The 55894-nt window shown below is 67.0% G+C and carries 52 protein-coding genes and 1 other RNA gene (2 of these 53 only partly in view); 18 read left to right on the top strand and 35 right to left on the bottom strand.

Annotation, left to right across the window (positions count from 1 at the left end; all coding sequences use genetic code 11):
* Positions 1–391 carry the 5' portion of a TetR/AcrR family transcriptional regulator gene (locus IED13_RS08850; RefSeq protein ID WP_051987493.1) on the bottom strand. 233 nt of this gene lie to the left of the window's left edge, so 391 of the gene's 624 nt are visible here — the first part of the coding sequence; the start codon lies at positions 389–391; its stop codon lies beyond the left edge, outside the window.
* A gap of 201 nt (positions 392–592) precedes the next feature.
* On the opposite strand from IED13_RS08850, the gene IED13_RS08845 reads away from it, so the two are divergent.
* Genes IED13_RS08845 through IED13_RS08835 form a run of 3 tightly spaced genes read left to right on the top strand, consistent with a single transcriptional unit; the run spans position 593 to position 3858 of the window.
* A complete protein-coding gene (locus IED13_RS08845; RefSeq protein ID WP_112764050.1) occupies positions 593–1051 on the top strand; it encodes a (2Fe-2S)-binding protein in 459 nt (152 codons plus the stop codon).
* Positions 1052–1054: 3 nt separating this feature from the next.
* A complete protein-coding gene (locus IED13_RS08840; protein WP_191123949.1) occupies positions 1055–3235 on the top strand; it encodes a xanthine dehydrogenase family protein molybdopterin-binding subunit in 2181 nt (726 codons plus the stop codon).
* Positions 3235–3858, top strand: coding sequence for an Isoquinoline 1-oxidoreductase subunit (locus IED13_RS08835; RefSeq protein WP_191123948.1), 624 nt, complete (start codon positions 3235–3237; stop codon positions 3856–3858). Before IED13_RS08840 ends, IED13_RS08835 begins: the two co-directional genes overlap by 1 nt.
* 148 nt (positions 3859–4006) lie before the next feature.
* Here IED13_RS08835 and murD read toward each other — a convergent pair whose 3' ends face one another.
* The 9 genes from murD to IED13_RS08790 all read right to left on the bottom strand — a co-directional run bounded on the left by murD (position 4007) and on the right by IED13_RS08790 (position 13984).
* Positions 4007–5455, bottom strand: a complete 1449-nt coding sequence (gene murD / locus IED13_RS08830; protein WP_191123947.1) for a UDP-N-acetylmuramoyl-L-alanine--D-glutamate ligase — start codon at positions 5453–5455, stop codon at positions 4007–4009.
* Between the two features lie 10 nt (positions 5456–5465).
* On the bottom strand, positions 5466–6548 hold the full coding sequence (gene mraY, locus IED13_RS08825) for a phospho-N-acetylmuramoyl-pentapeptide-transferase (protein ID WP_113252483.1): 1083 nt from the start codon (positions 6546–6548) through the stop codon (positions 5466–5468).
* A 37-nt stretch (positions 6549–6585) separates the two neighbouring features.
* Complete coding sequence (locus IED13_RS08820) at positions 6586–8010, bottom strand: UDP-N-acetylmuramoylalanyl-D-glutamyl-2,6-diaminopimelate--D-alanyl-D-alanine ligase (RefSeq protein WP_191123946.1); 1425 nt, start codon at positions 8008–8010, stop codon at positions 6586–6588.
* On the bottom strand, positions 8010–9461 hold the full coding sequence (locus IED13_RS08815; RefSeq protein WP_191123945.1) for a UDP-N-acetylmuramoyl-L-alanyl-D-glutamate--2,6-diaminopimelate ligase: 1452 nt from the start codon (positions 9459–9461) through the stop codon (positions 8010–8012). The genes IED13_RS08820 and IED13_RS08815 overlap by 1 nt, the downstream gene beginning before the upstream one ends.
* A 27-nt stretch (positions 9462–9488) precedes the next feature.
* Entirely contained in the window at positions 9489–11267 is a 1779-nt protein-coding gene (locus IED13_RS08810) for a peptidoglycan D,D-transpeptidase FtsI family protein (RefSeq protein ID WP_191123944.1), read from the bottom strand.
* Positions 11264–11650, bottom strand: coding sequence for a cell division protein FtsL (gene ftsL, locus IED13_RS08805; protein WP_112763959.1), 387 nt, complete (start codon positions 11648–11650; stop codon positions 11264–11266). Before ftsL ends, IED13_RS08810 begins: the two co-directional genes overlap by 4 nt.
* 2 nt (positions 11651–11652) lie before the next feature.
* Entirely contained in the window at positions 11653–12693 is a 1041-nt protein-coding gene (gene rsmH / locus IED13_RS08800) for a 16S rRNA (cytosine(1402)-N(4))-methyltransferase RsmH (RefSeq protein WP_191123943.1), read from the bottom strand.
* Positions 12690–13163, bottom strand: a complete 474-nt coding sequence (locus IED13_RS08795) for a division/cell wall cluster transcriptional repressor MraZ (RefSeq protein ID WP_051987495.1) — start codon at positions 13161–13163, stop codon at positions 12690–12692. Before IED13_RS08795 ends, rsmH begins: the two co-directional genes overlap by 4 nt.
* A 338-nt stretch (positions 13164–13501) precedes the next feature.
* The gene (locus IED13_RS08790) at positions 13502–13984 is read right to left on the bottom strand and encodes a MarR family winged helix-turn-helix transcriptional regulator (RefSeq protein WP_112763957.1); all 483 of its coding nucleotides are present in this window, start codon (positions 13982–13984) and stop codon (positions 13502–13504) included.
* Positions 13985–14131: 147 nt separating this feature from the next.
* Here IED13_RS08790 and IED13_RS08785 point away from each other — a divergent pair, with 147 nt between their 5' ends.
* Positions 14132–14554 carry an organic hydroperoxide resistance protein gene (locus IED13_RS08785; RefSeq protein WP_038358895.1) on the top strand — a complete coding sequence of 141 codons (423 nt, stop codon included), beginning with the start codon at positions 14132–14134 and terminating at the stop codon, positions 14552–14554.
* 64 nt (positions 14555–14618) lie between these two features.
* Here the strand turns inward: IED13_RS08785 and rnpB are convergent.
* Positions 14619–15010: RNase P RNA component class A (gene rnpB / locus IED13_RS08780), an RNA gene on the bottom strand.
* A gap of 56 nt (positions 15011–15066) precedes the next feature.
* On the bottom strand, positions 15067–15654 hold the full coding sequence (locus tag IED13_RS08775) for a lytic transglycosylase domain-containing protein (RefSeq protein ID WP_166652987.1): 588 nt from the start codon (positions 15652–15654) through the stop codon (positions 15067–15069).
* A gap of 456 nt (positions 15655–16110) precedes the next feature.
* Here IED13_RS08775 and IED13_RS08770 point away from each other — a divergent pair, with 456 nt between their 5' ends.
* The 3 genes from IED13_RS08770 to IED13_RS08760 all read left to right on the top strand — a co-directional run bounded on the left by IED13_RS08770 (position 16111) and on the right by IED13_RS08760 (position 18731).
* Positions 16111–16860, top strand: a complete 750-nt coding sequence (locus tag IED13_RS08770; RefSeq protein WP_038358897.1) for a molecular chaperone DjiA — start codon at positions 16111–16113, stop codon at positions 16858–16860.
* 11 nt (positions 16861–16871) lie between these two features.
* The gene (locus tag IED13_RS08765) at positions 16872–17690 is read left to right on the top strand and encodes an N-acetylmuramoyl-L-alanine amidase (protein WP_081925125.1); all 819 of its coding nucleotides are present in this window, start codon (positions 16872–16874) and stop codon (positions 17688–17690) included.
* A 99-nt stretch (positions 17691–17789) separates the two neighbouring features.
* Positions 17790–18731 (top strand): diguanylate cyclase domain-containing protein, encoded by a 942-nt coding sequence (locus IED13_RS08760; protein WP_210323550.1) that lies wholly within the window; start codon positions 17790–17792, stop codon positions 18729–18731.
* A 42-nt stretch (positions 18732–18773) separates the two neighbouring features.
* On the opposite strand, the gene IED13_RS08755 is transcribed toward IED13_RS08760, so the two are convergent.
* The 5 genes from IED13_RS08755 to IED13_RS08735 form a co-directional block, all read right to left on the bottom strand.
* A complete protein-coding gene (locus tag IED13_RS08755) occupies positions 18774–19082 on the bottom strand; it encodes an alkylphosphonate utilization protein (protein WP_113252492.1) in 309 nt (102 codons plus the stop codon).
* Positions 19083–19302: 220 nt separating this feature from the next.
* Positions 19303–23055: a methionine synthase gene (gene metH / locus IED13_RS08750; RefSeq protein ID WP_191123941.1), complete on the bottom strand. Its 3753-nt coding sequence runs from the start codon at positions 23053–23055 to the stop codon at positions 19303–19305.
* Positions 23056–23059: 4 nt separating this feature from the next.
* On the bottom strand, positions 23060–23971 hold the full coding sequence (gene metF / locus IED13_RS08745; RefSeq protein WP_113252494.1) for a methylenetetrahydrofolate reductase [NAD(P)H]: 912 nt from the start codon (positions 23969–23971) through the stop codon (positions 23060–23062).
* A complete protein-coding gene (locus IED13_RS08740; protein WP_038358909.1) occupies positions 23971–24984 on the bottom strand; it encodes an ArsR/SmtB family transcription factor in 1014 nt (337 codons plus the stop codon). Before IED13_RS08740 ends, metF begins: the two co-directional genes overlap by 1 nt.
* 328 nt (positions 24985–25312) lie before the next feature.
* A complete protein-coding gene (locus tag IED13_RS08735) occupies positions 25313–25516 on the bottom strand; it encodes a cold-shock protein (protein ID WP_038358911.1) in 204 nt (67 codons plus the stop codon).
* Between the two features lie 491 nt (positions 25517–26007).
* Between IED13_RS08735 and IED13_RS08730 the strand changes: the two genes are divergently transcribed.
* Together IED13_RS08730 and IED13_RS08725 are read left to right on the top strand one after the other, a co-directional pair.
* Positions 26008–27159 carry an alpha-hydroxy acid oxidase gene (locus IED13_RS08730; protein ID WP_038358912.1) on the top strand — a complete coding sequence of 384 codons (1152 nt, stop codon included), beginning with the start codon at positions 26008–26010 and terminating at the stop codon, positions 27157–27159.
* A gap of 23 nt (positions 27160–27182) precedes the next feature.
* Positions 27183–29060 (top strand): SGNH/GDSL hydrolase family protein, encoded by a 1878-nt coding sequence (locus IED13_RS08725; RefSeq protein ID WP_191123940.1) that lies wholly within the window; start codon positions 27183–27185, stop codon positions 29058–29060.
* Positions 29061–29257: 197 nt separating this feature from the next.
* On the opposite strand, the gene IED13_RS08720 is transcribed toward IED13_RS08725, so the two are convergent.
* From IED13_RS08720 to IED13_RS28755, 3 genes are all read right to left on the bottom strand, one after another.
* On the bottom strand, positions 29258–31045 hold the full coding sequence (locus IED13_RS08720) for a peptide ABC transporter substrate-binding protein (RefSeq protein WP_112763949.1): 1788 nt from the start codon (positions 31043–31045) through the stop codon (positions 29258–29260).
* A 286-nt stretch (positions 31046–31331) separates the two neighbouring features.
* On the bottom strand, positions 31332–32984 hold the full coding sequence (gene ettA, locus IED13_RS08715; RefSeq protein ID WP_191123939.1) for an energy-dependent translational throttle protein EttA: 1653 nt from the start codon (positions 32982–32984) through the stop codon (positions 31332–31334).
* A gap of 123 nt (positions 32985–33107) precedes the next feature.
* Positions 33108–33653, bottom strand: coding sequence for a hypothetical protein (locus IED13_RS28755; protein WP_248311086.1), 546 nt, complete (start codon positions 33651–33653; stop codon positions 33108–33110).
* A gap of 167 nt (positions 33654–33820) precedes the next feature.
* On the opposite strand from IED13_RS28755, the gene IED13_RS08705 reads away from it, so the two are divergent.
* Complete coding sequence (locus IED13_RS08705; RefSeq protein ID WP_260368405.1) at positions 33821–34627, top strand: MBL fold metallo-hydrolase; 807 nt, start codon at positions 33821–33823, stop codon at positions 34625–34627.
* Between the two features lie 8 nt (positions 34628–34635).
* On the opposite strand, the gene IED13_RS08700 is transcribed toward IED13_RS08705, so the two are convergent.
* Positions 34636–35376, bottom strand: a complete 741-nt coding sequence (locus tag IED13_RS08700) for a 3-oxoacyl-ACP reductase family protein (protein ID WP_191123938.1) — start codon at positions 35374–35376, stop codon at positions 34636–34638.
* Between the two features lie 112 nt (positions 35377–35488).
* Between IED13_RS08700 and IED13_RS08695 the strand changes: the two genes are divergently transcribed.
* Both IED13_RS08695 and IED13_RS08690 read left to right on the top strand, forming a co-directional pair.
* Positions 35489–36106 carry a TetR/AcrR family transcriptional regulator gene (locus IED13_RS08695; protein WP_191123937.1) on the top strand — a complete coding sequence of 206 codons (618 nt, stop codon included), beginning with the start codon at positions 35489–35491 and terminating at the stop codon, positions 36104–36106.
* Between the two features lie 92 nt (positions 36107–36198).
* Positions 36199–36522 carry a hypothetical protein gene (locus IED13_RS08690; protein ID WP_191123936.1) on the top strand — a complete coding sequence of 108 codons (324 nt, stop codon included), beginning with the start codon at positions 36199–36201 and terminating at the stop codon, positions 36520–36522.
* Positions 36523–36656: 134 nt separating this feature from the next.
* Here IED13_RS08690 and IED13_RS08685 read toward each other — a convergent pair whose 3' ends face one another.
* Entirely contained in the window at positions 36657–37664 is a 1008-nt protein-coding gene (locus tag IED13_RS08685; protein WP_038358921.1) for an aldo/keto reductase, read from the bottom strand.
* Positions 37665–37829: 165 nt separating this feature from the next.
* On the opposite strand from IED13_RS08685, the gene fliK reads away from it, so the two are divergent.
* The 4 genes from fliK to mog all read left to right on the top strand — a co-directional run bounded on the left by fliK (position 37830) and on the right by mog (position 41566).
* On the top strand, positions 37830–39494 hold the full coding sequence (gene fliK / locus IED13_RS29080) for a flagellar hook-length control protein FliK (protein WP_191123935.1): 1665 nt from the start codon (positions 37830–37832) through the stop codon (positions 39492–39494).
* Positions 39491–39784 carry an EscU/YscU/HrcU family type III secretion system export apparatus switch protein gene (locus tag IED13_RS08675; RefSeq protein ID WP_112765307.1) on the top strand — a complete coding sequence of 98 codons (294 nt, stop codon included), beginning with the start codon at positions 39491–39493 and terminating at the stop codon, positions 39782–39784. Before fliK ends, IED13_RS08675 begins: the two co-directional genes overlap by 4 nt.
* On the top strand, positions 39781–40941 hold the full coding sequence (locus IED13_RS29195; RefSeq protein WP_191123934.1) for a GNAT family N-acetyltransferase: 1161 nt from the start codon (positions 39781–39783) through the stop codon (positions 40939–40941). The genes IED13_RS08675 and IED13_RS29195 overlap by 4 nt, the downstream gene beginning before the upstream one ends.
* 91 nt (positions 40942–41032) lie before the next feature.
* Positions 41033–41566 carry a molybdopterin adenylyltransferase gene (mog, locus tag IED13_RS08665; RefSeq protein WP_038358930.1) on the top strand — a complete coding sequence of 178 codons (534 nt, stop codon included), beginning with the start codon at positions 41033–41035 and terminating at the stop codon, positions 41564–41566.
* A gap of 140 nt (positions 41567–41706) precedes the next feature.
* On the opposite strand, the gene IED13_RS08660 is transcribed toward mog, so the two are convergent.
* The 12 genes from IED13_RS08660 to IED13_RS08605 all read right to left on the bottom strand — a co-directional run bounded on the left by IED13_RS08660 (position 41707) and on the right by IED13_RS08605 (position 52878).
* Complete coding sequence (locus IED13_RS08660; protein WP_112765310.1) at positions 41707–42258, bottom strand: glutathione peroxidase; 552 nt, start codon at positions 42256–42258, stop codon at positions 41707–41709.
* A gap of 111 nt (positions 42259–42369) precedes the next feature.
* Positions 42370–42756, bottom strand: a complete 387-nt coding sequence (locus IED13_RS08655) for a response regulator (protein WP_038358933.1) — start codon at positions 42754–42756, stop codon at positions 42370–42372.
* Between the two features lie 10 nt (positions 42757–42766).
* A complete protein-coding gene (gene cheB / locus IED13_RS08650) occupies positions 42767–43867 on the bottom strand; it encodes a chemotaxis-specific protein-glutamate methyltransferase CheB (protein ID WP_191123933.1) in 1101 nt (366 codons plus the stop codon).
* On the bottom strand, positions 43867–44460 hold the full coding sequence (locus IED13_RS08645) for a hypothetical protein (protein WP_038358937.1): 594 nt from the start codon (positions 44458–44460) through the stop codon (positions 43867–43869). Before IED13_RS08645 ends, cheB begins: the two co-directional genes overlap by 1 nt.
* Positions 44457–45335 (bottom strand): CheR family methyltransferase, encoded by an 879-nt coding sequence (locus IED13_RS08640; protein ID WP_191123932.1) that lies wholly within the window; start codon positions 45333–45335, stop codon positions 44457–44459. The genes IED13_RS08645 and IED13_RS08640 overlap by 4 nt, the downstream gene beginning before the upstream one ends.
* Before the next feature lie 3 nt (positions 45336–45338).
* Positions 45339–47165, bottom strand: coding sequence for a methyl-accepting chemotaxis protein (locus tag IED13_RS08635; protein ID WP_191123931.1), 1827 nt, complete (start codon positions 47163–47165; stop codon positions 45339–45341).
* Positions 47166–47229: 64 nt separating this feature from the next.
* On the bottom strand, positions 47230–47742 hold the full coding sequence (locus tag IED13_RS08630) for a chemotaxis protein CheW (RefSeq protein WP_081925128.1): 513 nt from the start codon (positions 47740–47742) through the stop codon (positions 47230–47232).
* Positions 47739–50081, bottom strand: a complete 2343-nt coding sequence (locus IED13_RS08625) for a chemotaxis protein CheA (protein ID WP_191123930.1) — start codon at positions 50079–50081, stop codon at positions 47739–47741. The genes IED13_RS08630 and IED13_RS08625 overlap by 4 nt, the downstream gene beginning before the upstream one ends.
* A 10-nt stretch (positions 50082–50091) precedes the next feature.
* Positions 50092–50451 (bottom strand): response regulator, encoded by a 360-nt coding sequence (locus IED13_RS08620; RefSeq protein WP_038358941.1) that lies wholly within the window; start codon positions 50449–50451, stop codon positions 50092–50094.
* Positions 50452–50456: 5 nt separating this feature from the next.
* Positions 50457–50771 (bottom strand): STAS domain-containing protein, encoded by a 315-nt coding sequence (locus tag IED13_RS08615; protein ID WP_038358944.1) that lies wholly within the window; start codon positions 50769–50771, stop codon positions 50457–50459.
* A gap of 82 nt (positions 50772–50853) precedes the next feature.
* A complete protein-coding gene (locus IED13_RS08610) occupies positions 50854–51321 on the bottom strand; it encodes a response regulator (protein WP_038358947.1) in 468 nt (155 codons plus the stop codon).
* A gap of 54 nt (positions 51322–51375) precedes the next feature.
* A complete protein-coding gene (locus IED13_RS08605; RefSeq protein WP_191123929.1) occupies positions 51376–52878 on the bottom strand; it encodes a methyl-accepting chemotaxis protein in 1503 nt (500 codons plus the stop codon).
* A 274-nt stretch (positions 52879–53152) separates the two neighbouring features.
* Between IED13_RS08605 and IED13_RS08600 the strand changes: the two genes are divergently transcribed.
* Entirely contained in the window at positions 53153–53899 is a 747-nt protein-coding gene (locus IED13_RS08600) for a superoxide dismutase (protein ID WP_191123928.1), read from the top strand.
* A 114-nt stretch (positions 53900–54013) separates the two neighbouring features.
* Here the strand turns inward: IED13_RS08600 and IED13_RS08595 are convergent, their stop codons facing one another.
* Positions 54014–55228 (bottom strand): MFS transporter, encoded by a 1215-nt coding sequence (locus IED13_RS08595; protein WP_038358952.1) that lies wholly within the window; start codon positions 55226–55228, stop codon positions 54014–54016.
* Between the two features lie 283 nt (positions 55229–55511).
* Here IED13_RS08595 and IED13_RS08590 point away from each other — a divergent pair, with 283 nt between their 5' ends.
* Positions 55512–55894: the start of an alkaline phosphatase gene (locus tag IED13_RS08590; RefSeq protein ID WP_191123927.1), read on the top strand. 1363 nt of this gene lie beyond the right edge of the window; 383 of the gene's 1746 nt are visible here — the first part of the coding sequence; its start codon is at positions 55512–55514; its stop codon lies off the right edge, out of view.

The raw sequence follows: 55894 nt of genomic DNA, 5'->3' as shown, positions 1-55894 counted from the left end.
ACTCGCGCGTCGCGATCGTATTCATCACCGCCTTGAGCTCGACGAGATGCTCGCCTGTGCCAAAGCTCGCATAGGTCTGCCCGTGATGGGCCTGGAGCAAGGCGGCGAGCCGCTCCGGAAACGGCCCGGGCATCGCGACGACCTCACGGCAACGTGCCTCGACGCGGCGGCCGATCAGGTTCAGCATCGCCCGGAAGACGTCGTCCTTGCCCTTGAAATGCAGATAGAGCGTCGCCTTGGCGAGCCCGGCTTCCCTGGCGATGTCGTCCATCGAGCTGCGCTTGTAGCCATAGCGGGCGAACAGCCGCAGCGCCGCATCGGCGATCTGGTCGACGCGGGCCTTCGCATCCTCGAGAGGGAGAGCGCTGGAACTTTCGCTTCTGTCCGACATTTGCAGCTTCAGCAGTCTTGACAAAATCCAAACTGCGCGCGACCATCCTAGTTAGACTCAAAACGTCTAATTAGTCCAGTCGCGCGACCCAGGGCTACGGATACATCGCCCGCATCTGATATGTCAGATCGGGCTATCGAGGGCGAGCCCTCGATCCGCACCATGGTGCCGCGCTGCGTCATGCCAGCATCGGAGGCAACCATGGTCTCTCTCAAGGTCAACGGGACGACGCATACCGTCGACGTCGACGACGACACGCCCTTGCTCTGGGCGATCCGCGACAATATCGGCCTGACCGGCACCAAGTTCGGCTGCGGCGTCGCGCAATGCGGCGCCTGCACCGTCTTCATCGACGGGCAGCCCCTGCGCTCCTGCGTCACGCCGGTCTCGGCGGTCGGCACGAGCGAGATCACCACCATCGAAGGCCTCGCCGGCAAGGAGGCGGACGCCGTCCAGGCCGCCTGGACCAACCGCGACGTGCCGCAATGCGGCTATTGCCAGTCCGGCCAGGTGATGAGCGCGATCGCTCTGCTCAAGGAAAACAAGAAGCCGACCGATCGCGACATCGACCTCGCGATGAACGGCAATCTCTGTCGTTGCGCAACTTACGTCCGCATCCGCGCCGCGATCCATGACGCGGCCCGCGCGCTGGAGATCTGAGCCATGACCGCACATGATCCCAAGCTCTCCCGCCGCTCACTGCTGGCCGGCGCCGGCGCCCTCGTCATCGGCTTCCACCTGCCGCGCGCCGCGAAGGCCCAGTCCGGCGCCGGCGCGGCCTATCGGCCGGGCGGCAACGCCACCTTCGCCCCGAACGCCTTCATCCGCGTCGCGCCCGACTCGACCGTGACCGTGCTGATCAAGCATATCGAGTTCGGCCAGGGTCCCTTCACCGGTCTCGCCACGCTCGCAGCCGAGGAGATGGACGCCGCCTGGAGCCAGATGCGCGCCGAGCACGCCCCGGCCGACGTCAAGCTCTATGCCAATCTCGCCTTCGGGGTGCAGGGCACCGGCGGCTCGACCGCCATCGCCAATAGCTGGGAGCAGATGCGCAAGGCCGGCGCCGCCGCCCGCATGATGCTGGTGCAGGCCGCTGCCGATGCCTGGAAGGTTCCCGCCGGCGAGATCACCGTCTCCGACGGTGTCATCAGCCACACTTCCGGCCGCAAGGGCTCGTTCGGGGAGTTCGCGGAAGCGGCCTCGAAACTGCCCGTGCCCGAAAACCCGCCGCTGAAGCCGGCCTCGGCCTACAAGCTGATCGGCAAGGAAGGCGCCGTGAAGCGCCTCGACAGCGCCGACAAGTCGCGCGGCAAGGCGCAGTTCACCATCGATATCCACGCGCCGAACATGCTGACCGTCGTCGTCGCCCGCTCACCGCGCTTCGGCGGCAAGGTCGCGAGCTTCGATGCGGCCGAGGCGCTCAAGGTCAAGGGCGTCGTCGATGTGAAATCGATCGGCTACGGCGTCGCGGTCTATGCCAATGGCATGTGGCCGGCCCTGAAGGGTCGCGAGGCGCTGAAAGTCACCTGGGACGACAGCGCCGCCGAAAAACGCGGCAGCCCCGAGCTGATCGCCGAGTACCGCAAGCTCGTCCGCCAGCCCGGCACGGTCGCCGGCAGCCATGGCGACGCCGAGGCCGCGCTGGGCAAGGCCGATAAGGTCATCGAGGCGGAGTTCGTCTTCCCCTATCTGGCACATGCGCCGATGGAGCCGCTCGACGGCTATCTCGAATGGGATGGCGAAAAGGCGCATGCCCGTTTCGGCAGCCAGTTCCAGACCACCGAGCACCAGACCATCGCCGCCGTCCTCGGCCTGCCGCCGGAGAAGGTGACGCTCGAGACCATGCTCGCCGGCGGCAGCTTCGGCCGGCGCGCGCAGGTCAGCCAGCATCTCGCGGCCGAACTCGCCACCGTCGCCAAGACGATCGGCCCGAATCGCCCGGTCAAGGTGGTCTGGACGCGTGAGGACGACCTGACCGGCGGCTATTACCGCCCGCTCTTCGTCCATCGCTTCCGGGGCGCGGTGAAGGACGGCAAGATCGCGGCATGGTCTAGCACGCTCGTCGGCCAGTCCTTCTTCCTCGGCACGCCCTTCGAGGCGATGGTCGTCAAGAACGGCATCGACGCGACCTCCGTCGAGGGCGCCAATGAGATCTTCTACGAGGTGCCGGATTTCCGTTGCGAGGTGCATAATCCCAAGGTCGGCGTGCCGACTTTGTGGTGGCGCTCCGTCGGCCATACCCATACCGGCTATGCCGTCGAATGCTTCGTCGACGAATTGCTGCAAGCCGCCGGGCAGGACCCGGTGCAGGGCCGGCTCGCCATGATGGGCGACAGGCATCCGCGCGCCGCCGGCGTGCTCAAGGCCGTCGCCGATCTGGCGGGCTGGAAGGGAGGCGCGCCGGTGGACGGACGCGCCCGCGGCGTCGCCGTCGTCGAGAGCTTCGGTTCTTTCGTGGCCCAGATCGCCGAGGTCTCGATGGGGCCGGAGGGAGAGCCGAAGGTCCACAAGGTCTGGTGCGCGGTGGATTGCGGCGTCGCCGTCAATCCTGACATCATCCGTGCCCAGGTCGAAGGCGGCATCGGCTTCGGCCTCGGCCATGCCCTCTACGGCCAGATCACCCTCGATGGCGGCCGGCCGGTCCAGACCAACTTCCACGAATACCGCTCGCTGCGCATCAACGAGATGCCGGAGGTCGAGGTCAGGATCATCGCCTCGACCGAGAAGCCGAGCGGCATCGGCGAGCCCGGCGTCCCGCCGATCGGCCCCGCCGTCGCCAATGCGCTCGCTGCGCTCGGTCACGGCCGGCCGCGCCAGTTGCCGATGCAGGGAGGCAGCGTCTGATGGGCCGCAACCTCCTCCTCGCCACCGCCGCGGCACTTGCGGTCTGCGTCACCGGCAGCGCGCTGACGCTGGCGCAGAACAGCCCTCAGCCCGGCGGCGCGAGCTTGCGCCCGGCTGCGAGCTTCGCCTCGATCGCCAACCAGCGCGACCGCTCGGTCGCGCTCTTCAACGAGATGGGCAAGGTCCTCCAGAACCCGCGCTGCATGAACTGCCATCCGGCGACGGAGCGGCCCCGCCAGGGCGATATCCGCAAGCTGCATGAGCCGCTCGTCGTACGCGGCAAGGACGGGCACGGCGCGCCCGGCCTGCAATGTTCGACCTGCCACGGCAAGGAGAACTACGATCCCGCCCGGATCCCCGGCGACGGGCATTGGGCGCTGGCCCCCGCCTCCATGGCCTGGGAAGGCAAGAGCCTCGCCCAGATCTGCGAGCAGTTGAAGGACCAGAACCGCAATGGCAGCCGCGACCTCACTGCGCTGGTCAAGCATGTCACCACCGACACGCTCGTGCTCTGGGGCTGGAACCCCGGCAAGGGGCGCACGCCCGCTCCGGGTACGGCAGCCGAGTTCGGAGCGCTGATGCAGGCCTGGGCCGATAGCGGAGCGGCGTGCCCGGCATCGTGAGAGCGTCGTCCGAGCAGGTTTGAACATCCGGGCCGTCATCCCGGACGCAGCGAAGTGGAGATCCGGGATCCATGCCTGAACAGTTCCGGCATGGATCCCGGGCCAAGGCCCGGGATGACCACGCGTTTCCGACTCAAATCAGCAAGCTCTACGGAGCGGTGGATTTCCCGCCCGCACCGAAGGGCTCGAATCCCGGCAACGCCATGACCAGCTTGCGGAACGCCTCGCCGCGCACCTCGAAATTCGGGAACTGGTCGAAGGAGGCGCAGGCCGGCGAGAGCAGCACCGCGATCTCGCCCTCGCCGGATTTCGCCAGCGCGTCGCGCGTCGCATCGGCCACCGCCTTGTCAAGCGTGACGCTGCGCTCATAGGCGACGCGCCCGTCATCGTCGAAGGTCGCGGCGAAGAGGTCGCTCGCGGCGCCGATCAGATAGGCTTTGGCGATGTTCGGGAAATAGCGGCGCAAGGACTCGATGCCGCCCTCCTTGGCCTTGCCGCCGAGGATCCAGAAGATATCGCGGAAGGAGGTCAGCGCCTTCTCCGTGGAATCCGCGTTCGTGGCTTTGGAGTCGTTGATGAAAACGACGCGGCCGATCCGGCCGAGTTCCTCCATGCGGTGCGCCAGCCCCGGATAGGTCTTGAAGCCCGCTTCGATCTCCTCCGCGCTCAGGCCCAGCGCCGAGCAGGCAGCGAAGGCCGCAGCCGCATTCTGCGCATTGTGCGAGCCGCGCAAGGAGCCGATGCCGGCGAGATTGGCGACGACGCGGGGCTTGCCGTCCTTGACCTCGACGATGCGCGTATCGAGCCGGCCCTGATTGGCGGTGACGCCCGCAAAGACGCCCTCGTCCAGTGGCTGCTCGCCGCTGATCTTCACCAGCGGGCGGCCCCCGGCGGCCCGGCGGCGCGCCATCTGCTTGGAAGGTTCGTCATCGACGCCGACCACGGCGATGTCCGCAGCCGAAACCAGCCGCTCCTTGATCCCCGCATAGTTCTCCAGCGAGCCATGCCGGTCGAGATGATCCGGCGTCAGATTCATCTGGATGCCGACGGTCGGCGCGAGCGAAGGCGCGAGGTCGATCTGATAACTCGAGCACTCGATGACATGGATGCGGCTCGCCGCCGGCGGCTCCAGCGCCAATACGGCCGTGCCGATATTGCCGCCCATCTGGACGTCGCGACCGGCCTGCTTCAGCACATGCGCGATCAGCGCCGTCGTGGTCGACTTCCCGTTGGTGCCGGTGATGCAGACGACCGGAGAAGCCAGCGCGATCTTCGCCCGCTCCAGGAAGAACAATTCGACATCGCCGATGATCGCGACACCGGCTGCCTTGGCCTTCCCGACCGTCCAGTGCGGCTCGGGATGGGTCAGCGGCACGCCGGGCGAGAGCACGAAAGCCGCGAAACCCGACCAGTCGGCGCTGGCGAGATCGACGACGGCGATGCCCTCGGCCGCCGCCTTCTCGCGGCTTTTCTCATTGTCGTCCCAGGCGGCGACCTCGGCACCGCCCGCCTTCAGCGCGCGTGCCGTGGCAAGGCCGGAACCACCGAGGCCGAACAGGGCGACCTTGCGCCCGGCGAAGACCGTGACGGGCGTCATCTTTCCGCTCTCAACGCAGCTTCAGCGTGGCGAGGCCGACCAGCGCCAGCACGACGGAGATGATCCAGAAACGGATCACCACCTGCGGCTCGGTCCAGCCCAGCTTCTCGAAATGGTGGTGGATCGGCGCCATCAGGAAGACGCGCTTGCCGGTGCGCTTGAACACCCCGACCTGGATGATGACCGAGAGCGCCTCGACCACGAAGAGGCCGCCGACGACGGCGAGCACGATCTCATGCTTGATCGCCACCGCGATGGTGCCGAGCAGCCCGCCAAGGCCGAGCGAGCCGGTGTCGCCCATGAAGATCTGGGCCGGCGGCGCGTTGAACCAGAGAAAGCCGAGCCCCGCCCCGATCACCGCCCCGCAGATCACCGCAAGCTCGCCCGCGCCGGGAACGTGATGGATCTGCAGGTAGTTGGCGAAGATGACGTTGCCGACGAGATAGGAGATGAAGCCGAAGGTGCCGGCCGCGATCATTACCGGCACGATGGCGAGCCCGTCGAGCCCGTCCGTCAGGTTCACGGAATTGCCGGCGCCCACCACCACGAAGGCCGTGACCAGCGGGAACAGGATGCCGAGCGGGATGATCGCTTCCTTGAGGAAGGGCATGGCGAAGCCCGACGAGATCGCCGGGGGCTGAATCTGCATGATGAGGTAGCAGGCGATCAGCGCGACCACGACCTCGATGGCGATGCGCGCCCTGCCCGAGAAACCCTTATGCGACTGCTTCGTCACCTTCAGGAAGTCGTCATAGAAGCCGATGGCGCCGTAGGCAGCGGTGACGCCCAGCACGATCCAGACATAGGGGTTGCGCAGATTGCCCCAGAGCAGCACGGCGGCGAACAGACCGGACAGGATCATCAGCCCGCCCATGGTCGGCGTGCCGCGCTTGGCGAGATGCGATTCAGGGCCGTCGGCGCGGATCGGCTGGCCCTTGCCCTGCTTGATGCGCAGCCACGAGATCGCCGCCGGCCCGAAGAAGAAGACGAAGAGCAGCGCTGTCGCCGTCGCCCCGCCCGCCCGGAAGGTGATGTAGCGGAAGACGTTCAGCACGGGGAAGGTGCCGGACAATTCGGCGAGCCAGGCGAGCATGTCTTGGTGTTCTTTCGGGAAACGTTCGGAGGGTGGTTCAGTCTTCGGACGGCACGGCGGGAAAGCGCGCGAGGAGCGCCTTGACGATCGGCCCCATGCGCGAGCCCAGCGATCCCTTGACCGTGACGACGTCGCCGGCGCGGACCGCCTCGAGCACGAGCGGCTCCAATTCGCCCGCCGCGGGGGCATAAGCCCCCCGCATGGCCGAAGGCAAGCTCTCATAGAGCCCTTTCATCAGCGGCCCGCAAGCGAAGACCCTGTCGATGCCGTTCGTGACGAGCGGCTCCGCCAGCCCCTTGTGCAGCTCAGGCCCGCTCGGACCGAGCTCGAGCATGTCGCCGAGCACCGCGATGCGCCGCCCCCTGCCCTCGACCGGCAGGCGCCCGAGATTCTCGATCGCGGCCCGCATCGAGGCGGGGTTGCCGTTATAGCTTTCGTCGAGCAGCGTGAAGCGTCCGCCCGGCATCTGCAGCACCTGTCGCGCGCCACGTCCCGCCGGCGGCCTGAGGTCAGCGAGCGCCAGCGCAGCCAGCGCGAGATCGGCGCCGAGCGCATGGACGGCGGCGAGCACGGCCAGCGAGTTCAGCACGATATGCTTGCCCGGGCTGCCCAGCTTGTAGGTCACCGGTTGGCCGAGCACCCGCGCCTCGACCGTCGAGATGTCGGGCTTCAGCGCGCAGGAGACGAGCCGGACATCGGCATCGGGGCTTTCGCCGAAAGTGATGATCCGCCCGGCCGGACCGGATTTGGCGATGTCGCGCAGCAGTTCGGATTGCGGGATGTCGGCATTGACGATCGCCGTGCCGCCCTTTTCGAGCTCCCAATAGACCCCGGCCTTCTCCTCCGCGATGCCTTCGAGCGAGGCGAAGGCGGCGAGATGCACCGGCGCGATCGTGGTGACGATGGCGACCTGCGGGCGCACCAGCCGCGCCAGCGGCACGATCTCGCCGGGGCTGTTCATGCCGATCTCGTAAACGCCATAGGCGACACCGGCCGGGGTGCGAACCAGCGTCAGCGGCACGCCCCAATGGTTGTTGTAGGAGGCGACCGGCGCATGGGTCTTGCCCTGGCGCGAGAGCACGAGGCGCAGCGCCTCCTTGGTGCCGGTCTTGCCGACCGATCCGGTGACAGCGACGACACCGGCCTTCAGCTCCGCCCGGCGGGCCGAGCCGGCAGCCTCCATCGCTTTGAGCACATCGGGAACGATGGCGAGCGCGCCCGCCCCGTTGAATTCCGCCGCATGGGCCTCGTCGATCACCGCGAGCGCCGCGCCCTTCTCCAGCGCGCCCTTGACGAAGTCGTGCCCGTTACGCGCCTCGCCCGTGATGGCGAAGAAGACGTCGCCGGGCTCCAGCGTGCGGGTGTCGATCGAGGCGCCGGTCACAACCGGCGGCACGGCGCCTTCGGACCGCGCGCCAAGCGCGGCGATCAACTTGTCTCCGCTCCACAGGGGCGCGCTCATCACTGGATCTCCGACAACGCTTTCCGGACCACGTCGTGATCGGAGAACGGCAATGTGCGCTCGCCCACGATCTGGCCGGTTTCATGGCCTTTTCCGGCCACGACCAGCAAATCCCCAGGCATCAGCATGCATACCGCGCTTCTGATCGCCTCCTCGCGGTCGCCGATTTCCAGGAGCCTCGGCGAGGCGGCCATGATCTCGGCCCGGATCACCGACGGATCCTCGCTGCGCGGATTGTCGTCGGTGACGATGGCGATGTCGGCCTTCTCGGCGGCGATGGCACCCATCAGCGGGCGCTTGCCCTTGTCGCGGTCGCCACCGCAGCCGAAGACGCAGATCAGCCGCCCCGTCGCATAGGGACGAAGCGTCGTCAGGACCGCGGCGAGCGCATCGGGCTTGTGGGCGTAGTCGACGACGACGAGCGCGCCATTGGCTTCGCCGACCCGTTCGAGCCGCCCCGCCACCCCCGCCAGCCCGGAAATCGCCCCCAACGCCCGTCGCTTATCCTCGCCGGTCGCGATGGCGAGCCCGGCCGCGACCAGCGCGTTTCCGGCCATGAAGTCACCGACCAGCGGCAGCGAAACCGAAATCCGCTCACCGCCGAAACCGATGCTCAGCCGCTGCACGAAACCGTCCCGCTCATTGGCCAGCAGCGTCAGCGTCTCGCCCTTGCGGCCGACGCCGATGATCGGGTGCCCGCCTGCTTCAGCGGCGCGCGCCGCCTCTTCGGCATAGGGCTCGTCCCGGTTGATCACAACCGGCGCCCCGGCCGGCAGCAATTCCCAGAGCCGGAGCTTCGCGGCGAGGTACTCTTCGACGCTCGGGTGATAGTCGAGATGGTCGCGGCCGAGATTGAGGAAGGCTCCTGCCTTCAGACGCACCCCATCGAGCCGGCGCTGGTCGAGCCCATGCGAGGAGGCCTCCATCGCGAGATGGGAGACGCCCTCGCCGGCCAGCCTGTCGAGCGTGGCATGCAGTGAAAGCGGGTCGGGCGTGGTCAGCGAGCCGTAATCGGCACCCTTCGCGGTGACCACGCCGATCGTGCCGACGCTGGCGGAGGAACGCCCGAGCGACTGGAAGATCTGGCGGGTGAAGTCGGCGACCGAGGATTTTCCGCTCGTCCCTGTCACAGCGACGATGGTTTCGGGCTGGCGCGGATGGAGCTTCGCCGCCGCCAGCGCCAGCGCGAGGCGCGGGTCCTCGACCTCGGCGAAGGCGACGCCGGCCGGCAGATCCGCCGGGCGCGGGCCGCCCGAAACGACGGCGATGGCGCCATGCCCCACCGCATCCATGATGAAGCGCGCGCCATCCGCCTTGGCACCGGCAAGCGCGACGAAGACGTCGTCCCCCGTGACCTTGCGGCTGTCGAAGGCGACGCCATGCACTGGCTGACTGGCGGCGTCAGCCTCGAAGGTCTCGGGAAAGAGGTCTCCGAGGCTCAGTCCGGTCATCGTCATGCTCACCGTTATAGGCCGAGATCAGCGCGAGCCCCAGGCCCCGAGCTTCGCCATCAGCGGGAAGGGCGAAGGCGGCGGGTCGAAGCGCGGTGCGACGCCGAGCAGCGGAGCCGCGCGTTCGATCAGCTTGCCCGTGGTAACGCCGCCGTTCCAGGCCGCAGTCGAATAACCGCCGCTCTCGGCATAGCCCTTCGGCTCGTCATAGATGGTGAGGAAGAGATAGCGCGGCTTGTCGGACGGCACGATGGCCGTGAAGGTGGTGAAGTTCTTGTTCTTGGAATAGCGACCGCCGATGACCTTCTCGGCCGTGCCGGTCTTGCCGCCGACGAAATAGCCGGCGACATCCGCCTTCTTGGCCGAACCCTTCTCGCCGTTGATGCGCATGATGAAGCGCAGCGCCTCGGAGGTCTCCGGCTTGATCACGCGGGTCGCGACCTGCATCGCCTCCTCCTGCGAGCGCTTCAGGAAGGTCGGCTTCATCAGATAGCCGCCATTGACCAGCGCGCCGACCGCAGCGATCGCCTGCAGCGGCGCGACGGCAAGGCCGTGGCCGAAGGCGATGGTCGCGGTGTTGATCTCGCCCCAGCGCTGCGGAACGATCGGGGCAGCGCTCTCCGGCAACTCCGTCGTCATCCGGTCGAGCTGCATCATCTTCTTGAGGAAAGCCTTATGGCCCTCGACGCCGACGGCCAGCGCCATCTTGATCGAGCCCATGTTCGAGGAATGCACGAAGACCTCGGGGACAGTCAGGGTCCGGCCGGTGCCGTGATATTCCTTGATGACCTGGCGGCCGAACCGCATCATCCCGCCGGCGGTCGAGAAGCTGGAGTTGATGTTGACCTTGCCGGAATCCAGCGCCATCGCGATGGTCAGGGCCTTGAAGGTCGAGCCCATCTCGTAGACGCCGACACTCATCCGGTTGATCCGGTCCTTCTCCAGCGCATCGACCGGATTGTTCGGGTCGAAATCCGGCAGCGAGACCAGCGCAATGACCTCGCCGGTGGTGACGTCCATGATCGCGCCCGCGGCGGCGATCGCCTTGAAACGCTCCATGCCCTTGACCAACTCGTCGCGCAGCACATGCTCGACGCGCAAATCGATCGAGAGCTTGATCGGCTTCAGGTCGCTCGCCTGGCTGGTGAGGCCGGCGCCGTTCAGGTCCTGCAGCCCTTGCGAGTCGATGTACTTCTCCATCCCGGCGATACCGATATTGTCGATATTGGCGAAGCCGAGCACATGGGCCGCGGCCGGGCCGTTCGGGTAGAAGCGCTTGTGCTCGGGCAGGAAGCCGACGCCGGGTATCCCGAGGCGGTAGACCTCCGCCTGCTGGCGCGGGGTGATCTCGCGCTTGACCCAGACGAAGCCCTTCTTGGTGCCGAGCTTGTCGCGCAGATCCTTGGCGTCAAGTTCGGGTAGCACCGCCGTCAAAAGCTCGGTCGCCTCGTCCTTGTCGAGGATCTTGCGCGGCTCGGCGAAGACCGAGACGACGCCGATATCGGTGGCGAGGATCTCGCCGTTGCGGTCGACGATGTCGGGCCGGGCCGCCGAAATCGCGTTCGAGCTCGCCCGCCGGATGCCGACCTGCTCGTTCGGCAGCGTCGCCAGCAGCGCGAGCCGGGCGGTGATCGCGATGAACAGCACCGAGAAGCCGAGGATGACGAGGCCGACGCGCGGCTGCGCCTTCTCGCCACTCATATGGAAGACGTCGCGCAGCCAGGCGAGACGCGAACGCTGGACGGGCGCCTCGAAGATTTCCGTCTCGGCCGCGGAGGCCTGTTCGGTCCGGGTCGTGTCGGTCATGGCATGGCTCCGGGCGTGGTCGCGCTCGCCTTAGCGCTCCTCGGCGTCTCCGTCGGCAGGCCGAGGCCCAGATCCTCGAGCTTGCGGCCGATGGCATCGACCTTGGGGCCGCGATTGGGAATCTCGGACGGCTTCACCACCTGCGTCGCCTGGAAGGGCTGCAGATCGAGATGCCGGTCGGCCAGCGTCTGGATGCGGTCAGGGCGGTTGAGGAACTGCCATTCCGCCTTGAGCACCTGGATCGCGTCGCGCTCGCGCTGCGTCTTGGTCTTGAGCTTCTGCAGGTGCTCGGTCGCCAGCGTCGTCTCGTACTTGATCGTGTAGGCATAGACCGCCGAGGAGACGAGCGCGCCGATGGCGATGACATGGAGAAACTTGATCACGCTCAGCTTCTCCGGCGTGGCGAGGGTTCGGGAATGCCGGCGAGCGCGACGAGCCCGGCCTCGGCCCGGCGCGGCGGCGCATCGAGGCGCTCGGCGACGCGCAGCTTGGCCGAGCGTGCGCGCGGATTGGCCCGCATCTCCGCCTCGGACGGCGCGACCGCGCCCCTCTCGACGAGGCGGAAGGTCGGCTGCCTCGCCGCGACCGCCGGCGCATGGCGCGAGCCGGACGGGACGCGGCCGGAGCGTTCGGCCAGGAACTGCTTGACGATGCGGTCTTCCAGCGAATGGAAGGTGACGACCACCAGCCGTCCGCCCGGACCCAGCACGGCTTCCGCCGCATGCAGGGCGCGAACCAGCTCGCCGAGCTCGTCATTGACCGCGATGCGCAGCGCCTGGAACACCCGTGTCGCCGGGTGCGCGCCGCCGGGCTCGCCCCTGACGATGCCGGCGACGAGATCGGCAAGCTGCTTCGTTGTGGCCAGCGGCGCCTTGCGGCGCGCCTCGATCACGGCCCGCGCCACGGCGCGCGAACGGCGCTCCTCGCCATAGTGATAGAAGATATTGGCGAGCAGCCCTTCCTCGGCCTCGTTGACGACGTCGGCGGCGCTCTGCCCCTCGCCGCTCATGCGCATGTCGAGCGGACCGTCGAAGCGGAACGAAAAGCCGCGCTCGGGCTGATCGATCTGCATCGACGAGACGCCGATATCGAGCACGACGCCGTCGAGCGGGACCATACGGAAGCGCTCGGCCTCCTCGGCGAGTTCGCCGAAGCGCGCCTGAGACAGCGTCAGCCGCCCGGCCATCGCCGCAACCAGATCGGCCCCGCCCGCGATCGCGCTCGGATCACGGTCGAGCCCGAGCAGGATCGCATCCGGCGCGGCATCGAGGATCGCCTTGCTGTAGCCCCCTGCCCCGAAGGTGCCGTCGAGATAGCGCCCGCCCGGCTTCGGCGCGAGCGCGGCCAGAACCTCCGCGAGAAGCACGGGCACGTGACGAGGCGCCTCGCCACCGGCACCGTCACGACGGTCACCCTGGTCCGTCATGAGCTCGAACCTCCTGCCGTAACGGTCAATCCTCCAAGCGTCCGCTTGACGTCGCGCAGCCGGCTCCGCGCCGCGTCGAGATGGGCGCGGAAGCGCTCCGGCTCCCAGATCTGGAATTTGTGGCCATGCCCGACGAACGTCACCGCGTCGCCGATGCCGGCATGCGCCTTCAGCGCCTCGCTCAGCACGATCCGCCCCTCCGGGTCGACCTTCAGCACCTCCGAGGTGCCGTTCAGCGCCGTCGAGAGCAGCTCCCACTCGTCCGAGAACGGCGAGAAGCGCGCCAGGATGTCGTCGATCGTCGCCCGCAGCGCATTGCCCCCGGCATCGAGCGCCGGCAGGTCGAGCCCCTGATGGACGTAAAGCCCCTCGTAGCCGTCCTTCGCGAGAACGGAGCGAAAGCTCGAAGGAATGGAAACGCGCCCCTTGGCGTCCAGCCGGTTGGTGAAGTTCGAGACGAAGCGGTCCATCAACGCCGCCTCCCGGCCTGCTCTCCACATCACCGCCGGACGCAGGTCCGTGCGGCGGAAAACCCCTCCGTCGAAGCAGGCAAGCAGCGCCCGGCGACCAAAATCCGCGCGGCACACGGAGCCTGATCTGAGAACTGCCTGTCGGCTTCGACGGGATGATTTGGGATATCATGGGCAATCATGGGCGTCAATGGAATCGCCGGCACGAGTCGGTGCCTGCGATGGCTCGCTGCCATCACAGCCCGTTATGGTTAAGTATCCGTAAGCACGGGGAATTCGCCTCGTTTCCGCCGCAATTCAAAGCGGCGGACCGAGCGAGAGCCTGCAAAAAAATCCGCTCAATCCTCGCGGGCGGCCGCCAGCAGGGCATCCCGGACAAGGCCGAGCTGCTCGCGCAGCCCCTTGGCTCCGGGCGCGGTCGCCCCCAGCGCACAGCCGATCGCCTCCTGAACGCGACGCCCCCTCGCCCGCAGGGCCTCGCCCTTCTCGCTCAGATGGATGCGCACCTGCCGCTCATCGACCGCGTCACGCTCGCGGCGGAGGATGCCCGCGCTCTCGAGCCGCTTCAGCAGCGGCGTCAGCGTGCCGGAATCCAGCATCAGCCTTTCGCCGAGCGCCTTCACCGTCGGCCCGTCATCTTCCCACAATGCGAGCATGACGAGATATTGCGGATAGGTCAGCCCGAGCTCGGCCAGCACCGGCCGGTAGACGCGGTTGAAGGCATGGCTCGCCTGATAGATCGCGAAGCACAATTGCTGGTCGAGCCGCGGCGTTGCGGCGTCGCTCTGCTCGCGGTCGGATTTGTCCCCGGACACCATCATGCCTCTGCCATCGCCTTCTCAACGCAAAGCCGAAACCGGAGCGACAATCAACTCCGCGTGATCATCTCAAATTTCATTGTTGACAATCTAATTGCACACAATCTAAATGGCAAGCATTGGTTCACCTGAGAGAGAAGGAACCCGACCATGAAGATCCTCTACACCGCCCATGGCTCCGCCACCGGCGGCCGCGAAGGCCAGGCCGCGACCGATACCGGCAACGTCAAGCTCGTGCTGAACACGCCGAAGGAACTCGGCGGCGGCGGTGGCGACGGCACCAACCCGGAGCAGCTTTTCTCGATGGGCTATTCGGCCTGTTTCCTCGGCGCGCTGAAGTTCGTCGCCGGCAAGGAGAAGGTGAAGATCCCGGAGGATGCCCGAGTCAGCGCCGATATCGGCATCGGCCCGCGCGACGACGGCACCGGCTTCGGCATTGCGGCCAAGCTGACGATCTCCGTTCCCGGCGTCGACAGGGCGGTGGTCGAGGACCTCGTCCAGAAGGCCCATATCGTCTGCCCGTATTCCCACGCCACCCGCGGTAACATCGACGTCGAGCTGAAGGTCGCCTGAGAGCCGCATGGTGCAGGACAAGCGAAAGGGCCGGGATCGCTCCCGGCCCTTTCCGCATCCGGTAGGTGCCAGTCGGCCTATAAGCCGGGTTCTGGATGGCTGCGGAATTTCTTCCGCAACGTGACGGCCATTCCTCTGGGACGCGCATTGCTGCGCGCCTCGAGCAACCAACCCGGACGACAAGGCTCAGAAACCAGCCCCTCCCCGCTTGCGCGGAAAGCATCGTCCCTATTCGGTTTTGCTCCCGGTGGGGCTTGCCATGCCGGCCCCGTTGCCGGGCCCGCGGTGCGCTCTTACCGCACCTTTTCACCCTTACCTGCGGCCGAAGCCGAAGGCGGTTCGATCTCTGTGGCGCTTTCCCTGGGGTCGCCCCCGCCGGACGTTATCCGGCACCGTGTTTCCGTGGAGCCCGGACTTTCCTCCCCCGCAAGCGGGAGCGGCCGTCCGGCCGACTGGCGAGGGGGAGATGCGCGCTGGCGCGGCCGGCGTCAAGCGCGGCCGCAAAATAGCGGTCAGTTGCGAGCGGTGATGGTGCGCACTTTGGCACAGTAGGTGCGGTTGGCGCCGTTCATATGCGTCGTCATATGGCCGCTCTGGTACTTCATGACGGTGCGGCAGGTATCGCCGCCGGCCATCCGATAGGCCATCGCCAGATATTTCATGCCGTAGCGGGCGTTGGTCTCGGCATCGAGCAGCCCGTTCGCACCGCCGGAGTAGCCCAGGCCGCGTGCAGTCTGATGGCGGATCTGCATCAGGCCGAAATTGCCGGCATGGGATGCGCGCGGATTGTAGCGGCTCTCGATCCGCACCACGGCATCGGCCAGCGAGAACGGAATCCCGTTCTCGGCGGCATGGCGGGCGACCAGCGCCCTCAGCCCCTCGGAACCGGCCGGCGCGGCGAGCGGCGTCCTGCCGGAACGCGCCTCGGCGGCCTTGACGTGGCGGAGATCTTCCTTCGCGGCGGCGCGGGCCTCCTTGCCCGTTTTCGCCGCCGCCTTGGTCGCGGCAGCGCCCAGGCTTCCAGTCGTGTCGCCGGCCTTCTCGCGAGCGATTTCCGCGTCGCGAACGAGCAGCGCCCTGGGGTCCGTTTCCGCGTTCACGAATTCCCCCGCCGACGCAATCGCGGGAAGGCTAATCAGGAGCGCAGCAGCGAGACCGCCAAAGACATACCGCATGATGAACCGAACCTCATCTGGACAGAACTGATTGGAAGGTGCGGTCAAATGCTGATGGAATGTGTCCATAATCTGGCGTCATCGACAGAAAAAGACCATGTAGATTGTGCAACTCGGAATTTAATCTATATTAAGCTGTGAAGTATTTAAACGTATTCGGCGCCCCTATAAGCTTCGCCGGCGCATCGGGAGGCGCCGCGAAGCAACAAAAGCGAATCACGGCCACGTTTCCGCCGCATTCCGATCAATTCGTACGATTCGATGCGTCAGGCCGTCGCGTTGCGGGCTCGTCGACCGGCCGCCTCTTGATCGCAGCCCTTCGCGCTCCCATCATGCAAGCCGCGCTTCGGCGCATGGGATTCACGGGAGACCCGGCCTTTTATGGCTTCATCATTCTGGGGTGCGCTCGGTGGCGGCGGGCTTGGGCTCGCGCTGGGCGGCCCGTTGGGCGCGCTCCTGGGGGCTCTCGCCGGGCATGTGCTGATCGATCGCGAAGGCGCTCCCTTCGGCCCGGCCCCACGCGAGCTCGTCTTCACCACCGGCCTCGTCGCGCTGGCCGCCAAGATGGCGCGCTCAGACGGTGTCGTGACCTGTGACGAGGTCACCGCGTTCCGGCGCATCGTCGACGTGCCGGCCGATCAGCAGGAGCGTGTCGAGGCGCTGTTCAATCTCGCCAAGCAGACCAGCGCCGGCTTCGAGGCCTATGCCACGCAGATCGCGGGCGCGTTCCATGACGAGCCGGCGCTGCTGGAGGACGTGCTCGACGGCCTCTTCCTGATCGCTGCCGCCGATGGCGCGATCCATGAGGCCGAGCATGCCTATCTCCGTGCCGTCGCCGGCATCTTCGGCATCGCCGACAGCGACTTCGCCCGCATCGAGGCGCGGCATGTCCGCCGCCGCGACGATCCCTATCTGGTCATCGGCGCCAACCGCGAGATGAACGATGACGAGCTGAAACGGCATTATCGCCGCCTCGTCGCGGCGACGCATCCGGACCGCGAGATCGCGCGGGGCCTTCCGGCCGAAGCCGTCGCGATCGCGACCAAGCGTCTCGCGGCCATCAATGCCGCCTGGGACGCGATCCAGCACGAGCGCGGCCTGCATCGCCGCCTCTCGCATCAGCCCGCCTGACACGCCATCCCATGGACGAGATCGTCAGCTCCGCCGCAGCCAATCCCGCCTCAGCCGGACCGGACAGCCGCTTCGCCGCCAAGATCTTTCCCTCGCCCAACCATGGCGAGCGGAAGAACCCCGACGGCACGCCCGGCCGCCGGCCCGACATGCTGATCCTGCACTACACCGGCATGCCGATCGCGGGAGAGGCGCTGCAATGGCTGTGCAACCCGGTCTCGCAGGTCTCCTCGCATTATTTCGTCTTCGAGAACGGCCATACGCTCCAGCTCGTGCCGGAGGGCCGGCGTGCCTGGCATGCCGGCGCTTCGCATTGGGCCGGCGAGACCGACATCAACTCCTGCTCGATCGGCATCGAGATCGCCAATCCCGGCCACCCCGGCGGCCTGCCCGACTTTCCCGATGCGCAGATCGCGGCGACGCTGAACCTCTGCCGCGACATCTGCGAGCGCTGGTCGATCCCACCCGAGCGGGTGCTCGCCCATTCGGACGTTGCGCCCGGCCGCAAGATCGACCCCGGCGAGAAATTTCCCTGGCGGCATTTCGCGGAAGGCGGCGTCGGCCTCTGGACCGAAGCCCCACCGATTCGCGGCGGGCGCTTCTTCGCCCGTGGCGAGAGCGGCCAGCCGGTCGAGGCGCTGCAGGCCATGTTCGCCATGCTCGGCTATGGCGTCGCGGTCGACGGCGTCTTCGACGAGAAGCTGGAAGCGGTCGTCGCCGCCTTCCAGCGCCATTGGCGCCCGGAGAAGGTCGACGGCGTCGCCGATTCCTCCACGATCACGACGTTACGCGACCTGCTCGCCGCGACGCAGGGCGCGCGCATGGCCTGATCGCGATCCCGTGAGGAGCCGCATGCCCGGGAAGCTCTCACAAGGCTCGCTTAACTCCCCTGCTCTATTGTAGTTTGTCCGGCTAGGCGACCGGAGGGGATGGCCTTGAACATCGAGCAGCAGCGCATCGCTTCGGAGCTCTGTCGGGTTTCCGGCAAGCCCTCCTCCATCGGGGCCTGGGAGTGTAATCTCGCAAACGTGTCGCTGAGCTGGACCGACGGGGTCTACGATCTGTTCGGCCTGCAGCGTGGCTCCACGATCCAGCGTTCCTCGATCCTCGACCTCTATGAGGAAAGCTCGCGCACCGAGATGGATCGGCTGCGCAGCAAGGCGATCCGCACCGGCGAGGCCTTCTCCCTCGACTGCCGCATTCGCACCGCAAGCAACGAGAAGCGCTGGATGCGCCTGATCGTCGGCGTCGGCTATCAGCATGGCCGCCCGTTCCGCATCTTCGGCTCGAAGCAGGATGTCACCGCCGAGAAAGGCCTTTGGACAGGCCTCGCCACGCTGAAGCAGCGCGATCCACTCGTCGAGCGCTCGGCTCGGCGCAGCTTCGAGGACCTCGTCGCCCAGGCCTTGCTCGACCGGCGCTTTGAACAGGAAACCTTCGCGCTGATTATGCTCGACATCGATGATTTTCACGACATCGTCGATGCTTTCGGGCCAGCGGCCAGCGATGAATTGCTGCTCCGCTTCGAAGAGCGGCTCGCCCGGCTCTTCCCCGATGCTTTCGCCAGCAGCCGCATCGGCAAGAGCCAGTTCGCCCTGCTGCTGCGGATGTCGGCCGGGCAGCAGCGCCTCGCCGCCAGTCTCGAGAACGCGCAGCATCTGTTGTCCCGCCCGATCATGCGCGGACATGCGGTGATCGACTTCACGATCTCGATCGGCGCCGTCGTCCTCGATGGCGAACGCCACCGCGATCCCGCGGCCCTCTTCGCCGAGGCCCATGCCGCGCTTCACGTCGCCGGCATGACCGGCGGCAACACCTTGCAGATGTTCGATCGTCCCCTGGCAAGCCCGCCATTGCGCCTGGCACAGTGAGTCTCGTATAGGCCCCGGCGCAGCGCGCCGGTCGCCGGCGCCTCAGCGCTTGCGCACGAACTCGGTGCGCAGCACGAGTCCCTTGATGGCATCGTGGCGGCAATCGATCTCGTCGGGATCATCAGTCAGGCGGATCGAGCGGATCACCGTCCCCTGCTTAAGGGTCTGGCCGGCGCCTTTCACCTTGAGATCCTTGATCAGAACGACGGAATCGCCGTCGGCCAGCACATTGCCGGCAGCATCGCGGACCTCGACGCGTGCGGTCGCGGCAGCCGCAGCCGCCACCTCCGAAGCCGGGCGCCACTCGCCCGTCGCCTCGTCGTAGACGTAATCGTCGTTATCGTCGGCCATGGTCACTCCGCCCGGCTTGCCGCCGGGCAACTCCCGACCGGCGCGGGTTAAACGAGCCGGCGCGACAATTCAACAAGCCCGATCTGTATAATCGGCATTCGCGGCGTCATTCCCGGACGCAGCGAAGCGCAGAGCCGAGGCTCTCGTTCAGGAAGGGACGCTGGGCTCGGCCCCCGGCTGGAGAATCCGAGTCGAGCCGGGCATGACGCCTGCTGCCTGCCTACTCCGCCGCCTGCAACCGATAGGCGCTGGCGTCGTAGTTCAGGATCGGCGCCAGCCAGCGCTCGACCTGTTCGATGCTCATGCCCTTGCGCTTGGCATAGTCCTCGACCTGGTCGCGCTCGACCTTGGCGACGCCGAAATAATAGGCCTCCGGGTGCGAGAGATAGAGGCCCGAGACCGAGGAGCCGGGCCACATCGCATAGCTCTCGGTCAGCTTCACGCCGACGCGCCGCTCCGCCTGCAGCAGCTCGAACAGCGTCGCCTTCTCCGTGTGGTCGGGCTGGGCCGGATAACCGGGCGCCGGCCGGATACCCTGATATTCCTCGCGGATCAGATCCTCGTTGGAGAAGGCCTCATCCGGCGCATAGCCCCAGAACTCCTTGCGCACGAGCTGATGCATGCGCTCGGCGAAGGCTTCCGCGAAGCGATCCGCCAGCGCCTTGACCATGATCGAGCGGTAGTCGTCATTGTCGCGGGCGAACTTCTCGGAGATGCGTTCCTCCTCCGCGCCCGATGTGACGACAAAGGCGCCGATATAATCGGGAGCCCCGCCTTCCGGCGCGACGAAGTCGGAGATGCACATATTCGGCTTGCCATCGCGCTTGGAAAGCTGCTGGCGCAGGCCGTGGAAGGTGGCGAGCGTCTCCTGCCGGCTCTCGCCGGTATAGAGGCGGATATCGTCGCCGACGGCGTTCGCGGGCCAGAAGCCGATCACCGCCTTCGGATTGAACCAGCGCTCCTCGACGACGCGCTTCAGCATCGTCTGCGCATCGTCCCAGAGCGCGCGCGCCGCCTCGCCCTGCTTCTCGTCCTCCAGGATCGCCGGGAAGCGGCCCTTCAGCTCCCAGGTCTGGAAGAACGGCGTCCAGTCGATCACCGGCACGAGATCGGCGATGTCATAGGTCCGGAACACGCGGGTGCCGAGGAAGCTCGGCTTCGGCGGCAGATAGCTCGTCCAGTCCGGCCTGAAGGCGTTGGCGCGCGCCTTCTCCAGCGGCAGGCGCTGCTTGTCGGCCTCCGAGCGGCGATGGGCGGCGGCAACCTTGGCGTATTCGGCCTTGATGCCGTCGACATAGGCCGGCTTCTGCTCCTGCGAGAGCAGGGTCGAGACCACGCCGACAGCGCGCGACGCGTCGGTAACATAGACCGTCTGGCCCTTCTCATAGGCCGGATGGATCTTCACCGCCGTATGGACGCGGCTCGTCGTCGCCCCGCCGATCAGCAGCGGAATCTCGAAGCCCTCCCGCTCCATCTCGGAGGCGACGGTCACCATCTCGTCGAGCGAGGGCGTGATCAGGCCGGAGAGCCCGATGATATCGACGTTTTCCTTGCGCGCCGTGTCGAGGATCTTCTGCGTCGGCACCATCACGCCGAGGTCGATGACCTCGTAATTATTGCACTGGAGCACGACGCCGACGATGTTCTTGCCGATATCGTGGACATCGCCCTTCACCGTCGCCATCAGCACCTTGCCGGCGGCCGAGCGTTCGCCTCCGCCATTCAGGCGCTTCTCCTCCTCCATATAGGGCATGAGATAGGCGACGGCCTGCTTCATCACGCGGGCCGACTTCACCACCTGCGGCAGGAACATCTTGCCGGCGCCGAACAGGTCGCCGACCACGTTCATGCCGGCCATCAGCGGCCCTTCGATGACATGGAGCGGCTTCTCGGCCTTCAGCCGCGCCTCTTCCGTGTCGATATCGATGAATTCGGTGATGCCGGCGACCAGCGCATGCTCAAGCCGCTTCTCGACCGGCAGCTCCCGCCAGGCCAGGTCCTTGCCGGACGCCGCGACCGAACCATCGCCCTTGAAGCGCGGCGCCGCCTCAAGCAGCCGCTCGGTCGCATCCTTGCGTCGGTTGAGGACGACATCCTCGCAGAGCTCGCGCAGTTCGGGGTCGAGATCGTCATAGGAGCCGAGCTGGCCCGCATTGACGATGCCCATATCCATACCGACCTTGATGCAGTGGTACAGGAAGACCGAGTGCATGGCTTCGCGGACCTTCTCGTTGCCGCGGAAGGAGAAGGACAGGTTGGAGACGCCGCCCGAGACGTGGGCATGCGGCAGGGTCTCGCGGATCGTCTTGGTGGCCTCGATGAAATCGTTGCCGTAATTGTCGTGCTCCTCGATGCCCGTCGCCACCGCGAAGATGTTCGGGTCGAAGATGATGTCCTCGGGCGGGAAGCCAATCTCCTCGGTCAAGAGCTTGTAGGCGCGCGTGCAGATCTCGATCTTGCGAGCATAGGTGTCGGCCTGGCCGGCCTCGTCGAAGGCCATGACGACGACGGCCGCGCCGTAGTTGCGGCAGATGCGGGCATGTTCGAGGAAGGCCGCCTCGCCCTCCTTCATCGAGATCGAGTTGACGATCGGCTTGCCCTGGATCGTCTTCAGCCCGGCCTCGATAACATGGAACTTCGAGGAATCGACCATGATCGGAACGCGGCTGATATCCGGCTCCGAGGCGATCAGGTTGCAGAACTCCGTCATCGCCTTCTCGGAATCGAGCAGGCCCTCATCCATGTTGATGTCGATGACCTGCGCACCGTTGGCGACCTGGTCGCGCGCCACGTCGAGCGCCGCCGCGTAGTCGCCGGCCGTGACGAGCTTTCTGAACTTCGCCGAGCCGGTGACGTTGGTCCGCTCGCCAATATTGACGAAGGGGATGGTCTCGTCGAGCGTGAAGGGCTCCAGCCCCGCGAGCCTGAGATAGGGCTTCACCTCCGGCATCTGGCGCGGCGCCTTGCCGGCGACGGCCCCGGCGATGGCGCGGATATGCTCCGGGGTGGTGCCGCAACAGCCGCCGACGACATTGACGAAGCCGGCATCGGCAAACTCGGCCAGCATCTTGGCCGTGGCTTCGGGCCGTTCGTCATAAAGGCCGAATTCATTGGGCAGGCCGGCGTTGGGATAGGCACAGACCAGCGTGTCGGCGACACGCGACATGTCCTTGATATGCGCCCGCATCTCGCGCGCGCCGAGCGCGCAGTTGAGCCCGACCGTCAGCGGCGCGGCATGGCGCACGGCGTTCCAGAAGGCCTCGACCGTCTGGCCCGACAGCGTGCGGCCGGAGAGATCGGTGATCGTGCCGGAGATCATCACCGGCAAGCGGATGCCCTTGGCCCGGAACACCTGCTCGATCGCGACGATCGCGGCCTTGGCGTTGAGCGTGTCGAAGATCGTCTCGATCAGCAGCAGTTCCGAGCCGCCGTCGATCAGCCCCGTCACCTGCTCGGCATAGGCGTCGCGGACCTGATCGAAGGTCACGGCCCGGAAGCCGGGATTGTTGACGTCCGGCGAGATCGAGAGCGTGCGATTGGTCGGGCCGATGGCGCCGGCGACATAGCGGCGGCGGCCATCCTCCTTTTGCGCGATGGCCCCTGCCTCGCGGGCGATGCGGGCGCATTCGACGTTCAGCTCATAGACCAGCGCCTCCATGCCGTAATCGGCCTGGGCGATCGAGGTGCCGGAGAAGGTGTTGGTCTCGACGATGTCGGCACCGGCCCGGAAATAGGCAAGATGGATGTCGCGCAGCGCATCGGGCTGCGTCAGGGCGATGATGTCGTTATTGCCCTTGAGGTCGTGGTTGAAACCCTTGAAGCGCTCGCCGCGGAAATCGGCTTCCGAAAGCTTGAGGTCCTGGATCTGCGTCCCCATCGCGCCATCGAGCACGAGGATGCGTTCCCGCGCGGCCTCGCGCAGCGAGCGCTCGATCTCGGCGCCATCGACCGGAGCTGGCTTGTAGTCGGACATCAGTCTACTCCGCCGCCACGGCCTGCGCCGCCGGCTTCTCGGGCTTGAGGCCGACGAGATGGCAGATGGCGTAGACGAGGTCGGCCTTGTTCATCGTGTAGAAATGCAAATCGGTGACGCCGCGGTCGATCAGGTCGAGCACCTGCTCGGCGCAGACGGCCGCCGCCACCAGCCGGCGCGTCGCGGCGTCGTCTTCCAGCCCCTCGAAACGGTCGGCCAGCCATTGCGGCACGCTGGCTCCGGTCTTGCGGGCGAAACTCGCCGTCTGCTTGAAGTTCTGCACCGGCACGATGCCGGGCAGGATCGGGATCTCGATGCCGCGCGCGCGGACCTTGTCGAGATAGCGGAAATAGACGTCGTTATCGAAGAAGAACTGGGTGATCGCCCGCGTCGCGCCGGCATCGACCTTCTTCTGCAGCGCATCGATGTCGGCATCGAGCGAGGCGGCCTCCGGATGCTTCTCCGGATAGGCCGAGACCGTGACCTCGAAATCGCCGATCGCCTTCAGACCAGCCACGAGATCGGAGGTCTGGTGATAGCCCTCCGGATGCGCTTCGTAAGTCGTGCCGAGGCCGCCGGCCGGGTCGCCGCGCAGCGCCACGACATGGCGCACGCCGGCATCCCAATAGGAACGGATCACCTCGTCCACTTCCGCTTTCGAGGCCGAGACGCAGGTGAGATGCGCAGCCGGCTTCAGCGCGGTCTCCTCGACCATGCGCTTCACCGTGGCGTGGGTGCGCTCGCGGGTCGAGCCACCGGCGCCATAGGTCACGGAGACGAAGCTGGGGCCGAGCGGCTCGAGCCGGCGCACACTCTCCCAGAGAGCAACCTCCATCTCCTCCGACTTCGGCGGGAAGAATTCGAAGGAGACGCGCGGACGGCGCGAACCGTGCCGGCTCGGGCGAAAGGCATTCATCAGGCAACCTCGAGATTGATCTTGCGGGCCGGCGGATCGGCCTGGACGCGCCGGTCGCGCCCGCGCCAGAGCATGACCGGGAGCTGACCCGAGCCGCCATCGGCGAGCGTCACCTCCTGCGAGAGATCGCAGGCGAGCCCGGCTTCGGTGAACCAGCCCGCGATCTGCTGGCGCGAAAAGCCAAGCCGGCGATGCGCATGTTCGCTGCGCAGGAATTCCATCTCATGCGGGGCGAAATCGACCACGATCAACCGACCGCCCGGCGCCAGCATGGCCGCAGCCTCGCGCACCGCCCGGCCGGGATCGTCGAGGAAATGCAGCACCTGATGGACGACGACGAGATCGAAGGAGCCACGCGCGAAGGGCAGCGCATAGATGTCGCCCTGCCTGAGCTCGACGCGCGAGAGCCCCGCCTGCTCCAGATTGGCGCGCGCCACCGCCAGCATCGCATGGTTGGCGTCGACGCCGACGGCCCGGCCGAATTTCGGCGCAATCCGCTCCAGCATCCTCCCTGTTCCGGTGCCGAGATCGAGCATGGCGCCGGGCGTGCCCTCGCCCACCGCTCGCTCGACCGCCGCCTCGACGACATGATCGGGCACGTGCAAGCCGCGCAACCGGTCCCAGTCGCGCGCGACGCTGGCGAAATAGCTTTGCGCGGCCTCGGCCCGCGTCGCCCTGACGGCGGCGAGCCTTTCACGGTCGGCCGCGAGCACCGGATCGCTCAGGTCGAGCCACGCGGCGAGCGAGGCGGCGAAGGCCCCGCCCGGCCCGGTCTCGTCGAGCCGGAAGAAGGCCCAGGCGCCCTCGCGCGAGCGCCGCACCAGCCCGGCCTCGGCCAGGAGCTTGAGATGGCGCGAGATGCGCGGCTGCGACTGGCCGAGAATGTCGGTGAGGTCCGAGACCGAAAGCTCGCCTTCGGAGAGCAGCGCGATGATGCGCAGCCGCGTCTCCTCGCCGGCCGCCCTCAGGCCTGCCAGAAGCACATCGGAGGACAATGCCGTCGGCTGTCGCACGCAAACACCTCCCACGCTCGAAAAAAGATATAAAGATATCTTTATGTCAAAAGCGTCGTTCGTGCAAGCGAATTATCGTGCGGAAAACAGGACGGCGTTCGGCGGCGAGCCTGCCCCGAACATCTCGTGCAACGCGGTTGTGGTTTCTCAGCTTGGTGGATTGACGATGGCCTGGGGTGAGTTCCCGGATCTGCCTTGAATGACGGCTCCACCGTCCGGCCGCGCAGGGCAGGCCGGCCTTGTTCACGGCAGCGCCCATCGACGATGGGACAATTCTCCGCCGCTCCAACCGGAGCGGCGGGTCGCATAGGTCACGAGATCGGTTGGTTCAGAGGAGCTTCAGATCCCCTGCCGCAGTCTTGCCGCGCTCCGTCTTGAGCTCGAACGCGATTTTCTGCCCTTCCGTCAGCGTCATCATGCCGGCTTCCTTTACGGCAGTGATGTGCACGAACACATCCTTGCCGCCGTCCGCCGGTTGAATGAAGCCGTATCCTTTCTCGGTATTGAACCATTTAACGGTTCCGGTCGCCATCGCCATATCCCTCGAAGCCGCGCCCACCAGCCCTCGGACCGCAATCCGCAAGCCGGCAATAAAGAATTGACCGAAAATTCGACCTTGTCGAGGCCAAAGGCAAGGCAGACGAAACGTTGTGATTTAAGACTTCGCCAAGATCACCCGGCACTGACCTCTATGGGGAACGAAGCGTCGGGATGGAATTCGCCTTCACCCGAAGCGGGAATGCCATGCCGCCTCCCCAAAGGGCCGTCGCCGCACGCCACCCCGAGCGAGAAGGCACCCGCCGAGCCTTGCCGGCCGGAGCCTGACTTTGCGGAATGTAGCCGCTCCGTTTTGCCTGCAACTGCCCCGACCCCGTCGCCTGCGGCATAGCGGCCTGCTCCGGGAGTGTTGCCTGCCACCGCCATCTGTGCGACCGAGCAGGTCTCGACTGTCCAGGGCATTGTCGTGGCGAAAATCGGTTTTCGCGAAGGCAATGCCGAGAGGAATTTGGAGCCGCAACGACCATGGCCCAGCCCCTGACCATCGAAGATCTGCGCCTGCTGGCGAAGCGCCGCGTGCCGCGCATGTTCTACGATTACGCCGATTCCGGCGCCTGGACCGAGGGCACCTATCGCGCCAACGAGGCCGACTTCGCCAAGATCAAGCTGCGCCAGCGCGTCGCCGTCGATATGACCGATCGCTCGCTCGCCAGCGAGATGATCGGCCAGCCGGTTGCGATGCCCGTCGCGCTCGCTCCCACCGGCCTCACCGGCATGCAACACGCCGACGGCGAGATCCTCGCCGCCAAGGCCGCCGCCAAGGCGGGCGTGCCCTTCACGCTCTCGACCATGAGCATCTGCTCGATCGAGGATGTCGCGAACCACACCAGCGCGCCCTTCTGGTTCCAGCTCTATGTGATGAAGGATCGCGACTTCATCTCCCGCCTGATCCAGCGCGCCAAGGCGGCGGGCTGCTCGGCGCTGGTCCTGACCCTCGACCTGCAGATCCTCGGCCAGCGCCACAAGGACATCCGCAACGGCCTCTCCGCCCCGCCGAAGCCAACGCTGGCCAATCTCATCAACCTCGCCTTCAAGCCGCGCTGGTGCCTGAAGATGCTGGACACGCCGCGCCGGCAGTTCGGCAACATCGTCGGCCACGTCACCGGCGTCGCCGACATGTCCTCGCTCTCCTCCTGGACCGCCAGCCAGTTCGACCCGAAGCTGAACTGGGACGATGTCCAGTGGATCAAGGAGCAATGGGGCGGCAAGCTGATCCTGAAGGGCATCCTCGATCCCGAGGACGCCGAGATGGCCGCGAAAAGCGGCGCCGACGCCCTGATCGTCTCGAACCATGGCGGCCGCCAGCTCGATGGCGCGCTGTCCTCGATCGAGGCCCTGCCCGGCATCGTCGAGCAGGTCGGCAACCGCATCGAGGTGCTGTTCGACGGCGGCATCCGCTCGGGCCAGGACGTGCTCAAGGCGGTCGCGCTCGGCGCCAAGGGCACCTTCATTGGCCGCGCCTTCCTCTACGGGCTCGGTGCGATGGGCGAGCAGGGCGTGACGGCCGCGCTCGACATCATCCGCAAGGAGCTCGACGTCACCATGGCGCTCTGCGGCAAGCGCGACATCAAGGATGTCGACGCCAGCATCCTCGTCGGCGGCAAGCCGAAGCACTGATCCACGGGCAGGAAAGACGCGCCGTGAGACGGCAAGACGATGTATCGGTCGAGGCGGCCGGGCCGGCCGCTCCGGGCGCGACCGCTGCTGCAGGCACAAGGTGGTGGTGGCTGAACGGCCCCTCCTTCGCCGAGCGCCTGGCCGCCGCCGGCAACCGGCCGGCTGGCTTCGACTATCTGCGCCTGCTGCTCTCGACGCTCGTCATCGTCACACATGCGGTCGGCGTGGCCTATGGCGTCGGCGAGACGTTGCGTGTCTTCGGCGGCGCATGGCGCCCGGCGGTCGCGCTGATCCTGCCCATGTTCTTCGCGCTCAGCGGCTTTCTCGTTGCCGGCAGCCTCGAGCGCTGCCGGTCGCTGATCTCCTTTCTCGGCCTGCGGTTGATCCGGCTGGTGCCGGCGCTCGCCGTGGAGACCTTTGCCGCCGCCATCGTCATCGGCGCGATCTTCACGACGCTGCCGCTGACGGAGTATTTTAGCAGTCCGCTCTTCCGGCAGTATTTCCTGAACATCCTCGGCGTCGTCCAGTTTCTCCTGCCGGGCGTGTTTCTGGGCAATCCCTGGTCAGGACTGGTCAACGGCCAGCTCTGGACCCTGCCCTGGGAGCTGTACTGCTACCTGATCATCGCCGGCATCACCGCGCTGGGGCTGTTGCGCCGGGAGGATCGCGCGCTTGCAACGATCCTCATCGTCCACGCCGTCATTTTCGTCATCTACGTCCTGATCAGGCGTCACCAGCCGGGCGTCACCGTTTCGGGCCCCGTGCTGATCCTCTGCTTCCTCTATGGCATCGGCGCCTATCTGTTCCGGAAGCGGATCATCTGGAGCAAGGCGCTGTTCGCACTGGCCCTCGCCGCGACGCTGCTGGGGCTGAGCGTCCCCGGCGGCGACTACCTGATCGCCCTGCCCTGCGCCTATCTCACCGCCTTCCTCGGGCTCACCAGCCCGCGCCGCAGCTGGCTGGTCTCGTCGGGCGACTATTCCTACGGCCTATTCCTCTACGGCTTCCCGATCCAGCAGGCCGTGGTCGCGACCTTCGGCGCGGGCCAGTCCTGGTGGGCCAATGCCGCCATCTCCTGGTGCCTGGCCTTCGCTCTCGCCTTCCTCTCCTGGCATCTCGTCGAAAAGAACGCCATGAAGCTACGCCCCCGCCTCCTTGCGACCGAAGCAAGCCTGCTCGCGCGCCTGCCGGCGCCGGATGCGTTTACTGGCTGGCTCCGCTCCCGCCGCGTCCTTACCGCCCTCGCCGTGGTGCTCGTCGCCGCCGCCGCCACCGGCACCTATCTCGCGCTGCGCAAACCGGCGGAGAACTTCCCGCTACTGGCCCGGCTCGCGGTCATCAACGCCCATATCGGCGAGGCCGATCCGGACTATGTCTTCATCGCGGGCGATTCCAATGCCGAGATGATCAACGCGACCCATCGCCTCTGCGGCCGCAATGTCGTCAATGCCGGCATCAGCGGCGCCAAGATGACGGATATGAACGGCCATTGGGCGACATTCGCCTTTACGAAAAAGCCCGGCAGCATCGTCATCCTGATCGGCACCAACGATCTGCATCGCAAACGCAAGCCGACCCAACCGAAATACCTCGACGCCTTCGAACGCAATGCCGACTGGCTGATCGCCAGCGCGGCCGCTCTGTCCACGAAGGTCTTCGTCGCCGCGGTTCCCCCGGCTGAGCCCGGAATGATCAAGTATTATGAGCCGGCAGCGGTGGTCGCGCTGTCCGAGAGGCTGAAGCGGGCCTGCGATCGCCACGCCTGCACCTTCATCGACCCCTTCGCCGGCACCCGCGACGGAACCGAGGGCTTCGCCAAGCCGGACAGCACCCATGACGGCATCCATGTCCGCTCCTATCGGGACGCCATGGCATCGGTCGAGGCCCAAATCTGCAGCTGACCGGGCAGCGCTCTGCACTCTGGCGCATGGATCTCGTTAGACCGCCGGCCCGGAAACTGGTCTGGCCCGGCGGATCAAATCCACCGGGCCTTTGCATTGCGATCACCGCTTCACGCCCAAATGGGGCATGGCGATGGATCGGAGGTCTTTAGAGCGGCCCCTCGCCGGAAAGCTCCCGGCGAGGGGCCGCTCATGGCTCAGCTGCGATACCAGGCCCCTAGGTTCCAGGTATCGACGTCCCAGCCCGAGTGGTCATGCGCGAGGTTCTGCGCAGCGGAGACCACCTTCGTCCGCGACAGGACCGGCAGGATGACATTGGCCTCGCAGAAGATCTCGTTGACCTTGATCAGCAGCGCGGCGCGCTTGGCCGGGTCGAGCTCCTTCTGCGCTTCCCGATAGGCCTTGTCGGCCTCGGGGTCGGTGTAGCGCGAGACGTTGCGGCCCAGCCACTTGTTCTCCTTGCTGGCGACTTCCCAGGAGGTGAACTGGTTGAGGAAGCGCTCCGGATCGGGCTGCGGCTGCGTCGTGGTGTACATCTCGATGTCGGTATAGAGCTTGGTGTAGGTGTCGGGGTTGGCGACGTCCGACGAGAAGAACACCGAGGCCGTGACCGACTTCAGCTCGAGCTCGATACCGGCCTTCTGGCAGGCCTGCTTGATGATCGCCTGAACCTTCTGGCGCGGCGCGTTGATCGAGGTCTGGAAGACGTATTTGAGCTTCTTGCCATCCTTCTCGCGGATGCCGTCGGAGCCCTTCTTCCAGCCGGCATCGTCGAGGATCTGGTTCGCCTTGGCGATGCTGAACTCGTATTTCAGCTTCTCCGACTTGAACTGCTTCGGCTGGTTGACGAAGCTCGCGGTCGGGATGCCGGCGCGGCCATAGATGAACTTCTGGATCGAGTCGCGGTCGATCAGCAGGTTGATCGCCTGGCGCACGGCCGGGTCCGACAGCGTCGGGTGCTTGGTCTTCTTGCTCGAGCGCTCGCCGTCGACCTCGGTCCACGGATCGGTCGTGTTCAGCGTGATGAACTCGATGTCGCCGGCCACCGCGACGCTGACCTTGCCGCGCCCACCGGTCTCCATGCGCTTGAGCACATCCTCTTCGACCAGCGAGTCCCAGGCATAGTCGTATTCGCCGGTCTGCAGCACGGCGCGCGCCGCCGAGACCGCGTCACCGCCGCCCTTGACCTCGAAGGTGTCGAAGAAGGGCTGGTTCGCGACGTGATACTCCGTGTTGCGCTCGGTCCGGATGATGTCGCCCGGCTTGAACTCGACGAACTTGTAGGGGCCGGTGCCGACCGGCTTGAGGTTGGCCGGGGCCTCGCGCGACTTGGCGCCCTTGTACTCGCCGAAATGGTGCTTCGGGATGATCATGCCGGCGACGCCGACAAAAGGATCGGCCCAGAACGGGGTCGGCTCCTTGAAGATCACCTTGACCGTGAGATCGTCGACCTTCTCGACCTTGATGTTGGCATAGGCGCCGGTGGTATAGGCGGCGGTCGCCGGGTCGGCGGCGTATTCCCAGGTGAAGACGACGTCATCGGCCGTGAACGGCTTGCCGTCATGCCACTTCACGCCGGGCTTCAGCTTCCAGGTCACGGTCTTGCCGTCCTCGGACAGGCCGCCATTGGCCTTGCTGGGAACTTCGGCAGCGAGTTGCGGGAAGAGATTGCCCTCCTTGTCCCAGCCGGCCAGCGGCTCGTAGAAGATGCGCGAGGCGATCTGGTCCTTGGTGCCCGAGGCGAAATGCGGGTTCAGTAGGGTCGGCGCCTGCCAGAGCAGCATCTTGAGCGGGCCGCCACCACCGGCCTTGGTCGGCTTGTATTCGAGCGTGGCATTCGCCATCGCCACGCCATTCCAGGCCAGAATCTGGCTCGCGATCGGGGCGGTGATGCCGACCGCCGCCAATTTCCGAATGAAGGAACGCCGCGACAGGCGGCCATCCTTCAGATTTTCAACCATATCCTGGATATACTCGCTGCTCATAGCCGACCTTCGCGTTACGCAGAGAAGATGCCGTTCAATAATTGAACCGGCTCTAGACTTACCTTGGAGAATCCAAAGCCTGACGAAGCTTTGGATTCCGCCTCGTCGTAAGGAGACCTACCTTAAGCCGACCTTAAAGTGACCGATGATCGGGGCATGGCCGGGCAGCGTGCCGGGCATTGCGGCATAATGCAGCGGGACGTGCGGCCGAGTCACAGCCCGCAAACGGAAAAGCCCCGCGACAGACGAGCTGTCGCGGGGCTTTTTCAGTTCCGAATCGGAAGGCTCAGCGCGTGAACTTCTTGTACTGGATGCGCTTCGGGATGGTCGAGTCGATACCGAGGCGGCGCTGCTTGTCCTCCTCGTATTCGGCGAAGTTGCCCTCGAACCACTCGACATGGCTGTCGCCCTCGAAGGCGAGGATGTGGGTCGCGATGCGGTCGAGGAACCAGCGATCGTGGCTGATGATCACGGCGCAGCCGGCGTAATCCTCCAGCGCCTCTTCGAGCGCGCGCAGCGTATCGACGTCGAGGTCGTTGGTCGGCTCGTCGAGCAGCAGGACGTTGGCACCGCTCTTCAGCATCTTGGCGAGATGGACGCGGTTGCGCTCGCCGCCCGAGAGCGAGCCGACCTTCTTCTGCTGGTCGCCGCCCTTGAAGTTGAAGGCCGAGCAATAGGCCCGCGAATTGATCTCTTTCTTGCCGAGATAGATGATGTCGTTGCCGCCCGAGATCTCCTCCCAGACGTTCTTCTTGTCATCCAGCGAGTCGCGGCTCTGATCGACATAGCCGAGCTGGACGCTCTCGCCGATCTTGATCGTGCCGGCATCGGGCGTCTCGACGCCGGTGATCATCTTGAACAGCGTCGTCTTGCCGGCGCCGTTGGGGCCGATCACGCCGACGATGCCGCCCGGCGGCAGCTTGAAGGAGAGCCCGTCGATTAGGAGCTTGTCCTGGAAGCCCTTCGACAGATCCTCGAAATCGACGACGTTGTTACCCAGCCGCTCGGCGATCGGAATGATGATCTGGGCGGTGTCGGGCCCCTTGTTCGAGGCCTTCTGCACCAGCTCGTCATAGCGCTGGATGCGGGCCTTGCTCTTGGCCTGGCGCGCTTTCGGCGAGGCCGAGATCCATTCCTGCTCGCGCTCCAGGGTCTTCTGACGCGAGACGTCCTCTCGGCCTTCCTGGGCGAGACGCTTCTGCTTCTGCACCGACCAGGACGAGTAATTCCCCTCATAGGGGATGCCCTGGCCGCGATCGAGCTCGAGGATCCAGCTCGTGACGTTATCGAGGAAGTAGCGATCGTGGGTGACGATCAGGATCGCGCCCGGATAGCTCCGCAGATGGCCTTCGAGCCAGGCAGTGGTCTCGGCGTCGAGATGGTTGGTCGGCTCGTCGAGCAGCAAGAGCTCCGGCTGTTCCAGCAGCAGCTTGCAGAGTGCGACGCGGCGACGCTCGCCGCCCGAGAGCTTGTCGACGGCCCAGTCGTCCGGCGGGCAGCGCAGCGCGTCCATCGCCTGGTCGACCTTGGAATCGAGATCCCACAGCCCCTTCGCCTCGATCTCGTCCTGGAGATTGGTCATCTCGTCGGCGGTCTCGTCCGAATAGTTCATGGCGAGCTCGTTGTAGCGGTCGAGGATCGCCTTCTGCGGGGCCACGCCGAGCATGATGTTGTCACGGACATTCAGCGTCTCGTCGAGCTTCGGCTCCTGCGGCAGGTAGCCGACGCGCGCGCCTTCCGCGACCCAGGCCTCGCCGGTCCACTCCTTGTCGAACCCGGCCATGATCTTGAGCAGGGTCGACTTACCGGCACCGTTGACGCCGAGCACGCCGATCTTGGCGTCCGGGTAGAAGGACAGGTGGATGTCCTTCAGCACCTGCTTGCCGCCCGGATAGGTCTTGGACAGGCCGCGCATATGGTAGATGAACTGACGGGACATGGGGCGAGCGGGCTCCGCTTTCAAACGCTTGGCGACGGGATGTCGGGAAATCTGGCCGCTATGTAGCGAGCGCGGCCAAAGCCCGCAACCGCGAGCAGGCCGGCACGAGGCATATTCGCGGTCTCAGCGCCAGGCGCGCCCGCTGGCATCGCTGCAGCCATAGGGCGGGATTGCGCGCGCGAACCGCTCTTTCAAGCGGCTGCAGCCCCAGGCGCGCAAGGGCTCGGGCAGGCGGCTGTTGATGTCGATGCCAATCTCGTCATAGGGGCTCGCGGCATTGGCGACATAGTCGTACCAGCGATAGCCGATCGTCAGGCCGCATCCGATCACGGTCGAGAGCACGACGAGCGCGATGAAGCGAAGCGGCCTCATCCTGGCCGGCTGAGGCTGCGGCCTTCCCTCCGCGGTCGCGCGGCGTTGGCGCATCGCGGCGATCTGCGCGAAGATCAGCAGCACGACGCTCAAGCCGATGGCGATGCCGCCATACTGGCCGAGCAGGGGCAGTATCTCCGCCTTCACGAATTGCTTCCCGTCCGTGTCGGGAATGAGGAAGCGCGCGCCGCCATCGACCCGCTCCCAGCCGGAAATCCGGAAAACATAGAAGAACGCGACGAGGCCGCCGGCCAGGAACAGCAGAGCTACGAATCTGAGGCGGTTTGCGACCGACATGGCGTCCTCGCGAAGACGGAACGCCCCGATTGCCCGAAGGCAGAAGCTCTGTCCAGCGCCGTCACGAAACCGCCATCTCGGCGCGCGGCCCCTTCCCCCGGCACGACTTTTGCCGGAAGCTCCCGTGACCTGAACTCATTTGGCCCGAATGCTGCTGGAGCCCGCCAGTGAGCCTGCCCGCCATCCTGTTGCGCCTGCTTGCGAGCCTCACCTTCGCGCTGCTGGCGACGGCCCACGCCCGCGCCCAGTCGAACGAGCCCGGCTGCCGTCCGGAGATGGCGAGCTATCGCCTGCCGATCCAGCGCGTCCAGCTCACGAAGGACGAGGCAAGGCTGACCTTCGTCGGCCACGCCACCTTCCTGATCGAGACGCCGGGCGGGGTGAAGATCGCGACCGACTACAACGACTATGTCCGCCCGCCAGTGACGCCCGACATCGCCACGATGAACAAGGCGCACTCGACGCACTACTCCAATCGTCCCGACCCGGCGATCAAGCTGATCCTGCGGGGCTGGGATCCGGAGGGAAAAGGCGCCGCGAAGCACGACGTCACCTTCGGCGACGTCCGCGTGCGCAACGTGCCGACCAATATCCGCACCTATGATGGCGGCACCGACTATGACGGCAACTCGATCTTCGTCTTCGAGATCGGCGATCTCTGCATCGCCCATCTCGGCCACCTGCACCACCCGCTGGAACCCGGCCATCTGCGGGCGCTCGGCCGCGTCGATGTCGTGCTCTTCCCCGTCGACGGCAGCTATACCCTCGATCAGGAGGGGATGCTGGAGGTGCTGAAATCGCTGCAGGCCCGCGTGATGATCCCGATGCATTTCTTCGGTGGCGGCACGCTCGAACGCTTCCTGTCCCGGACCAAAGGGCTCTGGCCGGTCGAGCGCCGCGACACGTCGTCGATCACGGTGAGCAAGGCGGCCTTGCCGGCGACGCCCACCGTGATCGTCCTGCCCGGGCACTAAGCCCGCCGTCAGGTGTTCACGCCGCCATCGATGGCGAAGCCGGCGCCGGTGATGAAGCGCGCCTCCTCGCTGGCGAGATAGGCGACGAGCCCGGCGATATCCTCCGGCTTGCCGTAGCGCGGGATCGCCATGCGCGCCCGCTGGGCATCGGCCCGCTCGCCATGGGCCGGATTCATGTCGGTATCGGTCGAGCCGGGATGGACGATGTTGACCGTGATGCCGCGTGGGCCGAGATCGCGCGCCAGCCCCTTGGTGAAGCCGATCAGCGCAGCCTTGCTCATCGCGTAAAGCGTGACATTGGGCTCGACGACGCGATCGGCGAGGCAGGAGCCGGTCGAGATGATCCGCCCGCCCTCGCCCAGATGTGCCGCCGCGGCCTGCGAGGCCAGCACCACCGCGCGGACATTGACGGCCAGCGTCGCGTCGATATCGGCAAGGCTCCAATCGGCCACCGGGCCACCGCGGAAGATCCCGGCATTGTTGACGAGGATATCGAGGCCGCCGAGCGCCTTCACAGCATCATCGACGGCACGCGTCATCGCCCCAGGGTCGGCGCTGTCGGCTGCGATGGCGAAACCCTTGCGGCCGAGGGCCTCGACCTCCCTGACGACCGCAGCCGCCTTGTCGGCGGAGCGTTCATAGGTCAGCGCGACATCGGCCCCCTCGGCGGCGAGCCTGCGAGCGATGGCGGCGCCGATTCCGCGGCTGCCGCCGGTGACGAGCGCGCGCTTTCCGGCAAGGCGTGACATGACAAGCTCCATTTCTGTGATGATCGATACACAATCGATGCCGCGCTTGCCGGCAGCCGTCAAGCGAAATATATAATGAACGTCACAGAATAAATTTCGAGGAGCTCGGCGCATGGCCGAACGGGGCCGTCCACGCAGTTTCGACCGGCAGGCCGCGCTGGAGCGCGCGATGGATGTGTTCTGGGAGCGCGGCTATCAAGCGGCCTCGATGAGCGACCTCACCGAAGCGATGGGCATCAATTCACCGAGCCTCTACGCCGCATTCGGCAGCAAGGAAGAACTCTACCGCGAGGCCATCAGCCATTTTGCCGCGACCGAGAGCGACGACATTCTCGCACCCTTGAGCGATGCGCCAACGGCGCGGGCAGCCATCGAGGGCTATCTCATGGCCAGCGCCGCGACCTTCACCCGGCCGGGCCGCCCGCCCGGCTGCATGGTCGTGCTCTCGGCTGTCAACGCGGTTGGCGTCGGCGAGGAAACCAGCCGCATCCTGCGCGAGATGCGGGCCGGCAGCATCACGATGATCGAGGAGCGATTGAGCCGCGCCGCCGCTGAAGGCGAGCTGCCCACCTCGCTCGATCGCCAGGCGATCGCCAGCTACTACGTCACCGTCCAGCAGGGCATGTCGATCCAGGCCCGCGACGGCGCTTCGCGTCCGTTGCTGGAAGCGATCGTGCGAGGCGCCATGGCGGCATGGGAGAGCCTGACGCGACCACGCGCTGCAGCCTGACAATCCCGTTAACGCCTCGCTGATGCTGATCCCAGGCTTTGCTTGCCCTTGCGGCAGATCGCGGCATGCTGGCCCGTGATCGGGAGACCGCCATGCGCCGCATCGCCGCCATCGCCTGCCTCGTCGCCGCAGCCGCCCTCCTGCCCTTGCAGGCGGAGGCCGCACGGTTTCGCCTTGCCGGGCGCAGCAGCGCGCCGGCAGCCAAGGTCAGCCGCGGCATCATCGTCATTCCGGGCGCCGCCGCGGCAAGCCGTACCCAGGCAGCGGCCAACGATCAGCCGCAGCGCGTGCCCTTCCCGCCATCCAGTGCGAAACAAGACGAGCCGGTGCCGCTGCGGCTCAGCACGAACGGTGACGACAAGAAACCCTGGTGCGGCACCCAGCTCGTCGTCGGCGGCTTCTGCATGATGAATTGAAGCGACGAGTCTGCCGCAGCCGTCATTGCGAGCGCAGCGAAGCAATCCAGGGGATAGGGCTGGACGTCGCACGCAGCCCCTCTGGATTGCTTCGTCGCTTCGCTCCTCGCAATGACGGGAGGCGAGCAGCCTCGTCAGACCCGGCTGACGCGCCCTTCCAGCGGATAGGCCGGGTCGCTGTAGCCCGGGGTCGAGGGATGGCCGGGCGGCACGAGCGAATCCACCAGCGCCTCGTCCTCCCCGGTGAAATCGACATCCAGCGCCGACAGATAGGCCTGCCACTGCTCGAAGGTGCGCGGCCCGGCGATGGCCGCGGTCAGGAGGGTGTTGTTCAGCACCCAGCACACCGCGAACTGGATCGGGCTGAGCCCGCGCTTCGCCGCGTGCTCCTTGATCGTCTGCGCGATGACGAGGCTCTCCTCGCGCCATTCGGCCTGGAGGATGCGCTTGTCGCCGCGCCCGGCGCGCGTGCCCTCCGCCGGCGCCTGGCCGGGCGCGTATTTCGCGGTGAGCACGCCGCGCGCCAGCGGCGAATAGGAGGCGACGCCGAGCCCGTAATAGCCGCAGGCCGGCAGATGCTCGACCTCGGGCATGCGGTTCATCGCGTTGTAGTAGGGTTGGCTGACAACGGGCCGGTCGATGCCGAGATCGTCGCAGAGCCGGCAGATCTCGGCGAGCCGCCAGGAGCGGTAGTTCGAGATGCCGAAATGCCGGATCTTGCCCTGGCGCACCAGGTCGCCGATGGCGTGGACGGTCTCCTCCAGCGGCGTCTGGTGGTCTTCCTTGTGCAGATAGTAGATGTCGATGACCTCGGTGCCGAGCCGGCGCAGGCTGTCCTCGCAGGCCTGCATCACCCAGCGCCGCGAAAGCCCGCCGCGATTGGGGCCGGAGCCCATGACATTGGCCACCTTGGTCGCCAGCACCCAGTCATGGCGATGCGCGGCGATGGCGCGCCCGGTAACCTCCTCGGAACGGCCGTCATTATAGACATCGGCCGTATCGATGAAATTGATGCCGGCATGATGCGCGTGATCGATGATCCGGCGAGATTCCGCCTCTTCCGTCGCGCCACCGAACATCATCGTGCCCAGGCAGAGCGGCGAGACCTTGAGGCCGGAACGGCCGAGGCGGCGATAGTCCATGGCGATCATCCTTAGGAACGAGGCGGCGAGCTTGATGCAGGCGCTGCCACCGCGCCAGCGCCGCCGACGCGCGGCCGCCTTGCAAGCTCCGTGCGGCAAGCTCCGCACGGCAAGAGAATCCTTAATCTTTCCTGAGAGGTTGGGGCATCGATTCATGGCCGCCCGATGAACCTCGCCCAGCTCATACTGAGCCAGAACTTCGCCAGATTGCTGCAGGCGCTCGACGCGACCGGCGAGCTTTCGGCCGGCAAGACGGTCGCGGCGCTGCTCATCTCGCTGGACGCGGACGGCACGGCGACAGCCACGATCGGCGAGGCCAGGGTCGCGCTCGTCCTCGCCGGCCCCCAGGCGAAGCAGGCGGCACTCCAGCCCGGCGCCACCCTGATCCTGCATCTCGAGGCGCCCGAGCAGCCCGGCGGCGATCTGCGCGCGACGCTCGTCGAGATCCGCCCGCCGACCGGAAGCCCGGCACCCGCTCAGGCTTTGCCGGCATCCTCGTCGCCCCTTCCCGCCACGCCTCCTCTTTCCACCGCCCCGGCCCCGCATCCGGCCGGAAGCACACCGCCGCCTGCGGTAACCGCCCCCACCGTTGGTGCGTCTCCGCTGGAGCCCGGCCGGCCTCCCACGCCGGCAGCGCCTGGGCCCTTGCCCGAAAACGCGCCCCGGCCTCTGCCGAACGCCATGCCCGGTCGCGGAACGCAGGCCGTCCCGGCAGCGGCGCCGATGCCGGTCTCGTCGCTGGCATCGCCTGAATCCGTCGAACCGATCTCGGGATCGCCACCGATGGACGCGACCGTCCGGCCAGCGGCACCCGGCGAGACAGGACAGCCCGCAGCCCCCGTGCCGGTATCGCCACGTATTGCCATCGGCCCGACGCTGGGCGCGGCGCTGATGCGGCAGGACAGTCTCGCGCCGCTCTTCGCCAATCTGCGCGGCCTCGCCGAGGGCAATGTCGCGCTCACCCTGCCGAAGCCGCTTCTCGCGGCCATCGACCGGATCCTGCGGCAGGCTTTTCCCGCTGAGCGCCAGATCATGACCGGCTCACGCCTGCAGGCGGCCGTGCAGGGCTCCGGGCTGTTCATGGAAGCCCGCGCCGCCGCCGGGCAGGCGCCAGCGCCGCGCGGCGATCTCAAGACGGGCCTGCTCGCCTTGCGGGAAACGCTCCTGCCGATCGTCGAGACGCTCTCGCCCGAGCCGGCAGCCTCCCGACCGGAGCGTGGAGCGATGCCGCCAGCGGAACCGGCGGCTGACGGCCGTAGTCCCGTTCCGCCGCCACGCCGCGACGGTCCGCTCGCCGCGCAGCCCGCATCGGAGCCGACGCTGCATCCGGGCGAAAAGCCCCTTGCCATCGCCACGACGCTGCTCGACCAGACCGATGCGGCACTCGACCGGATCAAGCTATCGCAATACGCGTCGCTGCCGCTCGATGCCCCGCGTCTCGACCCGGCCCAGTCGCAGCCACAGCGCTGGCTCACGGAGATCCCCCTCGCCTTCCAGCACGGCACCGCGATCCTGCCGCTCCAGGTCGAGAAGGAGCCGCCGCGGCGCGAGGCGCAAGGCGTCTCGCCGCCGCTCTGGCGCATCCGCTTCGCGCTCGATGTCGAGCCGATGGGCCCGTTGCAGGGCGTGGTCACGCTGCAAGGCCGCGAGGTCGGCGTCACCCTCTGGGCCGAGCGTGAGGAGACGAGCAAACTCCTGCGCGGCGCGGCGCCCGGCCTCGAAACCGCGCTGCTCCATGCCGACTTCACCGGCGGCGCCATCGATATCCACACCGGGCAGCCGCGCGTAAAGCAGCCGACCGCCGGCCAGTTCCTGGACCGCCTGTCATGAGCGCGCCGCGCCCGCCCCGCATCGCCGTCGCGCTCGAATATGACGGGCAGGGCGCGCCGCGCGTCACCGCCAAGGGCCGGGGCGAGCTGGCCGAACGCATCGTCGAGACCGGCCGCGAGCACGACGTCGCCATCGAGCAGAACGCCGTCCTCGCCCAGGCGCTTTCCGCCGTCGAACTCGACGACGAGATCCCGGAAGAGCTCTACCGCGCGACGGCGCAGGTCATCGCCTTCGTGCTGTCGCTGCGCGGCGAACTCGGCCGCCGCAACCGGGACGGCGTCCGGACGTGAGCGGCATCGTCGTCAGGCGTATCGGCCCGGCCGCCTATGCGGCGCTGGGACCGGCCTTTGCCGAGCTCGCCCGGCATGCGCTCGAGCCCAATCCGCATATGGCGCCGGCTGCCGTCAGCGCAGCGACCCTGCTGGCCGAGGAGGACGATATCGTCGTGCTCTGCGCCTGGTACAGCGAGGCGCTGGACTTCGAGCAACTGGTCGGTGTCTGGGCATTCCGGCGCGAACGCGACTGGCGCAGCGGCTTCGCCGCGGTGCTCGTCGCGCCGGTCCTGCCGCTCTACGAGGTCTCTTCCCTGCCGGTGGTCGATCGCGACCATGCGCTCGAGGCCTCGCGCGCGCTGATGCGCTACCTTCTCGCCTCGGGCGACCTGCCGCGAACGCTCGCCTTGCCCCTGCTGCCGCTCGAAGGCCCCGGCCATGCGGCGCTCGCGGAAGCCTGTCGCACCACCGGCAGCGTCATCGCGACCTGCGAGCGCTGGGCGCGCCCGGTGATGATCGCGCAACCCGGCGACGACCCCGAGCGCTATCTGCGCCGCGCGCTGGGCTCCGCTTACAAGAAGCGGATGCAGCAGTTCCGCGCCGTCATCAAGAGCGGCGCCCTCACCTTCCGGCGCAGCCGGGGCCAGGCGGCGGTCGAGGCGCTCGACTCGTTCCTGACGCTCGAAGCCGCCGGCTGGAAGGGCAAGGCGGGAACCGCCATCGCCTGCATCCCGGAGGATACCGCCTATTTCCGTCGCCTCGCCGCGCTGTTCGCGGCGGAAGACTGTCTGCTGGTCGACACGCTCCTGCTCGACGGAAAAACGCTGGCGATGGGCCTTTTGATCGAGAGCGCCGGGCGGCGGCATTTCCTCAAGATCGCCTATGACGAAACGCAAGGCCGCCATTCGCCGGGGCGCACGCTGACCGTCGCGATGCTGCGCGCCGACCTCGCTGGTACGCCGCCGGAATGCCTCGACAGCGGCGCCGGCGACGGCGTCGATGCCGGCACCTATGTCTGGGGCGAGCGACGCGAGATGGGGAACGCGCTCATCGGCATCGGCCGCAGCCGCATCGGCCTCGCCCGCGCGGCAGCACTCAGCCGGATGTGGCTGCGTCGGCTGCGGGAAGCCGTCCGAGCCCGATCGGGCAGAGCGTCTCCTCCCAAGCACCCTTGAGGAGCAGACCAGGAGGAGAGCTCGCACAGCGCGCGCTTGACCGCCCTTCCCGCTCGCCGATAGAGCCGGAGTGCTTCGTTGGAGACGCACGATGACCGTTGTCGCCCGGATTGGAATCGTCACGGTCTCGGACCGCGCCTCGGCGGGCATCTATGCCGACGAGGGCGGCCCCGCCATCCGCGACTATTTCGGCCGCGTTCTGACCTCGCCCTGGGAGGCGGTCGCCCGCGTCATCCCCGACGACCGCAAGCTGATCGCCGAGACGCTGATCGAACTGTCCGACCGCGAGGGCTGCTGCCTCGTCGTCACCACCGGCGGCACCGGCCCCGCACCGCGCGACGTCACGCCGGAAGCGACGGAGGACGTGATCGAGAAGCCGATGCCCGGTTTCGGCGAGTTGATGCGGCAGGTCAGCCTCGCGAAGGTTCCGACCGCGATCCTCTCGCGCCAGACCGCGGGCATCCGCGGCCGCACCCTGATCGTCAACCTCCCCGGACGCCCGCGCGCCATTGCCGAATGTCTCGACGCGGTGATGCCGGCGATCCCCTACTGCATCGACCTGATCGAGGGGCCTTATCTGGAAACCGACCCGGCCCTGATCGCGGCGTTCCGTCCGAAGAAGTAGGCTGCCCACGGTTTCGGCATCGTCACTCCGGACGCAGCGAAGCGCAGATCCGGGATCCATGCCTGAACTTTTATCGCAAGCGCTCTGGCATGGATCCCGGGTCAAGCCCGGGATGACTCCCGTTTCCAGCGAAAACGAGGCTACCCCGCCTGTAATTCCTGCCCGATCGCCCTGACGAGCTGCGGCGAGAGTGGATCGGTGCCGGCCGGATAGCCGCCGACGAGCTCGCCATGGGAGCCGATCAGGTATTTGTGGAAATTCCAGCGCGGCGTCTCCGCCGGCTTCTGCGCGGCCGCCCAACGATAGAACGGATGCGCCTGCGGACCCTTCACCACGGTCTTCTCGACGAAGGCATAGGTCGCACCATAGCTCTCGCGCGCCGCCTCGGCGATGGCGGCACCCTCCAGCGGCTCCTGCCCCCCGAAATCATTGCTCGGCACGGCGACCAGCATCAGCCCGCGCGGCTGGTAGCGTTGCCAGAGCTGTTCCAGCGTCGCCATCTGCCCGGCATAGCCGCAGCGCGTCGCGGTGTTGACGACGAGGATCGGCCGGCCGCGATAATCCGACAGCGCAAGCCGCCCGCTGCCGGGCCTGTCGAAACCGAAGGCATAGGCGTCGGCAGCCTGCGCCGCGGCGCGACCCGGCAACGCCGCCAGCGCACCGAGGCCTGCGATCAACGTCCGCCTGTCCATGTCAGACCCCTTATACGTCTCCGACCCGCAAATGGATGCGCCCCGAAACCTTCCGGCTCCGGGGCGCATCGGCAATGCACATGTCCGCGAGCCACGCTCGCGGAGGGAGCCTCAGCAGGCGAGGACCTTCTTCACCCGCACCTCGAGGTCGCGCAGCTCATAGGGCTTCACGACGTAATGGTCAGCGCCGTTGCTGGTCGCCTCATCCATCTTGTCGACCGAACGCTCGGAGGTCGCCATGATGATCTTGATCTGGTTGAGCTCGGGCACGGAGCGGATGGCGCGCAGCAGATCGATGCCGCTCATGCCTTCCATGTTCCAGTCGAGCAGCAGCAGGTCGTAGCGCTTCTGCTGCATCTTCATCAGCGCCTCGCGGGCGTTCTCCGCCTCGTCGATATCCTGAAACTCGATCTGCTTCAGGAAATAGGTCGCGAGCCCGCGCATGCTCTTCTGGTCGTCGACCACGAGGATGCGGTAGTCGCTTCTCGCCTTTGACATCACACTCTCCTCACGCGGTCCGCAGATGCGAGCGATCGCCGATGAGATGGCTCACCGTCGTGCCGATCTGGTCCAGCGGGACAACCCGTTCGGCTGCTCCGATCTCGAAGGCCGCTTTCGGCATTCCGTTTACCACGCAGGTCTCCCCGCTTTGGATTAACGTTTCGGCTCCGGCTTTCCGCATGGCTAACAAACCGTCAGCGCCGTCCCGGCCCATGCCGGTGAGCAGGATGCCGACCGCCTGCGAACCGATACTGCGTGCCACCGAATGGAACATCACGTCGACGGAGGGCGAATGCCCACTGACGAGCGGCCCCTCCTTCAGCACGCAGACGAACTCGCCGCGCCGCTCCTCGATCTCGAGATGGCGCGGCCCGCCCGGCGCGACCACCGCCATCCCCGGCTTCAGGCGGTCGCCATCGGCGGCCTCGCGCACGTCGAGGCCCGTGGCGCCCGCCAGCCGCGCGGCGAATTTCGCCGTGTAGCCGGGCGGCATGTGCTGGACGACCACGATCGGCAGCCGCAGATGCGCAAGATCGCGCATCACCGCCTGCACGGCCGGCACGCCGCCCGTCGAGGCTCCGATGGCGATCAAGGAGGTCCTGCCCGCGCGCGCCGGCTCCCGCGGCAGGGCCGTCGGACGCGCCAGAGCGCCACCTTGCGCCATCTGCCGGGCGGCGGCGATCATCTTGCGGCTGGCCGCGGCGCGCTGCAGCGCCGCCACCAGATGCTTCATGAAGCCTTCGAGCGTATGGGTCGTGCCGTCCGGCTTCTCGATGAAGTCGATGGCGCCGAGCTCCAGCGCCTGGATGGTGTTGTCGGCGCCGGGGCCCCCGAAGGCCGAGACGATCAGCACCGGCAGCGGATCCTGCTTCAGAACCCGCGCGAGGAGCTTGAGGCCGTGCCGGCCCGGCAGTTCGAGGTCGAGCGTGACGACATCGGGCCGCAGGTCCTGGATCGCGTCCCAGCCTTCCTCGGCGCTGCCGGCGACGCCGATCACCTCGAAACCCGGCGCCCCGTTGATGATCTGCGTCATCAGCTTCTGCATCAGCACGGAATCGTCGACAACGAGAACCTTGACCGGCGCGGCGGAGGATGTCGCCATGCTCATCACCAGACCTCCACTTCACCAGCCACGGGCTGGCTCTTGAGCCGGTTGAGATAGGCGATTTCCTGCTCGTGGCCGCTGTCGCGTGCCGTGGGCTGGACATGCTGCACCCAGGCCCGCCCGGTCGAGGGCTGGTAGTGGATGCGCCGCGAGCGCGTGCCGCCGACATCCCGCGAGACCACGGGAATGCCCTCGACCTTCAGGAATTCGTTGACGAAGGCGATGTTGCCGTCGCCGATGGCCAGCATCGTGGCGCCCGAGAGCACGCGCGCGCCGCCGAACACCTTGGCCTCGAAATTCTGGCGCCTGGCACCGCGCTTCAGCAGGGCGTTGATCAGCACCTCCATCGCCGTGTCGCCATAGCGCTCGCCGGCGCTGGCGTCTGTGCCGCCATTGTTCTTCGGCAGCAGGAAGTGGTTGAGGCCGCCGACGCCGGCTTGCGGATCGCGCAGGCATACCGAGACGCAGGAGCCCAGCACGGTGGCGACGATCTCGTCCTTGGCCGATGTGATCTCGTGCTCGCCCGGCGCGACGGTGATGATCGTCGCCTCGAAGCGCGGATCGAAATAGCGGCGGGAGGACCGGGAGACGCTCATGCTGTTCTCTCGTAGATGGTGCGCCCGATCAGCCGCAGATTGGGATGCGGCTGCGGCAGTGATTCCGAATGGCCGAGATAGAGGAAGCCGCCGGGCGACAGCAGCGCCACGAAGCGGTCGAGGATCGAGGCCTTGGTCTGCGTGTCGAAATAGATGAAGACGTTGCGGCAGAAGATGACGTCGAAAGGTCCCTTCATCGGCCAGGTCTCGATGAGGTTCAGGCGCTTGAAGGCGACCATCCGGCGCAGCTCCTCGCTGATGCGCGCATCGCCCCGGGTGGAACCGGCTTCCAGCCGCATCGACGACTTCACATCCGCCGGCAGGCGCTCGAACAGGTCAGCCGGGTAGATGCCGGCCTCGGCCCGCGCGAGAATATCCGTGTCGATATCCGTAGCCAGGATCCTGAAGTCGAGATCGCTGCGCGGGCCGATCGCCTCGCGGCAGGTGGCAGCGATCGAATAGGCTTCCTCGCCGGAGGAGCAGGCCGAGGACCAGATACGGATGCGCCCGCGCCGGCCGGCACGTTCCTGGACGAGGCGCGGCATCACCTCCCGGCGTAGATGGTCGAAATGGTGGCGCTCGCGGAAGAAGGCGGTGTGGTTGGTCGTCACCGCGTTGATCAGCTCGGGCAATTCGCTCGCCGCCTGCGGTGTCTTCAGGAAGGCGCAGTATTCCGCGACCGAGCCCAGGCCCAGCGCCTTCACGCGCCGCGCGAGACGCCCGCGCGTCATCGCTTCCTTGTGCTCGCGGATGACGATGCCGGCCTGCTCATAGACCAGCGCCGCGATGAACTTCATGTCCTCGCGCGTCAGGGTGATGTCCGTGCCGATCGCCGAAGCAGGAATCGTGGCCGGGATGATGCCGGATAGCGACATGGCTCAGAACCCCGGCCGTCCGTTGAGATGCCGCCCGCCATTGGCGACGCGCCGCGTAGGAATCGCAGAGGACGGGGCAGCGTCAAATTCCCCCACCGAGGCCACGGGACGGCGCGCCGGCCGCGTCTGCGTGGAGGCTGCCCCGCCGGTGTGGAAGCCAGCGACGAGATCGCCGAGCGCGGCGACCTGCTCGAGGAGTTCCCCGGCGGCCTGAGCCGAGCGCTGCGCCAGGGCGCCGTTCTGACGGATGCCGCCATCCATCTGGGTGACGCTGCCGCTCATCGCCTCGACGCCCTTGGTCTGCTCGGCTGCTTCGGAGGCGATGTCGCCAATGGTCGAGGACACCTTTCCAACGGCGGCGACGATGCGGCCGAGTGCCTCGCCGGTGCCGCGCACGCAGCGCACGCCTTCCGCCACCTGCCCGTTCGAGGTCGCGATCACGCCTTTGATATCCTTGGCCGCCTGCGCCGAGCGTTGCGCCAGCGTGCGCACCTCCGAGGCGACGACGGCGAAGCCCTTGCCGGCATCACCGGCCCGCGCCGCCTCCACCGCAGCGTTCAACGCCAGTAGGTTGGTCTGGAAGGCGATCTGGTCGATCACGCCCACGATGTCGGAAATGCGTGTCGAGGAGCCTTCGATCCGCTCGATCGCGTCGACCGCCTGGCCGACCACGTTCTGCCCCTCCTGCGCCACGCCCATCGTCTCGCCGGCGAGTTCGGTGGCCTCGCGCGCGCGGACCGTGCTCTGGCGGGCGGACGCCGCGATCTGGCCGGCGACGGCGGAAGCCTCACCGAGATCGCTCGCGGAGCGCTCGGTTCGCGCCGCGAGATCCCCCGTCGTCGCGGCGATCTCTCCGGCGACCCGGCCGGCCTGCTCCGCCGTCGACTGGACCCTGCGCACGGTCTCGCCGAGCCAGTCGAGCGCATCGTTGAAATCATGCTGCAGCGCCGCGAGCCGGCCGCGATAGCGACCGGTCATGCGCCGGGAAAGATCGCCCTGCACCAGAGCGCCGACGACCTCGGCGACATCTCCGAAAGTCTCTTCCGCCACGGCTCCGACGCTGTTCATCCCCGCGACGACCTCGGCCAAGGCGCCGCCCTTGGGATCGACGGCGACCCGCCGGGAGAAATCCCCCTCCAGCGCGGCAGCGACGGCGTCCTTGACCGCAGCGGTCATGACGAAGGCCTCGCTGAGCTCCTGCCATTCCACGACCGTGCCGGCCTCGACCGCCCCGGATGCCGCGACGGGCGTCAGCGTGAAGCGGATGGTGCGGCGCCCCAGCACCATCTCGACGGGCAGACCCGTGGCGCCATAGCCCTGCTCGCCCTGCACGCGCTCCATCACGCGCCCGAGCATGTCCTTGGCGGAGCAACCCGGGAAGGCGGTACGGAAATCCTCCTGCGCCTCGCCGAAGAAGCGCAGCAGCGCCTTGTTGACATAGACGACGCCGCCCTCGGCATCGCAGATCATCAGCTTGGCGCCGGCATGGTCGAGCGCGACGCGGATGCGGCCGGATTCCAGCATTGCGTCGTGAAGGCCATCGAGGGCGTCAGCCAGGCCGGTTTCCTTGGCGGCACGCGCCGGCGCGGCCTGGCCCCGCGCGGCGAGGAGCCGCGACAGGGACTCACGAACCGGCGAGAGCGAGCGGGTCGCCCCCCACGCGGCGAGGCCGCCGAGCAGCGCGACGGCCGAAACGGCGCCGACGCCGACCGCCGGCATGCCGGACGAGGCTGCGAGATAGGCGAAGCCGCCGGCGAACACAGCCGAGCCGGCGGCGGTCAGCGGCTGGCTGACCGTCAGATGCGAGAGAGAGCCGAGGGCGTTGCCCATGCAGTCAGGTCGTTTCTTGGTCTGGCCCGCTCTCTCACGCTACGCCGGGCTGGTCGCTGGATACTCAGGCGGCGCGGTTGGCCTTGGCTTGGGTCTCGACGCCGCCGTCGCGGATCACCGCGGCAAGATCAAGCAGCGCGACGATGTCGGTGTCGAGCAGCACGAGACCTTCAATCAGGCCATGCTCGTCGCGCTCCAGATCGGGCGCCGGGCGCACGGCCGAGACCGGCACGTCGACGATGTCGGAGACCGAGTCGACCAGCAGGCCCGCCGTCTTGTCCTCGACATCGACGACGACGATGACATGGGTCGCGGTGGCATCGGTGACGCCGAGCCCGATGGCGGTGCGCAGATCGTAGACCGCGAGGATGACGCCGCGCAGGTTGAGCACGCCGCGCACATGCTGCGCCGCGTGCGGCAGCGGCGTCGTCGCCTGCCAGCCCTTGATCTCGCGGACCATGCCGACATCGATGCCGAAGGTGCGGTCGCCGACCTTGAAGGTGACGATCCGACGCGCCGCCGCTTCCGGCTGCGCAGACGAGAAGTGCTTTTCGCCGAGTTGGAGGCTCATGGTCATCCAGCCATCTTGAGGTCAGATAGGGGGGCGCGGTCGCCGGAGGCGGCGAGCCGCAGCATGGAGTCGATGTCCAGGATCAGCGCGACGAGGCCGTCGCCTAGGATCGTCGCCGCAGAGGCACCGTTGACGGCGCCGTAATTCGCCTCGAGGCTCTTCACCACCACCTGCTGCTGGCCGACGATCTCGTCGACCGCAATGCCGACATTGTTGCCGCGTTCGGTCTCGGCGATGATCACGATGTTCTCGTTGGTCGTGCCGGTCGAGCCCATCACCGCGCCGAGCCGGTACAGCGGCGTGACCTCGCCGCGCCAGCGCAGCACCTCCTGGCCGAAGGGCAGCTTCTCGATCGGCGTCGAGGCGAGATGCTGCGTCTCGATCACCGAGGCGATCGGGATGACGTAGCGGTCGTCGCCGCAGCGGATCACCATGCCTTCGAGCACGGCGAGCGTGAGCGGCAAGGCCAGCGTGAACTTGCAGCCTCGGCCGGGCTCGGAATCGACGCTGATGCGCCCGCCGAGCGACTCGACGTTGCGGCGCACCACATCCATGCCGACGCCGCGGCCGGAGATGTCGCTGACCGCTTCCGCCGTCGACAGGCCAGCGGCGAAGATCAGCTGGTCGATCTCCTCCGGAGCGAGCTTCTCGTCGGCTCCCACGAGGCCGCGCGAGCGCGCCTTGGCGAGCAGGCGGTCACGGCCGATCCCGCGCCCGTCATCGGTGACGGAGATCACGATGCGCCCGGCGCGATGTTCGGCGATCAGCCTGATCGTTCCTTCGCGCGGCTTGCCGGCCTCCACGCGCTCGTCCGGCGTCTCCAGCCCGTGATCCATCGAGTTGCGGATCATATGGGTCAGCGGGTCGGCGAGCTCCTCGATGATCGTCTTGTCGACCTCGGTGTTCTCGCCTTCGAGCACGAGGCGCACTTCCTTGCCGAGCGTCTGAGCGAGCTCACGTACGAGGCGCGGCATGCGCTGGAACACCGCCTTCACCGGCTGGGCGCGCACGGCCATGACGTGATCCTGCAATTCGCGCGTCTGGCGCGACAGGGTCAGGATGCCTTCGGCCGTCTTGGCGTAGACGTCATAGGGCAGCGAGCGCACGCATTCGACCAGCATCGACTGGGTGATGACGATCTCGCCGACGAGGTTCATCAGCTTGTCGATGCGGTCGAGATCGACACGCACGCTGACCGCCTGGCGCTGGCGCGCCGCGGCCTGGTCGTTGGCCGGCGCGCGCGGCGCGGCGCGGACCGCGGGAACGGTTTCGGCGACGGGAGCGGGAGCCGCGACCGGCACGGGAACCGGAGCGGGCTGGATGTCGGGTTGCCCCGCCATGTCCGGCGCGGGGCCGAGCTTCGCCAGGATCGCCGAAAGATCGGCGGCCACCGAGGTCGGGACTTCGGGCTCTGGAGCAGCGGCAACCGGCGCCGGCTCGGCGGCGGGAGTTGCATCGGACAGCTCGATCTCGAATTCCTCGTTGGCGAGGCTGAAATCGAAACGCCCGTGCAGTTCCTCGATCGAAAGTTCGGTTCGCAGGTCGACGTCGAAGCGCAGCCAGCAATCGGTGACGTCGAGCGTCTCCAGCGGCGGCACCTTACTCAGGTCGCAGCGGATCGCCACGATGTCATCGGCCGGCAGCGAGCCCAGCACCACGCGCGGCTCGATGACACGGCGGAAGAGATCGGTTTCGGGTGCGATGCGCAGCCGCACGTCGCGGCCGGGCTTGGCCGCGGATGCGAGCGCCATCCGAGCCGCAACGGGTTCGTCATCGTCCCAGCCATCGTCATTGGCTTTGGCCGGCGCCGCGACGGTCTTCGCCTCGACCATGGCGAGCAGGTTGCCGAGAGCGGCCAGGCCCGGAGGCGCCTCATCAGCAGCGGGAGCAGGCGAAGTTGCTGGAAGCGCGGCAGCGGGCGTGGCCGCCGCCGGCGCAGCCACCGCTGGCGCCGCCTGTGCACGCGGCTCCTGGCCAACCTGCTCCAGAGCGGCGAGAAGATCGGGCCGTTCGGTCGCGGGTTCGTCGTTCCGCGCAGCCGAAACCAGATCGGCGACCGCGTCCGAGCAGCGCAGGAAGAGCGTGAAGGGCGCATCCTCGATCGCGACGCGGCCCGACCTCAGATGGTCGAGCGAAGCCTCGAAGACATGGGCGAAACCGACGAGCTCGGTGCAGCCGAAGGCCCCCGCCCCGCCCTTGATCGAGTGGATGGCGCGAAAGGCCGCGTTGACGTCCTCCGGATCGCTGGAGCCCTCGTCCAGCGCCTGGAGCTTCTGCTCCAGCGCCCCGAGGAGCTCGTCGCATTCCTGGAAGAAGGTCTGCTTGAGTTCTGCCAACGGATCCATCGGCCGCCCTTCAGTTCTGGTAGCGGGCGACGAGGCCGAGCAGGGTGTTGGGTTCGAAGGGCTTGACCATCCAGGCGCTGGCGCCGGCGCGGCGCCCCTCGGCCTTGATCTCGGCGCCGTTCTCGGTGGTCAGCACGATGATCGGCGTGTTCTGCCCCAGGGGCCGCGAGCGGCAGGCGCGCGTGAACTCGATGCCGTCCATCACAGGCATGTTGAGGTCGGTGATGACAAGATCCGGCTTGAACTGCTCGAACTTCGTCAGGCCGTCCTCGCCGTTCTCGGCCTCCGCGACCTCGTGCCCGGCATTGCGCAAGGTCAGGGTGAGCAGGGCAAGCAGCGTCTTCGTATCGTCGATGGCCAGGATCTTCATGCCTGTCACTCCAGAACGAGGGGGCTTCGAGCGGCATCGAAGCCGATCGCCCGCAAGGATTCGCGGCATTCGGAGGAAGCCGCCTTGAGCGTCACCGAAAGCCCTCGCGCGACGGCGCTGACGGCAGCGGAATGGAGGAGCTGGATCCAGAGACTCGGCAGCGGGCCGGCTCCGGCGCATTCGACGGAGACGCTTTCGTTCTGCTCAAGCGCCACCAGGAGCTGGTTGCGAAAGGCAGCCGCCTCGGAGCGTCCGAGGAAGGGCGGGAGCGAAACGGTGATGACCATGAAGGCGCGACCCTGGATAATGCCCGCAAGCATCGCGCCGGACTGGTAAAAATTTCGCTAAACCACGCCGCCAGCGTCAATCATTCGGGCATTTCGGCGGCAGGGTGTGTGTTCATCAGAACATGTTGTTGCTGATGGCGCGCGGCACCAGCGTCACCACGCCAGCTGTCTCCCGGTATTTGCGCGGTATGTTGATGATGCCGGAAAGATGGACCCATAGATTGTTCGGCGAAATCGGCTTGATGATGATCTCATGCGCGCCGAGCTTCGCCGCCTGGACGACCGAGCGCTTGTCGGCGCGCTCCATCATCACCAGCACGGGTGCCTTGGCGAAGGGCGAGGTCTTCTGCGAGCGGATCGCCGACAGGCATTTCGGCCCGCCATTATCCGGCAGATCCCAGTCGAGAATGACGATGTTCGGCTGCTTCTGGATGAAGATCGCCGCCGCCGAAGGCAGGTCGGCGGCCTCGAAGATGCGGTGAAGCTGCGCCTGATACAGCATCGTGCGGATGATCCGCCGGTAATGCGGACTGGCGTCGATCAGCAGCACGGAGAGGTTTGGAAAGGATGGCGCGATGTGCATGGCGCTGACTCGGAACTCGCTCACTCAACTCGACTGGCCGGAATCGCGGCAGCGCTAGACCTTCAACCCGATGCGGAAGCCGCCCCAGTGCCGGCCTTTCACCATGATCGGCACCGACAGATCCTCCATCACCAGGAACTCCCCGCCGCCCATGTCCCGCCGGTAGCTCTGAAGCAGGAAGGGCTTGCGGTTGCGTGCCGCCGCCAGCCCGGTGCGATCGTCGAAGATGCGGCGGTTGCGGCAATTGGCGTTGTTCCACACCGGGTCGCTGCCCTGTGGTTGCGCATATTTGCGGTTATGCGTCGGCAGGAAGCCGTTGCGATCGACGGCCGCGCAGAAGACGATGCGGTCGTTGGACGCCAGGAGCTTCTCCTGCAGCGGCGGCAGCAGCCGGTCCGTCAATGCGACGAAACGGGTCAGGTATTGCTGCGGGTCCGAGCCCGGTATCGGCGTATAGGATTCATCGAACAGATCGGCGAGGCCGAACTCGCCGCGCGCGAGCCCCTGCTCGAACAGGGTCGCGATGCTGCCGGCCGTCTCGACGGCGGCCGCGATCAGCTCCGACTGCGCAGTCCGCACGCCCGAGGCCGCGATCGAGCCGAGGATGCCTTCGCTGATCGCCACCAGAGCGTCGGTGCGCTGCGCCGCCCGCTCGAGATTCTCCGTCGATCGGTCGACGCCCGCCACCAGAGCGGCAAGGTCCTGTCCGGCTTTGGTGCAGGCAGCCGCGTTCTCCCGCGTCGGCTGCGAAATCGCCTCGATCTCCCCGATGAGCTGGACTACGGAGCGGCCGAAGCTGTCGAGCTCGCCGATCTGCGACGAGATCGTCCGGCTGCCGTCAATGGCGCGCCGCGCCGTCTGCGCATTGTCCTCGCTGCGCCGGGCCAGCCCATCGACCGCGCGCACCAGCATGTCGAGCTGGCGGGCGCTGGCGGCGGTCGCCTCGCGCGTCTGCTCGGCCAGCGCCTTCACCGCGGCCGCGATGACCGCAAAGCCCCTGCCAGCCTCGCCGCTGCGCGCCGCCTCGACACCGGCATTGATCGCCAGCAGCTGGATCTCGCGGGTGATCGCCTGGATCGCGTCGCTGGAGGCGCGCGCCTTATGCGCGTCGGTCACCGCCTGCGCCAGCGCCTGCGACATCGACTGCGCCTCGTCCGAAAGCGTCTCGATGTCGGTCTGGGCCGCGTTCAGCCCGAGCTTGACCGAGCCGGTGACGCGCTCGAGCCCGCTGCGCACGGCGGAAGCCGCGGCCTGGGCGCCCTCCGCCGCCTGCTGGATCGCGTTGTTGGCATGCGAAACCTGATCGACCGCGCCGACGACACGGCGCAGGCCGCTCGTCTGCCCGTCGAGCTGGCGGCTGACATCGACGATGCGCCCCGCGACATCGGTGATCTCGGCGCCCAGCTTGCCGAAGCGCTCCGCGATCTCGCGGACGGCCCGCGCCGCGCCGGTTTCGACCGGCACGGCCTCGCCGGCCGGCAGGGTCGCGGCCGGCGCGGATGCCGCCGGGGCGGGCTCCTGCGGTAGTGCTACGACCTTGAGAGCCTGTGCCTGCATGACGGCGCGCTTCCCGGCTGGATTCCTTCCGGAACGTAGCCAAACGCGGTAAACTGGCGGTTAAGGGCCCCCACCCGCCGCCGATACCGCTAGCCGAGTGCCCTGTAGGATGGCAGCATGCGCGCGCCGCGGCGATGCGGCCTCTGCGGAAGGGCACGGCGGATGACGCAGGAACACCTTCCGTTCCCGCGCGTCACCTCAAGAACAGCCCGACACGACGAGGATCGGAATCCCAACGTCCCCACGACCGCAACCCCTCTGGAGAGACGCCATCATGACCGCAGCCTTCACGATTTCGCGCCGCAGCCTGTTCGCCCTGAGCGCCGGTGTAGCTCTCGTCGCTTCCGCCCCGAAGGTCTGGGCGCAGGCCGCCGCGCCGGCGGCTCCCGCGGGCCCCTTCTCGCTGCCGAAGCGCCCTTACGAGGCCAACGCCCTCGAACCCCATATCGACGCGGCGACCATGGACATCCACTACAACCGCCACCACGCAGCCTATGTCGCGGCCCTGAACGGCGCCGCGAAGGACAATGGCGTCATCGCCAAGGCCACGGTCGGCGAGTTGCTGGCCGATCTCAACCAATTGCCGGAGAGCCTGCGCACGCTGGTCCGCAACAATGGCGGCGGCCATGCCAACCACATGATGTTCTGGGAGGTGATCGGGCCGAATGCCGGCGGCGCGCCGGGCGGCGAGGTCGCGGCCGCGATCACGCGCGACCTCGGCGGCTTCGACAAGTTCAAGGCTGATTTCGAGGCGGCAGGCCTGCGCGTCTTCGGCTCGGGCTGGGTCTTCGTCACGGTCGACAAGGCCGGCAAGCTCAGCCTGCTGCCGCGGCCCAACCAGGACAGCCCCGTCATGGACAAGCAGATGGTGCTGTTCGGCAACGACGTCTGGGAGCACGCCTATTACCTGAAGTACCAGAACCGCCGCGTCGACTACCTCAAGGCATGGTGGAACGTGGTGAACTGGGCGAAGATCGAGGAGCGCTATGCCGCCGCCAAGGCAGGCAAGCTCGCGATCTGACGGTCCGCAGCCGCGCCGTCATTCTCGGGCGAAGCGAAGCGCAGACCCGAGAATCTCCTGCCAAAGATGCTCGGGTCAAGCCCGAGCATGACGGCGCGAGCGTGCCGCCCGCGCCTAATGCCCCACCTTCGTCCCGCCGCCTTCGCTGATCCGAGGCAGGAACCAGGCGAGCAGACCCACAAGCGGAATGAAGGAGCACAGCTTGTAGACCATCTCGATGCCGAGATGGTCGGCGAACTCGCCCAGCAGTGCCGCCGCAAGGCCGCCGAGGCCGAAGGACAGCCCGTAGAAGAAGCCGCCGACGAGCCCGACCCGCCCCGGCAGCAATTCCAGCGCATAGATCAGGATGGCCGCGAAGGCGCTCGACATGATGATGTTGATGATCACCGTCAGCACGCCGGTCCAGAACAGGTCGGCATAGGGCAGGATCAGCGTGAAGGGGAGCGCGCCCAGGATCGAGAACCAGATGATCTTGTTGCGGCCGATGCGGTCGCCGAGCATGCCGCCGCCCACTGCACCAACCGCCGAGGAGGCGAGGAACAGGAACAGCATCTCCTGCGAATGCTGGATCGAGATGCCGAACTTGCCCATCAGGTAGAAGGTGTAGAACGAGCTGAAGCTCGCCGAATAAGCGTTCTTCGAGAACAGCAGCACGATCAGGATGAAGATCGCGAAAGCCACCGAGCCTTTGCCCGGCCGCGCCGCGACAACCTTGGCCGCCGGCTTCGGCGGCCGCGCCCGGTCGAGCCTTGCATAGCTCGCCGCGGTCCAGACCATCAGCATCATCGCGACGAGCGCCGCGACCGAGAACCAGGCGAGGCTCCCCTGCCCGCGCGGCACGATGACGAAGGCCGCGAGCAGCGGCCCGAGCGCCCCGCCCGTCTGGCCGCCGAGCTGGAAGATGCCCTGCGCCAGCCCGTGCTGGCCGCCCGAGGCGTTGCGCGCCATGCGGGTCGCCTCGGGATGGAAGATCGAGGAGCCGATGCCGACGCAGGCCGCCGAAAGCAGCAGGAAGCCGTAGCTGCCGGCATAGGCCAGCCCGATCAGCCCCGACAGCGTGAAGCCCATGCCGACCACCATCGAATAGGGCATCGGATGCTTGTCGGTGTAGAGCCCGACCGCCGGCTGCAGCAGCGAGGCCGAGACCTGGAAGGTCAGCGTAATCAGGCCGATCTGCCCGAAATCCAGCCGGTAGGAATCCTTGATGATCGGATAGATCGCCGGAATCAGCGACTGGATCATGTCGTTGAGCAGATGCGTAAAGCTGAGAGCGATCAGCACGGGCATCATGGCGCGCTGTGCTGTCGAAACCTGGACCGCGGCTGTCATCGGGTTATCGAACGATTCTGAGGTTAGGAAGCTGGCTTACGGTTCCTAGTAGACGATCGCCCCCCTTGCGACAATTTGCGCGCCCCATCGGTGGGAGGGTGGCGGCCATGCACCCGGCACGCGCCTTGCTCCGATGGAGCTGGCCCTGTCGGCCTCGTCGAGGCGCAACAAAGAAACGTAATAATATAACAAATAAAGGTATTCCGAACGGTAATCGTATTGTCATTCGAGCTGCCTAAGCACGGCTCGCCCTTTTTGACCTGACGCGATGGCGGAGATACCTATGCAGGCGCAACGATTGCTGATGATGACGATGGCGGGTGCGCTCGCCGCGGCCATGCCCGCGACGGCCCAGACCATCTACCCGATCAACCGCGCCGAGATCCTCGAAGGTTCGCATTTCGACTTCAAGGTCGAGTTCCCCAACGCCCCGGCCTCCGCCGACGTCAATGTGACGATCAACGGCAAGCCCGCCGCCGAAATCTTCGGCCGGCCGACGAATTTCATCCAGAGCGAGGAAGGCCAGAAGCATTCGGCGCTGTGGCTGCGCGGCGCCAGCCTCCCGGCCGGCAGCTACACGGTCGAGGCGACGCAGGGCACCAGCAAGTCCACGGTGAAGTGGGAGGTCTTCGCGACCGCCCAGCCGCGCCGCGCCAAGAACGTCAT

Origin of the sequence: Allobosea spartocytisi (genome assembly GCF_014764685.1) — a bacterium.
GTDB lineage: Bacteria > Pseudomonadota > Alphaproteobacteria > Rhizobiales > Beijerinckiaceae > Allobosea > Allobosea spartocytisi.
The sequence above is the reverse complement of the archived record's forward strand: the minus strand, read 5'-3'. Positions and strand labels throughout refer to the sequence as shown.

Bases quoted from the DNA above. Each gene is read 5' to 3' on its own strand.
- IED13_RS08675 (WP_112765307.1), top strand. From the start codon at position 39,491: ATGAGCGCGCCGCGCCCGCCCCGCATCGCCGTCGCGCTCGAATATGAC.
- IED13_RS08845 (WP_112764050.1), top strand. From the start codon at position 593: ATGGTCTCTCTCAAGGTCAACGGGACGACGCATACCGTCGACGTCGAC.
- IED13_RS08760 (WP_210323550.1), top strand. From the start codon at position 17,790: ATGGCCTTGAACATCGAGCAGCAGCGCATCGCTTCGGAGCTCTGTCGG.
- IED13_RS08610 (WP_038358947.1), bottom strand. From the start codon at position 51,321: ATGCACATCGCGCCATCCTTTCCAAACCTCTCCGTGCTGCTGATCGAC.
- IED13_RS08660 (WP_112765310.1), bottom strand. From the start codon at position 42,258: ATGGACAGGCGGACGTTGATCGCAGGCCTCGGTGCGCTGGCGGCGTTG.
- metH (WP_191123941.1), bottom strand. From the start codon at position 23,055: ATGTCCGACTACAAGCCAGCTCCGGTCGATGGCGCCGAGATCGAGCGC.
- rsmH (WP_191123943.1), bottom strand. From the start codon at position 12,693: ATGACGGACCAGGGTGACCGTCGTGACGGTGCCGGTGGCGAGGCGCCT.
- IED13_RS08655 (WP_038358933.1), bottom strand. From the start codon at position 42,756: ATGTCAAAGGCGAGAAGCGACTACCGCATCCTCGTGGTCGACGACCAG.
- mog (WP_038358930.1), top strand. From the start codon at position 41,033: ATGACCGTTGTCGCCCGGATTGGAATCGTCACGGTCTCGGACCGCGCC.
- IED13_RS08635 (WP_191123931.1), bottom strand. From the start codon at position 47,165: ATGGGCAACGCCCTCGGCTCTCTCTCGCATCTGACGGTCAGCCAGCCG.
- IED13_RS08770 (WP_038358897.1), top strand. From the start codon at position 16,111: ATGGCTTCATCATTCTGGGGTGCGCTCGGTGGCGGCGGGCTTGGGCTC.
- ettA (WP_191123939.1), bottom strand. From the start codon at position 32,984: ATGTCCCGTCAGTTCATCTACCATATGCGCGGCCTGTCCAAGACCTAT.
- IED13_RS08605 (WP_191123929.1), bottom strand. From the start codon at position 52,878: ATGCAGGCACAGGCTCTCAAGGTCGTAGCACTACCGCAGGAGCCCGCC.
- IED13_RS08720 (WP_112763949.1), bottom strand. From the start codon at position 31,045: ATGAGCAGCGAGTATATCCAGGATATGGTTGAAAATCTGAAGGATGGC.
- IED13_RS08785 (WP_038358895.1), top strand. From the start codon at position 14,132: ATGAAGATCCTCTACACCGCCCATGGCTCCGCCACCGGCGGCCGCGAA.
- IED13_RS08810 (WP_191123944.1), bottom strand. From the start codon at position 11,267: ATGACCGACACGACCCGGACCGAACAGGCCTCCGCGGCCGAGACGGAA.
- IED13_RS08730 (WP_038358912.1), top strand. From the start codon at position 26,008: ATGGCCCAGCCCCTGACCATCGAAGATCTGCGCCTGCTGGCGAAGCGC.
- IED13_RS08765 (WP_081925125.1), top strand. From the start codon at position 16,872: ATGGACGAGATCGTCAGCTCCGCCGCAGCCAATCCCGCCTCAGCCGGA.
- fliK (WP_191123935.1), top strand. From the start codon at position 37,830: ATGAACCTCGCCCAGCTCATACTGAGCCAGAACTTCGCCAGATTGCTG.
- IED13_RS08685 (WP_038358921.1), bottom strand. From the start codon at position 37,664: ATGGACTATCGCCGCCTCGGCCGTTCCGGCCTCAAGGTCTCGCCGCTC.
- IED13_RS08600 (WP_191123928.1), top strand. From the start codon at position 53,153: ATGACCGCAGCCTTCACGATTTCGCGCCGCAGCCTGTTCGCCCTGAGC.
- IED13_RS28755 (WP_248311086.1), bottom strand. From the start codon at position 33,653: ATGTCGGTCGCAAACCGCCTCAGATTCGTAGCTCTGCTGTTCCTGGCC.
- IED13_RS08615 (WP_038358944.1), bottom strand. From the start codon at position 50,771: ATGCTTGCGGGCATTATCCAGGGTCGCGCCTTCATGGTCATCACCGTT.
- cheB (WP_191123933.1), bottom strand. From the start codon at position 43,867: ATGAGCATGGCGACATCCTCCGCCGCGCCGGTCAAGGTTCTCGTTGTC.
- IED13_RS08815 (WP_191123945.1), bottom strand. From the start codon at position 9,461: ATGACCGGACTGAGCCTCGGAGACCTCTTTCCCGAGACCTTCGAGGCT.
- IED13_RS08700 (WP_191123938.1), bottom strand. From the start codon at position 35,376: ATGTCACGCCTTGCCGGAAAGCGCGCGCTCGTCACCGGCGGCAGCCGC.
- IED13_RS08820 (WP_191123946.1), bottom strand. From the start codon at position 8,010: ATGAGCGCGCCCCTGTGGAGCGGAGACAAGTTGATCGCCGCGCTTGGC.
- IED13_RS08595 (WP_038358952.1), bottom strand. From the start codon at position 55,228: ATGACAGCCGCGGTCCAGGTTTCGACAGCACAGCGCGCCATGATGCCC.
- metF (WP_113252494.1), bottom strand. From the start codon at position 23,971: ATGAATGCCTTTCGCCCGAGCCGGCACGGTTCGCGCCGTCCGCGCGTC.
- IED13_RS08630 (WP_081925128.1), bottom strand. From the start codon at position 47,742: ATGACCATGAGCCTCCAACTCGGCGAAAAGCACTTCTCGTCTGCGCAG.
- IED13_RS08620 (WP_038358941.1), bottom strand. From the start codon at position 50,451: ATGAAGATCCTGGCCATCGACGATACGAAGACGCTGCTTGCCCTGCTC.
- IED13_RS08625 (WP_191123930.1), bottom strand. From the start codon at position 50,081: ATGGATCCGTTGGCAGAACTCAAGCAGACCTTCTTCCAGGAATGCGAC.
- mraY (WP_113252483.1), bottom strand. From the start codon at position 6,548: ATGCTCGCCTGGCTCGCCGAATTGTCCGGCACCTTCCCCGTGCTGAAC.
- IED13_RS08790 (WP_112763957.1), bottom strand. From the start codon at position 13,984: ATGATGGTGTCCGGGGACAAATCCGACCGCGAGCAGAGCGACGCCGCA.
- IED13_RS08640 (WP_191123932.1), bottom strand. From the start codon at position 45,335: ATGTCGCTATCCGGCATCATCCCGGCCACGATTCCTGCTTCGGCGATC.
- IED13_RS08835 (WP_191123948.1), top strand. From the start codon at position 3,235: ATGGGCCGCAACCTCCTCCTCGCCACCGCCGCGGCACTTGCGGTCTGC.
- IED13_RS08695 (WP_191123937.1), top strand. From the start codon at position 35,489: ATGGCCGAACGGGGCCGTCCACGCAGTTTCGACCGGCAGGCCGCGCTG.
- IED13_RS08645 (WP_038358937.1), bottom strand. From the start codon at position 44,460: ATGAGCGTCTCCCGGTCCTCCCGCCGCTATTTCGATCCGCGCTTCGAG.
- IED13_RS08690 (WP_191123936.1), top strand. From the start codon at position 36,199: ATGCGCCGCATCGCCGCCATCGCCTGCCTCGTCGCCGCAGCCGCCCTC.
- murD (WP_191123947.1), bottom strand. From the start codon at position 5,455: ATGACGCCCGTCACGGTCTTCGCCGGGCGCAAGGTCGCCCTGTTCGGC.
- IED13_RS08755 (WP_113252492.1), bottom strand. From the start codon at position 19,082: ATGGCCGACGATAACGACGATTACGTCTACGACGAGGCGACGGGCGAG.
- IED13_RS08735 (WP_038358911.1), bottom strand. From the start codon at position 25,516: ATGGCGACCGGAACCGTTAAATGGTTCAATACCGAGAAAGGATACGGC.
- IED13_RS08795 (WP_051987495.1), bottom strand. From the start codon at position 13,163: ATGGACCGCTTCGTCTCGAACTTCACCAACCGGCTGGACGCCAAGGGG.
- IED13_RS08840 (WP_191123949.1), top strand. From the start codon at position 1,055: ATGACCGCACATGATCCCAAGCTCTCCCGCCGCTCACTGCTGGCCGGC.